At 58.2% G+C, this 56668-nt stretch carries 53 protein-coding genes and 1 pseudogene (2 of these 54 running past the window's edge); 28 read left to right on the forward strand and 26 right to left on the reverse strand.

Annotation, left to right across the window (positions count from 1 at the left end; translation table 11 throughout):
- On the reverse strand, positions 1–1214 hold the 5' portion of the coding sequence (locus tag ACWNZ1_RS06925; protein WP_280944854.1) for a glycosyl hydrolase family 18 protein. 253 nt of this gene lie to the left of the window's left edge; 1214 of the gene's 1467 nt are visible here — the first part of the coding sequence; it begins with the start codon at positions 1212–1214; its stop codon lies beyond the left edge, outside the window.
- Positions 1215–1261: 47 nt separating this feature from the next.
- Positions 1262–1897 (reverse strand): lytic polysaccharide monooxygenase auxiliary activity family 9 protein, encoded by a 636-nt coding sequence (locus ACWNZ1_RS06930; protein WP_265072977.1) that lies wholly within the window; start codon positions 1895–1897, stop codon positions 1262–1264.
- Between the two features lie 591 nt (positions 1898–2488).
- Between ACWNZ1_RS06930 and ACWNZ1_RS06935 the strand changes: the two genes are divergently transcribed.
- Positions 2489–2992 carry a GNAT family N-acetyltransferase gene (locus ACWNZ1_RS06935; RefSeq protein ID WP_265072976.1) on the forward strand — a complete coding sequence of 168 codons (504 nt, stop codon included), beginning with the start codon at positions 2489–2491 and terminating at the stop codon, positions 2990–2992.
- Between the two features lie 516 nt (positions 2993–3508).
- Here ACWNZ1_RS06935 and ACWNZ1_RS06940 read toward each other — a convergent pair.
- The 11 genes from ACWNZ1_RS06940 to ACWNZ1_RS06990 form a co-directional block, all read right to left on the reverse strand.
- Positions 3509–3979, reverse strand: coding sequence for a hypothetical protein (locus ACWNZ1_RS06940; RefSeq protein ID WP_135844875.1), 471 nt, complete (start codon positions 3977–3979; stop codon positions 3509–3511).
- Between the two features lie 115 nt (positions 3980–4094).
- Positions 4095–4424 (reverse strand): hypothetical protein, encoded by a 330-nt coding sequence (locus tag ACWNZ1_RS06945; protein WP_135844874.1) that lies wholly within the window; start codon positions 4422–4424, stop codon positions 4095–4097.
- 266 nt (positions 4425–4690) lie between these two features.
- Positions 4691–6109 (reverse strand): aldehyde dehydrogenase family protein, encoded by a 1419-nt coding sequence (locus tag ACWNZ1_RS06950; protein ID WP_265072974.1) that lies wholly within the window; start codon positions 6107–6109, stop codon positions 4691–4693.
- Between the two features lie 14 nt (positions 6110–6123).
- Complete coding sequence (locus ACWNZ1_RS06955) at positions 6124–7449, reverse strand: aminotransferase class III-fold pyridoxal phosphate-dependent enzyme (RefSeq protein ID WP_280944853.1); 1326 nt, start codon at positions 7447–7449, stop codon at positions 6124–6126.
- The gene (locus ACWNZ1_RS06960; RefSeq protein ID WP_256452631.1) at positions 7446–8960 is read right to left on the reverse strand and encodes a serine hydrolase domain-containing protein; all 1515 of its coding nucleotides are present in this window, start codon (positions 8958–8960) and stop codon (positions 7446–7448) included. Before ACWNZ1_RS06960 ends, ACWNZ1_RS06955 begins: the two co-directional genes overlap by 4 nt.
- Before the next feature lie 67 nt (positions 8961–9027).
- Positions 9028–10308 carry an OprD family porin gene (locus tag ACWNZ1_RS06965; RefSeq protein ID WP_256452630.1) on the reverse strand — a complete coding sequence of 427 codons (1281 nt, stop codon included), beginning with the start codon at positions 10306–10308 and terminating at the stop codon, positions 9028–9030.
- Between the two features lie 129 nt (positions 10309–10437).
- Positions 10438–12069 (reverse strand): ABC transporter ATP-binding protein, encoded by a 1632-nt coding sequence (locus ACWNZ1_RS06970; RefSeq protein WP_456027513.1) that lies wholly within the window; start codon positions 12067–12069, stop codon positions 10438–10440.
- A gap of 2 nt (positions 12070–12071) precedes the next feature.
- Positions 12072–12941, reverse strand: a complete 870-nt coding sequence (locus ACWNZ1_RS06975; protein ID WP_256452628.1) for an ABC transporter permease — start codon at positions 12939–12941, stop codon at positions 12072–12074.
- The gene (locus ACWNZ1_RS06980) at positions 12938–13879 is read right to left on the reverse strand and encodes an ABC transporter permease (protein ID WP_135844867.1); all 942 of its coding nucleotides are present in this window, start codon (positions 13877–13879) and stop codon (positions 12938–12940) included. Before ACWNZ1_RS06980 ends, ACWNZ1_RS06975 begins: the two co-directional genes overlap by 4 nt.
- Positions 13880–13890: 11 nt before the next feature.
- On the reverse strand, positions 13891–15459 hold the full coding sequence (locus ACWNZ1_RS06985; protein WP_210639338.1) for an ABC transporter substrate-binding protein: 1569 nt from the start codon (positions 15457–15459) through the stop codon (positions 13891–13893).
- Positions 15460–15585: 126 nt separating this feature from the next.
- The gene (locus ACWNZ1_RS06990) at positions 15586–16452 is read right to left on the reverse strand and encodes an alpha/beta hydrolase (RefSeq protein ID WP_339101715.1); all 867 of its coding nucleotides are present in this window, start codon (positions 16450–16452) and stop codon (positions 15586–15588) included.
- Between the two features lie 131 nt (positions 16453–16583).
- Here ACWNZ1_RS06990 and ACWNZ1_RS06995 point away from each other — a divergent pair, with 131 nt between their 5' ends.
- Both ACWNZ1_RS06995 and ACWNZ1_RS07000 read left to right on the forward strand, forming a co-directional pair.
- Complete coding sequence (locus ACWNZ1_RS06995; protein WP_135844864.1) at positions 16584–17462, forward strand: LysR family transcriptional regulator; 879 nt, start codon at positions 16584–16586, stop codon at positions 17460–17462.
- A gap of 365 nt (positions 17463–17827) precedes the next feature.
- A complete protein-coding gene (locus ACWNZ1_RS07000) occupies positions 17828–18541 on the forward strand; it encodes a phytanoyl-CoA dioxygenase family protein (RefSeq protein WP_456027514.1) in 714 nt (237 codons plus the stop codon).
- 2 nt (positions 18542–18543) lie between these two features.
- Here ACWNZ1_RS07000 and ACWNZ1_RS07005 read toward each other — a convergent pair whose 3' ends face one another.
- Positions 18544–19119: a TetR/AcrR family transcriptional regulator gene (locus ACWNZ1_RS07005; RefSeq protein WP_265072970.1), complete on the reverse strand. Its 576-nt coding sequence runs from the start codon at positions 19117–19119 to the stop codon at positions 18544–18546.
- A 147-nt stretch (positions 19120–19266) separates the two neighbouring features.
- Here ACWNZ1_RS07005 and ACWNZ1_RS07010 point away from each other — a divergent pair, with 147 nt between their 5' ends.
- The 3 genes from ACWNZ1_RS07010 to ACWNZ1_RS07020 all read left to right on the forward strand — a co-directional run bounded on the left by ACWNZ1_RS07010 (position 19267) and on the right by ACWNZ1_RS07020 (position 22285).
- The gene (locus ACWNZ1_RS07010; protein WP_456027515.1) at positions 19267–20367 is read left to right on the forward strand and encodes an alkene reductase; all 1101 of its coding nucleotides are present in this window, start codon (positions 19267–19269) and stop codon (positions 20365–20367) included.
- A 71-nt stretch (positions 20368–20438) separates the two neighbouring features.
- Entirely contained in the window at positions 20439–21227 is a 789-nt protein-coding gene (locus ACWNZ1_RS07015) for an SDR family NAD(P)-dependent oxidoreductase (protein WP_256452623.1), read from the forward strand.
- 59 nt (positions 21228–21286) lie between these two features.
- Entirely contained in the window at positions 21287–22285 is a 999-nt protein-coding gene (locus tag ACWNZ1_RS07020) for an NADP-dependent oxidoreductase (protein ID WP_456027516.1), read from the forward strand.
- Between the two features lie 312 nt (positions 22286–22597).
- Here ACWNZ1_RS07020 and ACWNZ1_RS07025 read toward each other — a convergent pair whose 3' ends face one another.
- The gene (locus ACWNZ1_RS07025) at positions 22598–23284 is read right to left on the reverse strand and encodes an HD domain-containing protein (protein ID WP_265072968.1); all 687 of its coding nucleotides are present in this window, start codon (positions 23282–23284) and stop codon (positions 22598–22600) included.
- Complete coding sequence (locus ACWNZ1_RS07030) at positions 23281–23889, reverse strand: TetR/AcrR family transcriptional regulator (protein WP_456027517.1); 609 nt, start codon at positions 23887–23889, stop codon at positions 23281–23283. The genes ACWNZ1_RS07025 and ACWNZ1_RS07030 overlap by 4 nt, the downstream gene beginning before the upstream one ends.
- 104 nt (positions 23890–23993) lie before the next feature.
- On the opposite strand from ACWNZ1_RS07030, the gene ACWNZ1_RS07035 reads away from it, so the two are divergent.
- On the forward strand, positions 23994–25508 hold the full coding sequence (locus tag ACWNZ1_RS07035; RefSeq protein WP_456027518.1) for a 2OG-Fe(II) oxygenase: 1515 nt from the start codon (positions 23994–23996) through the stop codon (positions 25506–25508).
- Positions 25509–25645: 137 nt separating this feature from the next.
- Here ACWNZ1_RS07035 and ACWNZ1_RS07040 read toward each other — a convergent pair whose 3' ends face one another.
- On the reverse strand, positions 25646–26020 hold the full coding sequence (locus tag ACWNZ1_RS07040; RefSeq protein WP_135844855.1) for a tautomerase family protein: 375 nt from the start codon (positions 26018–26020) through the stop codon (positions 25646–25648).
- A gap of 107 nt (positions 26021–26127) precedes the next feature.
- On the opposite strand from ACWNZ1_RS07040, the gene ACWNZ1_RS07045 reads away from it, so the two are divergent.
- Positions 26128–27015 (forward strand): LysR substrate-binding domain-containing protein, encoded by an 888-nt coding sequence (locus ACWNZ1_RS07045; RefSeq protein WP_135844854.1) that lies wholly within the window; start codon positions 26128–26130, stop codon positions 27013–27015.
- 311 nt (positions 27016–27326) lie between these two features.
- Here the strand turns inward: ACWNZ1_RS07045 and ACWNZ1_RS07050 are convergent, their stop codons facing one another.
- Positions 27327–27833 (reverse strand): transporter suffix domain-containing protein, encoded by a 507-nt coding sequence (locus ACWNZ1_RS07050; RefSeq protein WP_135844853.1) that lies wholly within the window; start codon positions 27831–27833, stop codon positions 27327–27329.
- Positions 27834–27950: 117 nt separating this feature from the next.
- On the opposite strand from ACWNZ1_RS07050, the gene ACWNZ1_RS07055 reads away from it, so the two are divergent.
- Genes ACWNZ1_RS07055 through ACWNZ1_RS07065 form a run of 3 tightly spaced genes read left to right on the forward strand, consistent with a single transcriptional unit; the run spans position 27951 to position 31630 of the window.
- On the forward strand, positions 27951–29477 hold the full coding sequence (locus ACWNZ1_RS07055) for a TolC family protein (protein ID WP_256452619.1): 1527 nt from the start codon (positions 27951–27953) through the stop codon (positions 29475–29477).
- Positions 29470–30609 carry an HlyD family secretion protein gene (locus ACWNZ1_RS07060; RefSeq protein ID WP_456027519.1) on the forward strand — a complete coding sequence of 380 codons (1140 nt, stop codon included), beginning with the start codon at positions 29470–29472 and terminating at the stop codon, positions 30607–30609. The genes ACWNZ1_RS07055 and ACWNZ1_RS07060 overlap by 8 nt, the downstream gene beginning before the upstream one ends.
- Positions 30599–31630, forward strand: coding sequence for a DUF2955 domain-containing protein (locus tag ACWNZ1_RS07065; protein WP_135844850.1), 1032 nt, complete (start codon positions 30599–30601; stop codon positions 31628–31630). The genes ACWNZ1_RS07060 and ACWNZ1_RS07065 overlap by 11 nt, the downstream gene beginning before the upstream one ends.
- Positions 31631–31805: 175 nt before the next feature.
- Here ACWNZ1_RS07065 and ACWNZ1_RS07070 read toward each other — a convergent pair whose 3' ends face one another.
- The gene (locus ACWNZ1_RS07070; protein ID WP_256452617.1) at positions 31806–32987 is read right to left on the reverse strand and encodes a nucleoside hydrolase; all 1182 of its coding nucleotides are present in this window, start codon (positions 32985–32987) and stop codon (positions 31806–31808) included.
- A 98-nt stretch (positions 32988–33085) separates the two neighbouring features.
- On the opposite strand from ACWNZ1_RS07070, the gene ACWNZ1_RS07075 reads away from it, so the two are divergent.
- The 7 genes from ACWNZ1_RS07075 (at position 33086) to ACWNZ1_RS07105 (ending at position 39100) form a co-directional block, all read left to right on the forward strand.
- Positions 33086–33541 carry a GNAT family N-acetyltransferase gene (locus ACWNZ1_RS07075; RefSeq protein WP_135844848.1) on the forward strand — a complete coding sequence of 152 codons (456 nt, stop codon included), beginning with the start codon at positions 33086–33088 and terminating at the stop codon, positions 33539–33541.
- A gap of 75 nt (positions 33542–33616) precedes the next feature.
- On the forward strand, positions 33617–35470 hold the full coding sequence (locus ACWNZ1_RS07080) for an ABC transporter ATP-binding protein (RefSeq protein WP_135844847.1): 1854 nt from the start codon (positions 33617–33619) through the stop codon (positions 35468–35470).
- Between the two features lie 20 nt (positions 35471–35490).
- Positions 35491–35868 carry a c-type cytochrome gene (locus ACWNZ1_RS07085; protein ID WP_256454392.1) on the forward strand — a complete coding sequence of 126 codons (378 nt, stop codon included), beginning with the start codon at positions 35491–35493 and terminating at the stop codon, positions 35866–35868.
- Positions 35869–36519: 651 nt separating this feature from the next.
- On the forward strand, positions 36520–37329 hold the full coding sequence (locus ACWNZ1_RS07090; RefSeq protein WP_265072963.1) for an NYN domain-containing protein: 810 nt from the start codon (positions 36520–36522) through the stop codon (positions 37327–37329).
- A 129-nt stretch (positions 37330–37458) separates the two neighbouring features.
- Positions 37459–37698 carry a DUF7660 family protein gene (locus ACWNZ1_RS07095; RefSeq protein WP_069556794.1) on the forward strand — a complete coding sequence of 80 codons (240 nt, stop codon included), beginning with the start codon at positions 37459–37461 and terminating at the stop codon, positions 37696–37698.
- 347 nt (positions 37699–38045) lie between these two features.
- The gene (locus ACWNZ1_RS07100) at positions 38046–38432 is read left to right on the forward strand and encodes a hypothetical protein (protein ID WP_256452614.1); all 387 of its coding nucleotides are present in this window, start codon (positions 38046–38048) and stop codon (positions 38430–38432) included.
- Positions 38433–38716: 284 nt separating this feature from the next.
- Complete coding sequence (locus ACWNZ1_RS07105) at positions 38717–39100, forward strand: hypothetical protein (RefSeq protein ID WP_256452613.1); 384 nt, start codon at positions 38717–38719, stop codon at positions 39098–39100.
- Positions 39101–39294: 194 nt separating this feature from the next.
- On the opposite strand, the gene ACWNZ1_RS07110 is transcribed toward ACWNZ1_RS07105, so the two are convergent.
- Entirely contained in the window at positions 39295–40188 is an 894-nt protein-coding gene (locus ACWNZ1_RS07110) for a LysR substrate-binding domain-containing protein (RefSeq protein WP_256452612.1), read from the reverse strand.
- A 107-nt stretch (positions 40189–40295) separates the two neighbouring features.
- Here ACWNZ1_RS07110 and ACWNZ1_RS07115 point away from each other — a divergent pair, with 107 nt between their 5' ends.
- Positions 40296–40904: a short chain dehydrogenase gene (locus tag ACWNZ1_RS07115; RefSeq protein ID WP_265072962.1), complete on the forward strand. Its 609-nt coding sequence runs from the start codon at positions 40296–40298 to the stop codon at positions 40902–40904.
- Positions 40905–41188: 284 nt separating this feature from the next.
- On the opposite strand, the gene ACWNZ1_RS07120 is transcribed toward ACWNZ1_RS07115, so the two are convergent.
- Together ACWNZ1_RS07120 and argC are read right to left on the reverse strand one after the other, a co-directional pair.
- Entirely contained in the window at positions 41189–41794 is a 606-nt protein-coding gene (locus ACWNZ1_RS07120) for a hypothetical protein (RefSeq protein ID WP_256452610.1), read from the reverse strand.
- A 531-nt stretch (positions 41795–42325) separates the two neighbouring features.
- Positions 42326–43252: an N-acetyl-gamma-glutamyl-phosphate reductase gene (gene argC / locus ACWNZ1_RS07125; protein ID WP_456027520.1), complete on the reverse strand. Its 927-nt coding sequence runs from the start codon at positions 43250–43252 to the stop codon at positions 42326–42328.
- A gap of 113 nt (positions 43253–43365) precedes the next feature.
- On the opposite strand from argC, the gene ACWNZ1_RS07130 reads away from it, so the two are divergent.
- Positions 43366–44250, forward strand: coding sequence for a LysR family transcriptional regulator (locus ACWNZ1_RS07130; RefSeq protein WP_456027521.1), 885 nt, complete (start codon positions 43366–43368; stop codon positions 44248–44250).
- Positions 44251–44324: 74 nt separating this feature from the next.
- Here ACWNZ1_RS07130 and ACWNZ1_RS07135 read toward each other — a convergent pair whose 3' ends face one another.
- A complete protein-coding gene (locus tag ACWNZ1_RS07135; RefSeq protein ID WP_280944844.1) occupies positions 44325–45155 on the reverse strand; it encodes an alpha/beta fold hydrolase in 831 nt (276 codons plus the stop codon).
- Between the two features lie 243 nt (positions 45156–45398).
- Here ACWNZ1_RS07135 and ACWNZ1_RS07140 point away from each other — a divergent pair, with 243 nt between their 5' ends.
- Positions 45399–46349, forward strand: a complete 951-nt coding sequence (locus ACWNZ1_RS07140) for a hypothetical protein (protein ID WP_256452607.1) — start codon at positions 45399–45401, stop codon at positions 46347–46349.
- Between the two features lie 32 nt (positions 46350–46381).
- Here the strand turns inward: ACWNZ1_RS07140 and ACWNZ1_RS07145 are convergent, their stop codons facing one another.
- The gene (locus ACWNZ1_RS07145) at positions 46382–47140 is read right to left on the reverse strand and encodes an SDR family NAD(P)-dependent oxidoreductase (RefSeq protein ID WP_135844833.1); all 759 of its coding nucleotides are present in this window, start codon (positions 47138–47140) and stop codon (positions 46382–46384) included.
- Positions 47141–47297: 157 nt separating this feature from the next.
- Here ACWNZ1_RS07145 and ACWNZ1_RS07150 point away from each other — a divergent pair, with 157 nt between their 5' ends.
- A complete protein-coding gene (locus ACWNZ1_RS07150) occupies positions 47298–48197 on the forward strand; it encodes an AraC family transcriptional regulator (protein WP_256452606.1) in 900 nt (299 codons plus the stop codon).
- 31 nt (positions 48198–48228) lie between these two features.
- Positions 48229–48353 (forward strand): annotated as a pseudogene (locus tag ACWNZ1_RS07155) (FMN-dependent NADH-azoreductase); the annotation flags it as partial.
- Positions 48354–48373: 20 nt separating this feature from the next.
- Here the strand turns inward: ACWNZ1_RS07155 and ACWNZ1_RS07160 are convergent.
- Positions 48374–50374: a sigma-54 interaction domain-containing protein gene (locus ACWNZ1_RS07160; RefSeq protein ID WP_456027522.1), complete on the reverse strand. Its 2001-nt coding sequence runs from the start codon at positions 50372–50374 to the stop codon at positions 48374–48376.
- Between the two features lie 194 nt (positions 50375–50568).
- Between ACWNZ1_RS07160 and ACWNZ1_RS07165 the strand changes: the two genes are divergently transcribed.
- From ACWNZ1_RS07165 to ACWNZ1_RS07175, 3 genes are all read left to right on the forward strand, one after another.
- Positions 50569–51591: a Gfo/Idh/MocA family oxidoreductase gene (locus ACWNZ1_RS07165; protein ID WP_456027523.1), complete on the forward strand. Its 1023-nt coding sequence runs from the start codon at positions 50569–50571 to the stop codon at positions 51589–51591.
- Complete coding sequence (locus ACWNZ1_RS07170) at positions 51588–52379, forward strand: TIM barrel protein (RefSeq protein ID WP_456027524.1); 792 nt, start codon at positions 51588–51590, stop codon at positions 52377–52379. Before ACWNZ1_RS07165 ends, ACWNZ1_RS07170 begins: the two co-directional genes overlap by 4 nt.
- Before the next feature lie 80 nt (positions 52380–52459).
- A complete protein-coding gene (locus tag ACWNZ1_RS07175) occupies positions 52460–53386 on the forward strand; it encodes a sugar ABC transporter substrate-binding protein (RefSeq protein ID WP_135844828.1) in 927 nt (308 codons plus the stop codon).
- A gap of 103 nt (positions 53387–53489) precedes the next feature.
- Here the strand turns inward: ACWNZ1_RS07175 and ACWNZ1_RS07180 are convergent, their stop codons facing one another.
- Positions 53490–54365: a LysR family transcriptional regulator gene (locus ACWNZ1_RS07180; protein WP_135844827.1), complete on the reverse strand. Its 876-nt coding sequence runs from the start codon at positions 54363–54365 to the stop codon at positions 53490–53492.
- A 99-nt stretch (positions 54366–54464) separates the two neighbouring features.
- Between ACWNZ1_RS07180 and ACWNZ1_RS07185 the strand changes: the two genes are divergently transcribed.
- Both ACWNZ1_RS07185 and dctA read left to right on the forward strand, forming a co-directional pair.
- A complete protein-coding gene (locus ACWNZ1_RS07185) occupies positions 54465–55634 on the forward strand; it encodes a mandelate racemase/muconate lactonizing enzyme family protein (RefSeq protein WP_265072957.1) in 1170 nt (389 codons plus the stop codon).
- Positions 55635–55736: 102 nt separating this feature from the next.
- Positions 55737–56668: the 5' portion of a C4-dicarboxylate transporter DctA gene (dctA, locus tag ACWNZ1_RS07190; protein ID WP_076384140.1), read on the forward strand. Its footprint extends 376 nt past the window's final position; the window shows 932 of its 1308 coding nt (coding positions 1–932); the start codon lies at positions 55737–55739; the stop codon falls past the right edge of the window.

Below are 56668 nucleotides of genomic sequence, written 5' to 3' on the forward strand. Positions count from 1 at the left end.
TAGCTGTACTGGGTGTTCGGCGTTAAGCCTGAGTCTGTCAGCGTTAAAGACGCCGAACGGCCTATCACAGCCCCATTTCGGTACAACGTGTATGTCTCGATCGGACGAGGGCCGCTTGAAGCCCCCCAACTCAAGGTCATACCCGTCTCGGTTACGTCCCTGGCGGACAGGTTTGCGGGAGCCGTCGGCCGGTCACCAGGCTCCGACTCGCCGTGAATCAACGGGGCGTAACGATTGTAGAACTCCCAGTTATAGGAAACATTGTCCCTGGTAATGCCATCGTCCCAGTTGATAGACCAAGTCATCAGCCCTTTGATGGAATGGCCGGCAGCGTCGAGACGCTTGAATGCATTTACCACTGCCGCAGGATCAATCACATAGCCAGTGGCCGCGGCATCATTGTTGGCCGGTAAGCCAATGACAAATTTATCTGCTGGGATGGCGATGTAGTCCCGAGTGCCCGTTACCAGGCTTTCGGTCAGGTAGTAGAGGAAATCCTCTTTCATCTCATCATTGTTCTGCGCAATCCAGGCACCTTGACCACCGTTGGCCTCCTGAACCCAGATCCCATCGCCACCTTGGTTGTAATACTGAGGCGCGATGAAGTCGTAGTACCCCTCAAGGGCCTGAATGTAGCCAACGTACTTGCCGCCCGTTCTGAGATAGGGAAACTCAGGTGCCATGCTGATGATGAAATGTTTCTCTTCGCCCTTGTAGTGATCCTTCACCAGTTTCAAGGCTGCAGGCAGTACCGTCATGTTGTCAGCGACATCAATGGCGCTTTGCTCAAGGTCGATATCCAACCCATCGAAGCCGTAGACTTCAACCAACCGGATGATCTCATTCGCCAGAGGTTGTTCATCCCCTTTGTGCAACTCGATATGAGCATCGGCGCCACCCAACGAGATCAACACAGCCCTTCCCTGACTGTTCAGCACGCCAACCTGACGGCGAAACTCGTCGTCGGAGAGGTTATAGGGTTTGAAAGTAGGAATGCCCCGGCCTTTCATAAAAGCCACAGCAACAACATTGTAGTCCTTGGGTACATCCACCAGATCTAGATTGGCGAACTGCCCACCTTGATAGCCGTCACTATGACCGGCCGGCCAGTTATGCCAAAAACCCATCAGAATTTTTCTATTGGCAATGCTAGGCATCAAGGTGGCTGAATCACTTACTTTGGACTTCAGCAAAGAAAAATCAATCTTGGTCATTGTTCTATTCCTTCAGAACTGTACTAGGGGCCGTACATAGCCCGACTTTATTTAAAGTTCACATCAAACGCCTGATAGAACGCATTACCCGTATCAGCAACAACCCACAGCAGGACAATAACATGATGACCTTGCTTACCCATTGGCAGCTTCACTTCATGTTCAACCTTCGCCTTCAATTCGTCGGTATATTCGTAGAAGGGAACCTGGGTATAAAAATCATCATAGAAAGACTTTGGCTCAAGCTGAGCGCGGCTGATACGCTTTTCAGGATCCCAGCCATCCTTAGTAATAAACCAGCTAAAACCCCGAGTCACGTGAGGCATGGTGTATACCCATCTTACATGAAACGCCTGGCCCGGTTCGACATTCAATAGAGGCCAGGTAAATGGGCGATTTAGTTTTTTGCTCATTTCCTCGTCGGTGAAGTTAACGCAGTCGCGTTCATCCGTCTGGCCACCACTGAGGATATAACCATCCGCCGGTGGTACCAGGCTCGCGACGTCACTCTCATAAGGTATTGGGAATGGCCCAGCCGTCAATGATGGGAAGTTCTTACCTCCTTCCATTGCATTAGCATGCCAGTCAAGAATAAGGCCCTCGTCTGTAGCAATAGCAGAACGACTAGGAGGGGAAATGACACGACCGTGCTTCAACTGCGGGTTGGATTCTGGCTTATTCATTGGTTCATTCCTTTGATTAATTGATCTCTCCTCTAGAGGAGAATTCTCAGGCTAGCGCAAGGTATTGGATTGTCCACCATAAAAAATAAATACAACCATAGAATAAATAAAACACACGCTGATGGACTCTCTCAACACCCGCCACCCGCCTTTTCCACACAAAACAAACGGACAAGAGGGTACTACCAGACCGATAGCAACCTATAACCTTTCGAAATATATATTTAGATAACATATAACTTAAACTTTTTGAGCAGGAACATGGACAGCATAAAAATGTCGGCTAAGGTGAGAAAGCGCCCTAGCGAGGCGCACATTAATTAGGCGAAAGAAGTCGTAGGACACTTGCGCGGGACCGATACGGGGACGGAACTATTCCAAGCAATAAATTCATCTCCTTTTCCCCCAATTTGCTATGGTCATCGGTTGACGACTCCCTGCGCAGGTTGAAAGCTGATAGAACTACGGATGCTTGGAAGCGCCCGTTACAGGACCGCATCGCCCCTGACGCGAGGGCCTCCAAATAAATAGCACTGTCCGCTCGGGTCGCTTTCTGCCGGTCTCAGCCACCCAGTGTGCTGGTCAAGTCCGATGCAAGCGACAGGTCAGGTCGAATACAATGGTGTGCAATACCCAGTTGAGAACGATATGAAAGTTCGAAAAGCCTTACTGACCGATGCAGAATCGGTGTCCAAACTCCTAGGCCAGTTAGGCTACCAAGCCTCGCCAAAGCTAATCCGGGATAAGCTTGAGGCTTTGGAACTTAGCGCTCGGGATACCGTGCTGCTGGCACAAGACGGTAAAAACATTATCGGCGTCATGAGCTTACACGTACTTGAACTGTTTCATCAGCCGGGTAGGCTCGGACGCATTACCTCCCTTGTCATTGATGACGATTTCCGAGGACAAGGCGTCGGGGCAATGCTGGTTTCCGCTGCTGACGCGTTTTTTATAGAGCAACTTTGCGTCCGGGCTGAGGTGACTAGCAGTGACCACCGAATACAGGCTCACACTTTTTATCAGCAGCAAGGTTACGCGGTCGACGAGCGCCGGTTTGTCAAACGGTATGATTCTTCTGAGGCACAGTACGTTTAAATTAGGCGAGCACGTCACCTTGATCAAAATATAAAACCGGTGAGCGGCGTGTATTGCCCGAACGTTTACCTGCTTCTGGCCAGAAGCGGTCATTCGAACAAGGTTCCTCCGTGAATCTATATGAGTATTAACCACAGCCATGACACTTATCAAAGGCGATATCATCAAATTGACCTACGTCGATTCTACGAAGGCCCTATATGTTGACTGGATAAATGCTCGTGATGCGGCGCCTGGAGATATTGCAGTCGTTAATGAAACTTTTAGCACGGAGTCCGGACTCATCGTCCGTCTATTGTGTGAGCACCGGCCAGGCTTTCAAGAATGGTGCGCCACATTTCATGAAGTAGATTTGACTTACGAACTATTGCTCGTAAAACCAAGTTTCGACGACGAAATTTAAAAGTCCGCTTCGGGTCGAAAATCGCCATCCCAGAGGCTGCTTTCGGCCAGAAGCAGCCGGTGAGGAAAGTCAACTTTCGACCCAGAGCGGTCATCCACTCATGACTATTGGGTTCATGCGCCCACGTCATTTATCAATTCGCGCCAGACGTCCCTTGCCTTCTGCTCCGAGGTAAAGACTTGTATTTTTGGATGCCAGAATTGCCCCTCAATTACGATGCATTCCAAGGTAGAGTCCTGAAACGTAAAGACATAATGGATGGCATCTTTTATAAACCGCTGTTTATCGTGTCGCGGATGAATGGCGTTTCTCTGCTCAAGCTCTGCTAGCCAAGGCGAATTATCTATTCGATGAATTTGGTAATGCTTGAGTCCAAGTCCAATAAGCGCATGACCGCCCAAAGCTTCGTCGTTTGGTGAACCGAATTGAATTTTTTTAACTAGGGGAAAATGGATTACCGCTATTTCGTCCCCAGCGGTGCAATACCGTAAACATAGCTGCGTGTCCGTGGCGAACACGACGGGTTCGGGCGACGTACTTGGCTGTGGCCAGGAGTCGAGCAGTACTACGGTCGTGAATGACATAGGGAAGCCTAGTGAAGAAATAGGGGGCAAAACAGAGTGCGAGAGCGACGCGTTGTCGTCAAACGCTTCTGATCGCGACGGGCTGCTTCTGACCAATAACAACCAGGCATAGGATTCAGCTTTCTGATTTTTTCCGGCCAACGAGCCTACGTGCCCTATGACGGCGAGACTGGGATAACGTTTGGTCCTCGGTGCAATGAGCCAAGAGCGTGGTCAGCTCAACGTCTATCGGAAAGCCATCCTCCAGCCATTTAAGCGCCAGCCCCGACCAATATTCGGAATGCGACGTCAAGGCTGTGATCACCAGCGGCTGCAAAGCTATACCGGCAGGCAGTGTATATTTCCCGCTAAGGGCTCCTACCGTATCTGGCAGATCGAGTGCAGCTGTTTCGAAAGGTTTTTCAAGCAGCGGCAGCAACCAGACGTAGCTGAATTCTTCGTTCATCTTCTCCCCCTGATTGCTAATGGCGATGCTCCGTATTCTAGGAGGCAGCTTTCGCCCGTTGGTTTGTCATTAGAGATCCTTAAGAGAAAGGACGATGAAGCTTCGGTGGTTCAATTCGACACAATTGCCCCAAAGAGACTGCGAGTTACCGCTTCTGGCCGAAAGCAGATTATCCACAGATCAGTTATGACTTCATATAAGCGCCAACCCGCGCGAAAAGGCGGTCGTTGATTTATCTGTCGCCCCATCGCGCACCTCTGAAGCCGTCAATACCCAAACAGCGACTTGCTCTCCAGGTATTCTTCAAACCCCATCTCCCCCCACTCGCGCCCATTACCCGACTGCTTATAGCCGCCAAACGGCGCGGCCTGGTCGGCCCGGGCGCCATTGAGATGGACCATGCCGGTGCGCAATTGCCGCGCAACCCTGCGGCTGCGTTCGAGGCTGGTCGAGGTGACGTAACCTGACAAGCCGTAAGGGCTGTCGTTCGCGATGGCTATCGCCTCGGCTTCGCTGTCGTACGGCATGATCGCCAGGACCGGGCCGAAGATTTCTTCCCGCGCCACCAGCATGTCCGGGGTGACGTCGGCAAACACCGTAGGTTGCACGTAGTAGCCGCGCTCAATCCCTTGTGGTCGCCCCAGCCCTCCGGCGATCAATCGCGAGCCCTCGGCGATGGCTTGGGCGATCATGGCCTGTACCCGTTCGAATTGCAGGGCATTCGCCACGGGACCGACGGCGCAGATCGGGTTACTGTCGTCGAAGCACACCTGCGCCAGCACTTCCCGGACGATATCAACCACCGCCTGTTGTTGCGCACGCGGTACTAGCAGGCGCGTTGGCGCATTGCACGACTGGCCGCTGTTACGGATGCACGCCTGTACCCCGTGGCGCACAGCGCTAGGCAAGTAGGCATCGTCGAGCAGGATGTTCGCGGATTTGCCGCCCAGTTCCTGGGACACGCGCTTCACTGTATCGGCCGCCGCCTTGGCCACTGCGATGCCGGCGCGGGTCGAGCCGGTAAACGACACCATGTCCACCTCGGCATGGCTGGCCAGCGCAGCGCCGACCTCCGGCCCATTACCGTTGACTAGGTTGAACACCCCCTTCGGCACCCCGGCCTCATGCAGGATTTGCGCGATGATATACGCCGACAACGGCGCACACTCACTTGGCTTGAGTACGACCGTGCAGCCCACCGCCAGGGCGGGTGCGAGCTTGCAGGTGAGTTGATTGAGTGGCCAGTTCCAGGGGGTGATCAAGGCGCACACGCCGATAGGCTCACGCAGTACCAGCGTCTGGCCCAGACGCCGTTCGAAGCGGAACTCGCGCAGCACTTCCAGCGCCTGCGTCAGATGACCCAGGCCTGCCGGGACATGAGCGTTTCGGGCCAGGGACAGCGGCGCGCCCATCTCCAGATGAACCGCCTCGATCAACGCCTCGCTATGGCGTTTGTAGGCTTCGATGATGCGCTGCAGCAAGTCGATACGTGCCTGGAGCGAACTCGCGGCGAACGCCGGAAAAGCCTGCCGGGCTGCGCCGAGCGCACGGTCTACATCGCGAGCGTCGCCCAGGATGATGCGCGCCACCCCCTGCTCGGTGGACGGGTTCACCACGGTCTCGACGGTTTCGCCGTGGGGTTTGACCCAGGCGCCGTCAATGTAGAACTCAAACAAATCGTACATACCATCGACTCCCTTCAGGCAACCTGGTTCAAGGCACCCGCCAAGGTGTCGAACACCTGGGCGATCTCCTGCTGGCTGATCACCAACGGCGGTGAAATCACGATGGTGTCGCCCGAACCGCGCACCAGTACGCCGTGCTCAAAGCACCACTGCGCAACTTCACTGCCACGTGCGCCGGCGGCACCGGGACGCGGCTCGAGTTCGACGGCGCAAAGCAAGCCGATGGTGCGTACGTCAAGCACCGGACCCACACCCTGCAGCGCCAGCGCGGCCGACTGCCAGGGCCCGCTGACCGCGTTGACGTGTTGGTTGATGCCCAGTTCGCGATGCACCTCGATGGTCGCCAACCCGGCCGCACACGCCAGCGGATGCGCCGAATAGGTATAGCCATGCATCAGCTCGATGACGTTCGCCGGCCCGGCCATGAACGCTTCGTACACCGCACCGCTTACCAGCACGCCGCCCATGGGCACGGCGCCGTTGGTCAGGCCTTTGGCGGTGGTGATCAGGTCTGGCGTTACGCCGAACGCCTGGGCGGCGAAGCTGGCGCCGACGCGGCCAAAACCGGTGATCACTTCGTCGAAAATCAGCAGCACGCCGTGCCGGGTGCAGATCTCGCGCAAGCGTTGCAGATAACCCTGGGGCGGCGGGTACACCCCGCCGGAGCCTGTCACCGGCTCCACGATCACCGCGGCCACAGTGCTCGGATCCTGAATGTCCAACAGTTGTGTCAGCGCGTCGGCGTAACCTTCGCCCTGCTGCGGTTGCCCGGCGCTAAAACGCATACCCGCGTCGTAAGGCAGCGGCAGGTGTGACACTTCGCCCAACAACGGACCGAAGTCACGCTTCTGCCGGCCGATACCCGACACCGACAGTCCACCGAAACCCATGCCGTGATAGCCCTTGGCACGGCCGATAAACTTGGTACGGCGGCTGTCGCCGCGGGCCTGGTGATACGCCCGGGCAATCTTCAACGCGGTGTCGACGGCCTCGGAACCTGAGTTGGTAAAGAACACCTGCGCCATGCCGGCCGGGCTGATGTCGATCAGGCGCTCGGCCATCTCCAGGGCGTGGGGGTGGCTCATCTTGAATGACGAGACAAAGTCCAGGCGCCCCGCCGCCTCACGAATGGCCTCAACGATTTTCGGCTGGCCATGCCCGGCGTTGACGCACCAGAGCCCCGCCATTGCATCGAGTACACGACGCCCATCGGTGGTGGTGTAGTACATGCCGTCAGCACTGGCGAACATCATCGGTTGTTGCTGGAACTGGCGCATCGGGGTAAACGGTGCCCAGAACGCGCCACACTCGGAACCTGTCGGGTTGGAAATATCGTTCATAGCGACTCCTGCAAAGCTGGTCTTGGATGGCCGGTCAGCGTCGGGCGCTGCAACGGGCCGGCGTTAACGTTGACGCTGCGGTCCACGTACAACTTGCCGCGCTCAATACGGCAGCTGACACGGTCACAAAACGCCATCTCGACAAACTGCCAGGTCATGCTTAATACCCCGTCGTCGGTCCAGCGTGCCTGCGCCACCACTGGGGTGAGCTCCGGCTGGTATTGGTGATGCAGATAATGGCCGGTCATGCTGGTCTGGCTTTCGATGCCATTGGCCAGCCCGGCGCGAATGCAGTGGGTGCCACGGGGGTCGGTGAGGTAGAAGTCGCAATGGTCAGGGCCAAGCACCAAACGTATTTCGCTGACTTGATCTTCGTTGGCCTCCACCACAAACGTGCCGTTGAACTCGGCGTGACGCGGCGAGGTCGACGCCCCAGAGAGAGCCGGCCGCCGCTGGCGTGCCAACAGCGCCGCCAACTCGGCATCCGCCGCGCCGTCGGTGGGTACACCCAGCGCCGGCAACAGATGCTCCCAGAGCAGGCTGTGCAAGCGCCGCTCGCCCAAGGGCAGCCCGGCGGTAAACGCAATCACCGCGTTATGGCGTGGCAAGACGATGCACTGCTGGCCAAATACCCCGGAGGCGTAGTAGCCACCGTGCAAGGTCATCCACCACTGGTAGCCGTAACCTTCGCGGCGTGTGACACCCGCGTCGCTCGAGTCGCGGCCCTGGTAGCGCTTGCCGTCGAAGGCCCCCATCCATACATCATCGACATGCCCACGGGTGGCTTCGGCCACCCATTCCCGGGATAACAGCTGCTGCCCTTCCCAGTTGCCTTGTTGCAAGTGCAGCACACCGAACTTGAGCAAGTCCTCAGTGCTGCAACTCAGGCCATTGCCGCCGGTGTTGAAGCCACCAGGTGCCAGGTCCCACTCGATGGCCCCCATGGCCATGGGTTGGAAGATACGTGCGTTGCACAATTCAAAGGCCGTCTGGCCGCTGACCACGCTGACAATCGCCGAGAGCATGAAACTCGAGGCGCTGCTGTAGATAAAATGCTGCCCTGGTGGGTCTTCAACCGGTTCATCGAGGAACAGCTTGACCCAGCTTTCACTGCGCCCACGCCAGGCCCCGCCGGAAATGCCCTGGCGATGGCCGGTGCGCATGGTCAGCAAATCGCGCACGGTCATGGCTGCCAGGTTTGCGCTGATAGTTACCGGGCAATCGGCGGCAAAAAAGTCCACCACCTTGGCGTCCAGCGACAGCACGCCGTCATCCACCAACAGCCCGATGGCCATGGATACCCAGCTTTTGGTGACCGAATGCTGAACATGCAACCGCTCGGCGCGATAAGGCGCCCAAAACGCTTCGGCCACCACCGCACCGTCGCGGTACAGCATGAAACTGTGCAACTCCAGGCCCGCAGCGTTCACCGCTTCAATGAAATCACTCACGCCACGCGCCGATACGCGTTGTTGGCTGGGCAGCGCCCGCCGCAACGGCAAACTCGTCATCTGATCTATCCCCTCATTTCCACTGCCTTGGCGTGCAACAGGCTGACCCTGTTGCACGCCGTTACCGCTACCAGAGCGCCACGGTGTAACCCAGGATCACTCGGTTTTCGTTGGTGTCACGGGTGAAGTTGCTGGTGGCGCTGGCGTTCTGCCAACGCACAGACACATCCTTGAACGTGCCGCTCTGCACGACGTAGCCGAAGCTGAAATCGCGCTCCCACTCGCGCCCTTCGCCCTCGAAGCCGATGACCTTGGCGTTGTCACCCTTGGCGTAACGCGTCGAGAACAGCAGGCCCGGCAGGCCCAGCGAGGCGAAGTCATAGTCATAGCGGGCATGCCACACGCGCTCGCCGGTCTGGGAGAAGTTGGCCAGTTGGTACTCGGTAAACAGGTAGGTGTTGGTGCCGTCCACGTAGGTGAACGGCGTCGAGCCGTACTGTTCCTGGTAACCGCCGCTGAGGCTGTGGCCATGGAGGCTGTAGCCGATTCGGGTACTCAATGCGCGGTTATCCACCTTGCCGGCCAGGGCCGCAGCGTCTTCACTGGCGCTGAAGTAACGAATGTCGGTCTTGAACGTGCCGGGGCCCCACTTGAAGCTATTTTTCAAACCCAGGTAATGCTGTTGGTAGAGGCTTTCCAGTTGCGCGTACTGATAGGTAACGACCGTGGTTGGCGTGAGCTTGTACTCGCCGCCGGCGTAGCGGAACTCATCACTTTTGGCGCTGCTTCTGTAGGCGCCGTACTGGCTGGTAAGGCCCATGTCCTCGTAGTCGGTCGAGTCACGTTGCTTGACCTGATCCAGTTGGCCCACGGTCAGGGTCAGCTTGTCGATGTCCTTGGAGGTGAGCGCTGTGCCACTGAAACTCTGCGGGAACAGACGGCTGAGGTTGGGTTGCAGGGTGGGCAGGTCCGGCACCATATAGCCCACACGCAGCTCGCTTTGGGCCATGCGCGCCTTACCGGTGATACCGAGTTTGGAGTAATTGTCATGGGCACGGCGTGCATAACTGGGAGAGCCCGGTTCGGCCACGCTTGAGCGCGCCAGCAGCCCGGTGCCGGAGTTATCCGGGCTCGAGTCGAGCTTCACGCCCAGCATGCCGACCGCGTCCAGGCCAAAACCCAGCGTGCCGTCGGTAAAGCCCGATTGGAGGTTGAGAATGAACCCCTGCGCCCATTCGGCGCGCTTGTTCTGTCCGCTGGACTCGCGGTAGTCACGGTTGAAGTAATAGTTCTTCAATTCAAGCGAGGCCTTGCTGTCGGCGACAAAGTCGGCCTGGGCAAACAAGGGCATGAAACCGACGCCCATGACGCTGGCACTGCTGACAACTTTGTTGATGCGGTTATTCATGTGTAGGTTCCTGGCAGACAGGTTGAGTGGGGTTGTTTTTGTTTTCTTCGGCCATGGCTTCGCCCGCCTCGCCAATCACCGATTGACGAAGGGATGGGTTTCAAAACATGGCCTGGGGTGCAGCAGTACCTAAATCACACCGGCACGGAGGCGGTAACTGCCATCCACACGTTTCTCCAAGGGGCTGGCCGCTGCGAGCAGCCGGCGGGTATAGGGATGTTGTGGGGTGTCGAAAATGGTGTCGCGCGGCCCCATTTCAACCACCTCGCCCTGGTTCATCACCGCCACGCGATGAGCGATGCGCTCCACTGCCGACAAGTCGTGGGAGATGAACAGGCAGGCGAACCCGTATTGGCGTTGCAAGCGCTCGAACAATTCAAGAATCTGCTTTTGAATGGTCATGTCCAACGCCGAAATCGGCTCATCGGCAATCACCAGCTTGGGCCGCCTGACCAGCGCCCGGCCAATCGCCACGCGCTGGCGCTGGCCACCGGAGAGTTGATGGGCAAAGCGCTCACGGAACTGCTCGGGCAAGCCAACGTCAACCAGGGTCTCGGTGACCCGCTGACGTTTTTGCGCGGCCGTCAGCCCCGGCTCGTGACGCAGCGGCTCGGCAATGATCTGGCCGACGGTCATGCGTGGATCGAGGGAAGAATACGGGTCCTGGAAAATCATCTGGCATTGCAGGCGGTGTGCACGGTTGGCGGCCTTGAGGATATCCACGCCCTGGAACAGGATGGCCCCAGCGCATGGCGTGACCAACCCGACCACTGCACGCCCTAGGGTGGTTTTGCCCGAACCGCTGCCACCGACCAAGGCCAAGGTCTCGCCCGGTGCAATGCTCAGGTTCACCGAATGCACCACGCGCTTGGGTACGCTGCGCCCCCAGAAACTGCGCGGCCCCGGGTGTTCGATGCACACATCCCGGACCTGCAACAACGCATGGTCGGTGACCGGCAATGGCGCCAGTTCGCCGCGCCGGGGCAGCGCTTCAAGCAACTGCCGGGTGTAGTCGGCCTTCGGCGCGAACAGGATGTCTTCGATACGGCCCTGCTCCACCGCCTTGCCCGCACGCATCACCACTACCTTGTGGGCATAACGCGCCACCAGGGACAGGTCGTGGCTGATGAACAGAATCGCGGTGCCTTGTTCGCGCGTCAGTTCCAGCATCAACTCGATCACGTCCAGTTGTGCCAGGCAATCGAGCGCCGTGGTTGGCTCGTCAGCGATCAGCAGCGCAGGACGCAGCAACATCACCGAGGCCAGCATGATGCGTTGGCGCATGCCGCCGGAGAACTGGTGCGGGTAGGACCCCAGGCATTTCTCGGCATCCTTGATACCGATGCGTTGCAGCATGGCAAGGCAGCGCTCGCGGATCGTCGCCGCATCCAGCGCGGTATGCCGTTTGAGCGCCTCGCTCATCTGCCGGCCAATCGTCAGCGCGGGGTTGAGCGAGACCATGGGTTCCTGGAACACCATGCCGATCCGCGCACCGCGCACTGCACGCATCGCCTTGGCATTGCCGCTGTCCAGCGGTTCGCCCTGGAAGGTGATGCGTCCACCACACACCCGCATCGGTGCTGGCAACAAGCCAATGGCAGCCCGTGCGGCCATGGTCTTGCCGCTGCCCGATTCGCCGACCAGCGCGACGATCTCGCCAGGGGCCATGGTGAAGCTGAAATCATCGACGGCCAGCGGACCGTCTGCACCGACGCGAATCTGTAGATTTTCAACGGCCAGTAATGGGACTGGAACGCTCATGCTCATTTCCTCATGCGCGGGTCGAGACGATCACGCAAGGCATCGCCGAACAGATTGATAGCCAGCAACGTCAGGCTGATAAAAATGCCCGGGAAGATCCCCAGCCACGGCGCCGTCGAGATGTAGGTGCGGCTCGCCGAGAGCATGCTGCCCCAGGTCGCGGCCGGCGGCGGAACGCCCAGCCCCAGGAAACTCAGCGCACTCTCCGAGAGCAATGCCCAGCCGAACATGCTCGTGCCCAGCACACACAGCGGCGCCAGGCAGTTGGGGGTGATATGGCGGAACATGGTGTACAACTCGGAGTTGCCGATCACCCGAGAGGCCTCGATGAACTCCAGCTCGCGCAACGACAACACACTGCCCCGCACTACCCGCACCACTGACGGGGTATAGGCAACGCCCAGGGCGAGCACGATGCCGTACTGGCTGGCACCAATGATCGCCATGATGCCCAGGGCCATGAGAATGCCCGGAAACGCCAGCAGAGCATCGTTGAACATCATCAGCACGCGGTCGGTCCAGCCGCGCAGGTAACCGGCAAGCATGCCGATTACCGTGCCGCAGATAACCGCCACGCTCACCGAGAGCAGGCTGATCCACAGGCTGGTGCGTGCACCAATGATCAGTCGACTGAACACGTCACGGCCGAATTCATCGGTACCCAGCCAGTGCGCAGCATTTGGCGCGTGCAGGCGCGACAACAGGTCCAACTTGAGCGGGTCATAAGGTGTCCACACCACACCGAGCAATGCCAGCAATACCAGTGCCGCGAGTAAGCTGCCGCCGATCAACACATTCAACGGCGGGTAACGCCAGGCACGTCGAGGCTGGGTATCCAGCCCTGTCGGCAAGGCAGGAGTCTTGAGGTTCATAGCTTCACCCTAGGATCGAACAGCGGATACAACAGATCCACCAACAGGTTGACCAACACGTAGATGCAGGTGACCAGCAGCAGGCAACCCTGCAGCACCGGGTAGTCACGGGAGAAGATCGCATCGACCATCAAGCGACCAATACCGGGCAAGGTGAATACGGTTTCCAGTACCGCAATGCCGCCGAGCAAATTGCCGAGAATCAGGCCAATCAAGGTCCAGGTGGGCGCAAACGCGTTGCGCAGAGCGTGTTTCCACAGCACCGCCCCCTCCGACAACCCCTTGGCCCGGGCATGGGCGATGTACTCCAGGCGCAGCACTTCGATGGTGCTGGCCCGCGCCATTCGCGCAATGGCGCCGAACTCCACCAGGGTCAGGGTGATGATCGGCAGCACCACATAGGTCAACGCTTTCATCGGGTCGCTGGCAAAGCCGACGTAACCGATCACCGGCAACCAGCCGAGCTGAATGCCAAACACATAGAGCAGCAACAGGCCCAACCAGAAACTCGGCACCGACAGCAGCAACGTCGCCGTAGCCACCAGGCCCAAATCCAGCGCACTGTTTTGCTTCCAGGCCGCGAGCAACCCCACCGGCACCGCGAGCAGGGTCGCCAGTAACACCGCCACGAGTACTACTGTGGCACTGACGCTGAATCGTTCGATCAGCAACTCCAATACCGGCTGGCGGCTGCTGATGGACATCCCGAGATCGCCACTGAGCACCGACTTGATCCAGATCAGGTACTGGGTCACCACCGAATGGTCCAACCCCAGGCTGCCGCGCATGTCGGCAAGGCTTTTCGGGTCGGCCATGTCGCCCAGCATCAACAACGCCGGGTCGCCGGGGATCAGGCGAATCAAGGCAAATACAATCACCGAGATCAACAGAAGGGTCGGCACCGCCATGCCGAGCCTGTGCAATATGAATCGAAACATAGCGGTACGCCTTACTTGGAAGTGTCGGCCAGCTTCACGCCCCACAGGCGCGGTTTGGCAACGGGCCAGGAGCGATAACCTTCAACGCGCTTGCCCATGGCGCCGATGGCGGTACCGTTGTAGATGACCACCATCGGTACATCCTTGAGCATCAAGGTGTGTAGCTTGTCGAACAGCGGCTGGCGCTTGGCGGGGTCAACCTCACGCTGGGCCTCGCGCAAGATTGCCAAGGCTTCGGGGTTGTCCCAGACCTTGCGCGGCTCCTTCTGTTTGTCGCCGATCACTGATTCGTAGCTCTGCGCCGCATCGAAACGCCCCGAATAGGAGAAGGACATCATCTGGTAACTGCCGGTCTGGTAGCGTTCCAGCTGCGTGCCCCACTCCAGGGTCTCCATCTCGATATTCAGCCCCGCCGCCTGAGTCATGGCCTGGCTGAGCAAACCCATGTCGAACATCTGCGGGTAGCGCTTGTTGACCAGCATGCGGATTTTTTCGCCGCCGTAACCGGCCTCTTTCAACAGGCGCCGGGCCTCATCGAGGTTGTAGGTGTAGCCCTGGCGCGCGGTGTCGTCGTAGTACGGGCTGGCGGTGGGGATCACCGAGTTGTTGACTACCGACAAGCCATCGGACAAGGCCGCCACCATCTGTGCGTAATCCAGGGACAACGCCACCGCGCGACGAATGCGCACGTCCTTGAGCAACGGGTCACGGGTCTGGAACAACAGGCCGCTGATGGTCATGATCGGGCTGACCTGGATCTGCAGATTCTTGACCTGCTTGAGCTGTGCGGCGTCCATCGCCGTCACGTCCGGCAGCAGGTCGACGCCACCCGAGAGCAGCGCGGCCTTGGCCGAGGCCGAATCGGGGATCACCTCAAAACGCACCTTGTCGACAAACGCCTGCTTGTTGCCGGTGTACCCGTCCGCCTCGGCCTCGGCACGCGGCGTGTATCCCTTGAAACGATCCAGTTCGACGTACTGGCCCTTCTGCCATTTGCCCAGGGTGAACGGCCCGGTGCCAATCGGTGCACGCCAACTGCCATCGGCGGCCAGGGAGTCCGGGTGCAGGATGCCGCTGCCGGCACAATCCGGGCGTGCCATCGCGGCGAGAAACAAGCCGTTGGCCTGGTCCAGCGTGAACACCACGGTTTTCGGGTCAGGGGTGGCGACGTCGACAATCTTGGCTGCGCCACGCCCGTCGAACTCCGCCAGGCAACGCCACTGGGTCTTGGGGTCCAGGTAGCGCTGCCAGGTCCATTGCACATCCTTGGCCGTCAACAATTGGCCATTCTGGAAGTGCACGCCGTCTCGCAGGCTGAAGGTGTAGCGCAAGCCGTCCGGCGAGACAGCGACTGCACTGGCCAGCATCGGCGCGATGCTGGTGTCTTCGCGATACGCCACCAGCCCTTCGACGATATGCATCATCACCGCATCGGTATTGTCGTCACGGTTGACGCCCGGGTCGGTGCTGCGGATATCACCATTGAGACCAACGCTGATGACCTTGTCTTGCGCGACGGCCATGGAAAAGGTGCACGCCGACATCGCGACGGCCAGTGCCGTCTTTACGTAACTATTCACGGGAGAAAGACTCCTTGAAGAAATTTTCCGGTCAGTGGCGGGGGCCAAGGCAGGACCGACATCAGAATGAGTGAATCCTTGGTTATTGTTGTACGGCCTGTTCTGAGTGCATCTACCAGCGGTGTATCAGCCGAGGCTGCGCTTGCGGCGCAATACCCTGGCGAAGAAGTCCTGGGCAGCCGGCATGGCCTTGATGCCCTGGTGCGCGACGTTGGGCAACAGGTCGAAGTGCACTTGCACGCCGGCGGCTTCGAAACTCGCTTTCAAGCTGGCCAGGCGCTCCGGACGCGTGCGTCCGGCAGCGTTCGCACCGGCCATGTAGTGTTTGCCCCCTTCACGGTGGGTGATTTCCCAGGTTTCGAGGTCTGAATCGCCGACCACCATGTGCACCGGCAGTTGCTGCAAGGCCTGCAGGTTCAATGGTTTGCCAAAGCGCGTCGCGAAGTCCCGCACGCCGACCCACCAGTCCTGCTCGAAATCCAGCAAGGTTACCGAACCCGGCGCACCGATGGACGCCGCCCAGAGTTTCTCGGGGTGCAGGTAGCAGAACCGGTGGGTGAATTGTCCGCCGCCGGAATAGCCGAACAGCGCAAAGGTATCGAAGCGACGATCGTAGCGCTTGCCGACGCTGGCGATCATGTCGAGCAATACTTGGTCGTAACGGATATCGCCCTCGACCAGTTGCTTGTAGCCATCGCCGTTGCTGTCACCCAGCACGCCGACCGGGAACAGTGGCGACAGGATCACACAATCGTTCCAGCGGCCAAACTCCGCGAAGCCATTGCGATAAATCTCCATCGCACGGGTCGAGCCGTGCAGCGACACCACCAGATCCACTGGCCGGGAGCTGTCCTCGATGGTTTCGGGCACATAGAGGGTGTAGGCAAAACGGCTGTCCTCGTGATGCGAGTACACCGTGGTAGCGCCGAGGTGGTACACGTTTTTGGCCGCGCGCAAGGCCGCGTCGATGGGGTTGGTATCTGAATTGCTCATGTGGAAAGTTCGCCGAATCAGTTCGGACTTGAGTATTGGTCGGGCGCTATAAAAAGAAAAACTAATTAAACTTTATCCAGAACAAACAAAACCTTTACGATCAAGTTCTACCCATGGCTGCGAGTTGATCCATGAGCAACATTCGTTTTTTCAAGACGTTTATCGCCGTCGCCGAGTACGGCAGCTTTGCCGCCGCTGCCGACCGCGTGGCATTGACCAACGCCGCCGTCGGCCAACAAATGCGCGCACTCGAAGAGGAAATGCGCCGGCCGCTGTTCGACCGCAGCCAGCGGCAAATCAAGCTGAGCCGCGATGGTGTGTTATTGCTGCCCAAGGCCAAGCGTCTGCTGGCGGACTACGAGCAAATGATCGCCGAAGCCCCCGACGGCGAGGCCATGGAGGGCGAAGTGTCGATCGGCGGCATTACCTCTGGCATGGGCCTGCTCGCCAATTGCCTGGTGCAACTGAAAAAACTACACCCCAAGATATCGGTCAACCTGATGACCGCCCGCTCCGACGAAGTGGTCAACCTGGTGCAGGCCGCCAAACTCGACGCCGCGCTGCTGATCGAGACTGCGCGGCAAAACTTCGATGGCATGAGTTGGACCCTGCTCTACAACGAACCGATCGTCATGCTCGCCAATGCCACCCAGACCGCCGGCATCGACGACGCCGTGGAGTTGTTGAGAACCCAGCCGTTTATTCGCTACGACAGGTCCACGGCGGTGGGTCGCAAGGTGCAGTCGATCATCAAGAGTGAATCGGTCGAACCGCTGGAGATCCTGGAACTGAACTCGATCATCGGAATCGCCGATCTGGTGCGCCAGCAAGTCGGGGTGGCGATTGTGCCGCTGCTGAAAAATTTCGACTGGCACAAAGACCCAAGCCTGCGGGTGCTGCCGTTGCCGGGCGACCTGGCAGTACGCCGGGTGGGGATATTGGAACAAGGCACCAAAAGTGCGATTACAGGGGAAATCCGCAAGTTGCTGATGTCGGCGGTGGCAACGTAACCCTTCCCTTAGCGCGGTTCATTAGTGTCTGTCATCGGGAAAGGCCGTGAACTGCGCCCCTGCCTCTCTGGAAGGACTTCCGGGTTTGTCTCCTGGTTCCAATCTTGCGTATCACCTGGTGGTTTCGGGCATTCCGATTTGAAGCTTGCGATCATCCCTGCCCTCAACCAGCCAATGCTCGATGGTGCGCGTTACGCTCGACCGAGATGATTTCGAGGGCTTTTATGACGGCCGGATGCATTCTGGTTCCTGTTCAGAAGGTTGCACAGCGATCAGTTTGCCAGAGTGAGGAAACAGATTGGTTTTCATCTACATTGGTTTGAAGACTAGCGTTCCAAAGTCCGCACAAGGAAGTCGAGAAAACCATGACCGACCGCAAGCAACTCCATCGAGACGGCTATGCCCTGCTCCGTCGAGCGATCCCGCCCGAGTGGCTTGGTGACCTGCGTGCCGTGTTCGATGCCGGTGTAAGGCCGTCAGATCAGTGGCCGGTGCCACGTGGCATGGACTGGCGTTATTCGATGTTGGACGATGATGCGAAAGTCCAAGCTGTGTGTCGCCTGCCCCAGGTGCTGGCGGTGGCGGGTGAGTTGATCGGGGAGCGGTTCTTTCTGTCTCAGGTGGAGGGGCGCGAACCTCTTGCCGGTGGCGGCCATCAACAGTTGCACCGCGATTTGTCGGCCCAACGGCCAGGCGACATCGCCATGGCCCTGGCTTTTTTCGACGATTATGGCCCCGAGAACGGTGCGACACGTATCGTCCCCGGCAGCCATCGCCCCGAGCCGGGCGAGCAGCCATTCGACTTCACCAACGAGTCACGCTCCGTAGAGCTTTCAGGCCGCGCCGGTGACATCCTGGTGTTCGATGTGGACTTGGTGCATGCGGGCAGTCTGAACTTGATCGGCGCGCGACGGCGCTCGATTCTGATCGGCTATTTTTCGGAACCGCTATACGCATCACACCTGGAAACCGTGGGCCTGCGTAATGTTCGTATGGATACGAGTGAACGCTTCGAGCCTTTGGATTCTGGCTTCGGGAAAGCGGGCATTCCTGCGACATCCGTCCCCCCCTACGACTGAATCTACGATCGAATAGACAGTGATGCGGTCATTTGCGCGTGACACACCGCCAGAATTTCATCGGCCAGCGCCGAGTCGTCCGGACAGGAGCGCGAGAGCATGATCGCGCCGACCGCGCGCGCCAGCAGGTCGATCATTTTCACCCTCGCCTCACCCGGCGCCGCCTCCGGCCCGGTCGGGTATTTTTCGCCGAGGGTTTGCAACATGCGCTCGATGCCTTCAGCGAAGGCCGACTTCAAATCGCCCGACTGACGTGCCGCGTCACCGCACAACGCGGCCATGGTGCAACCCGTGGCGCGCCCATCGCGATGGTCCCGTGACACATACACATCAATGAAGTCCTTCACGCTCAATGCTTCGGCGCCGATCAGTGACTGCTCAAGGCTTTTCGCCGCGGCCTCGGCCATCAGGTCAGCCTTCGAACCGAAATGTTTGTAGAAACCACCATGGGTGAAACCGGCGGCGGCCATCAGGTCGGCCACGCCGACCCCATCAAAACCGCGCTCGCGAAACACGACTGAGGCGGTTTCGACGATGTGCTCCCGATTTGCCTGGGCCTGAGCCTTGGACACTCGCATGTTTCGATACCTCGCTACCGCTGGAAATTCATCGGCTGATGATACATGGATGTCGATCATAATCAAAACCGTTGACAGCTTAGATTTCGATCATCATCCTAATCACCAACGATCTGACCCATTACCAACGGACACGGAACACCCTCCATGAGCGACCTGAATCTGTTTACCCCTTACACCCTTGGCGCCCTGACGCTGTCGAACCGCGTGGTTCTCGCTCCCCTGACGCGTAATCGCGCCGGCAAAGGCTTTGTGCCGAGTGAGTTTGCTGCTGCTTACTACAGCCAGCGGGCCAGCGCGGGCTTGCTGATTTGCGAAGCCACGCAGATCTCGCAGCAGGGCCAGGGCTATCAGGACACCCCGGGCATTTACACGCAGCCGCAGATAGAGGGATGGCGCAAGGTGACCGATGCCGTGCACGTCAAGGGCGGGAAAATTTTCCTGCAGCTGTGGCATGTGGGCCGTGTTTCCCACGTGGATCTGCAGCCCCAAGGCGCGGCGCCGGTAGCCCCGTCCGCGCTTCGTCCCGCGACCAAGGTGTTCGTCAACAATCGCTTCGAGGACGTTTCCGAGCCGCGAGCGCTGGAAACTGACGAACTGCCGGGCATCGTCAACGATTTCCGCCAGGCGGCGGCAAACGCCATTGCCGCCGGCTTCGACGGCGTGGAAATCCACGGTGCAAACGGCTATTTGCTGGACCAGTTCATCAAGGACGGCGCCAACCTGCGTACTGATGCCTACGGCGGCTCGATCGCAAACCGTGCGCGCCTGCTGCTGGAGGTGACGGCTGCGGTGGTCGCCGTGATTGGTGCTGATCGCACGGGCCTTCGCCTTTCGCCAGTCTCGCCGGCCAATGGTGTATCGAGCAGTGATCCACAGGCTCAGTTCGATTACATCGTCGACCAACTCAATGCTCTGGACATCGTTTATCTGCACGTCGTCGAAGGTGCGACCGGTGGCCCACGCGACGTGGCGCCCTTTGATTTCGATGCCTTGCGCCAACGCTTCAAGAACACGTACATCGCCAACAACGGTTATGACCTGGACCTGGCCACGGCACGCCTTGCGCAAGACAAGGCCGACCTGATCGCCTTTGGCCGTCCGTTTATCGGCAACCCTGATCTGGTGGAGCGGCTCAAGGCCGGTGCGCCACTGTCCGCCTTTGACCCTTCCACGCTCTACGGCGGCGGCGCGGCGGGATACATCGACTACCCGACGCTTGCCGAATCAAGCGCTGCCGCGAACTAGGCACTGGTTGATCGAGCCTGGTTTATTCGTGCATCAATCCCCATTCATCTTTCCGAAAAAGAGCTGACATCATGACTACTCGCCCTACCGTTCTCATCACTGGCGCGTCCACCGGCATCGGCGCAGTCTACGCCGAGCGTTTCGCCCAACGTGGACATGATCTGGTGTTGGTCGCCCGCGACCACTCGCGCCTGGAAACGCTCGCCGCGAAGTTGCGTGACGAGCACAACGTCGCCGTTGAAGTGCTTCAGGCCGACCTGACTCAACTCAGCGACCTGTACACCATCGAAACGCGTCTGCGGGATGACGCGCGCATCGGCATCCTCGTCAACAATGCCGGCGCCGCACAGTCTGGCAACTTCATCGAGCAAAGCACCGACAGCGTTGCGCAGCTGGTGGCCCTTAACACCACCGCACTGGTGCGACTCGCCAGCGCCATCGCGCCTCGCCTGGCCAAAGCAGGTGAAGGCGCGATCATCAACATCGGTTCGGTGGTGGGTCTGGCGCCTGAGTTCGGCATGTCGGTCTATGGGGCGACCAAGGCGTTTGTGCTGTTCCTGTCCCAAGGCCTGAGCCTGGAACTTTCGCCCCTGGGTGTTTACGTGCAAGCCGTACTGCCCGCCGCCACCCGCACGGAGATCTGGGATCGCGCCGGTATCGACATCAACACCTTGAACGACATCATGGAAGTGGGTGATCTGGTCGATGCCGCACTGGTGGGCTTCGACCGTCGCGAACCGGTGACCATTCCTCCGCTGCATGAAGGCGAGCGTTGGGATGCCCTGCAAACCGCGCGTCAGGGGCTTTTGTCGCAGATCAGGCAGTCCGCCGTGGCCCAACGCTATTTGACTCAAGGCTGACCCAGGTCGAGCAGGCCGGCCTCGCCCATTCTCATTCCACCGACAAGAGCAGCTGCAACATGAAGGCATTTTTTATCGACCGCTACGGCAAGCAGAACGGAGTGATTGGCGAAGTGCCCGACCCCGCGGTCGGTGTACATGACGTTCTGATCCAGGTGCATGCAACGAGCGTGAACCCCTTGGACTCGAAGATCAGAACAGGAGAATTCAAACTGATCCTGCCCTATACGTTTCCATTGGTATTGGGTAATGACCTGGCCGGAGTGGTGGTTCGCACGGGTTCGGCGGTGAAGCGATTCAAGCCAGGAGACGAAGTCTACGCACGCCCTCCCGAGGCACGGATCGGGACGTTTGCTGAACTGATCGCCGTGGACGAAAACGCGCTTGCGCTGAAACCCTCGAATCTCGATATGGCCGAAGCGGCGTCCATCCCCTTGGCCGTCTTGACGGCCTGGCAAGCGCTGGTTGAGACCGCCCAGGTGAAAAAAGGCCAGAAGGTGTTAATTCATGCCGGATCCGGCGGAGTCGGCACGCTGGCCATCCAGCTCGCCAAACACCTCGGCGCCTTCGTTGCGACCACCACCAGCACGGCGAATGTCGAATGGGTGAAAGCACTCGGGGCGGATGTGGTCATCGATTACAAACAGCAGGATTTTGCCAACGAGTTACGTGATTACGATGTGGTGTTGAACAGCCTCGGCGCCGATGTACTGGAGAAATCGATCAAGGTTCTCAAGCCCGGCGGACAGCTCATTTCCCTTTCAGGGCCGCCGACCGCGCAGTTTGCCCAAGAGCAAGGCTTGTCCTGGGTACTGGGGCAAGTCATGCGCCTGCTGAGCAGCGGTATTCGCAGAAAGGCCCGCAAACATGGGGTGAGCTATGCATTTTTGTTTATGCGTGCCAACGGAGTGCAACTGCAAAAAATCACCTCGCTTATCGAGGCTGGCGTCATCAAACCGGTCATTGATCGTTCCTTCCCCTTTGTATCGACCGCAGAGGCGTTGCGATACGTCGAGCAGGGCAGGTCAAAAGGCAAAGTCACCATAACAATCCAATAAGCGCACCACAAAAGATGTCAGTAGATAACGAGCATGCCGACCCGTATCAGACTCCAACGCCCGAACCCGAGGAGCCGCCACCGCACAACGGGCCCACACAAAAGCAGCTGGAACCAGAAGATGCGCCGGTAGAAAAGCCGGTGATCCTTTGGCGTAGCTTGATGCTTGAGCAGTAACGAGAAAGGCTGCCGTGACAGACATCTCGGATGGCCTTGCTGTTGTCTTTTCGGAAGTTCGCGATGGTCTTGAGGCCCGTTATCGTGGCCAAGCACCGGCAAAGGAGAATACCCCTTCGCCGCTTGAATCCGCCCCTCAGTCGAGGCGATCGATGGCGCGTGCAAGATTTACGCGTGCCTGCTGCTCGAATGCGTCGAAGTACGGTGCGGTCGTATAGATGCGCCCGCGCGCCAGGAAGCCCTCCAGTACCTGGCGCCGCTTTCGGCGGTACACAAACTGAGGCACATACTGGTACTCGCGGCGGACTTGTTGGTCGTATTCCTCGAATCGCTCGAACGATGCCCCAAGGATCGCCAGATCCGTGTCCACCAACACCGCTTCGTCTGCCGACGCCGGAGCGCCGTCGTGTCGCGTCACCATGACCAGGTCGTAAAGCCTGCGTCGTGTTTCATCGCCGAGGCCGCTATTGCGCGCCACGTCGTCCAACCATTGCGCACTGCGCAGCTCGTTGTCGCTGCGAAGGGGCTCGTAGATCGCGTCATGGAACCATAGCGCGAGATCGACTTCAGCGGGAGCCTGGCAGGCAGCGTTGACGAATCGGCGCACCTGGAGGCATTCCTCTAAATGCTGGCGGTTGTGATACGCACGGTGCGGCTCGCAGTAGTGTCGAATGAGTTCTTCGTACGTCTCGCGCGACGCACAGCTGACGCCAAGCTCCGCCCAGACGCGCTCCCAGGCGGCGAAACCCACGCCATCAGGCACCTCGAGGTCGCCGTTTGCGCTGGCCGGGAATCGGCCGCTCCCGTCCGACTGGCCCGTCATCGCTCCTCCTCCGCCTCAATGTAGCGTTCCACCCAGGCGATCAGTGTCGGTGCGGCGAAGGCCGTCGGCAGCAGCGGCCGCGCCGTGGTGGACAGGGTGAACGCGCCCTGGATGAAGCATGTGACGCCAGCGACGAAGGAGTCGAGCCGCCGGGCACGACGTCCGCATTCGGCGAATCGCTGCCGGAGCAGGCCTTTCAGGAGCTTCATCTGCGCCGCTAGTGCCGCCTGATAGACCTCGCGCACGTCAGGGTCGTGCGCCGACTGCTCGCCGATCATCACCCACGCCGCGACCGCATCGGGCTGCGCGTCCGGGCCGTAGGCAAGGTGGGCTGTAATGTAGGCCTCGAGCTTTTGCTCGGCCGTTTGGGCCGCGGCGGCCCGGGACGCATAACGCTGATGGGCGTAGTCGGCCAGCGAATCGACCAGTGCCACCAAGATCTCGCGCTTGTCCTTGAAGTGATAGTGCACCAGGCCCGGGGCGAGCCCTGCATGCCGGGCGATGGCCGCTATGGTTGCGCCGGCGTAACCGGCCCTTGCCATGACGGCCTGGAGTGCCGCTACGATCTGGCTGCGTCTTTCATCGGTATTCGAGCGTCGTGCCATGTCACTCCCCAATGTTGGTTACAGAACCAGCTTAGCATTGACAGAGGTCTCGCTAAACCCTAGCTTTGCCAATATTGGTCATTTGGCCAACTTTTGAGGCCGCGATGAATTCCTTCGCTGAAACACTGCTGGCGAGAGCGACTGCTCCCTCGGCCACCGTCGAGCTACCGCTTGGTGACGCGGTGCGGTGCGTCCTCGTCCACGGGTTTCTCTCGGCAAGCGAGTGCGCGGCCTTGGTGGAGGCTGCGCAGACGCGCGGGTTCGTCAGCGCAGGGCCTGACTACCCACCCTCCTACCGCGACAATGACCGGATCGTGGTGGACGATCCAACCCTGGCCAGGCGGCTTTTCGAACGCCTTATGCACTGCGTCTCACAGATGCCGGGGCTCGGCGCGGTGGTGAAGGAAGACGACTGGCGCATGGTTGGCGTCAATGAGCGGTTGCGCTTTTGCCGCTACCGGCCCGGCACTCAGTTCCGCGCCCATCAGGACGGTGTACACCATCACCAGCGCACACAGTCGCGCCTGACCTTCATGGTCTATCTGAACGACGATGCATTTAGCGGCGGGGAGACGGTGTTTTTTGAAGGAAGGTCCGCAGCCATGTCGAACCGGGATGCCACGCTCCGCCTGCGTCCCCGCAAGGGCAGCCTGATCGTGTTCGACCACTCGCTCTGGCACGCCGGCGCCCTGGTGGACTCTGGCCAAAAATACGTCATGCGCAGTGATCTGATGTACGAGCCGCAGCATCCCCCGCAGGTCGACGCCCCCTTCCAACCGGACCACAACGGATACATCTGGGCGCTTGCCAGCCTTGGCGACATGGGCTTTGCAAGCGCTGGGCGCGACGCAACCATCCGGCTTTGGGACCACGAGGGCAAGTGTTTTGGCCAGCTCGATGGACACACCCAGTCCGTCCTGGGCCTGGTGGAATCTGCGCCTGGTGAGCTTGTGTCGCATTCGCGCGACCGCACGATCCGGCGCTGGTCCTTGGCGACCGGGAAGTCAACGCTGGTCGGCACGTCGGATTCGGCCGTGCTGTCCTGTGTACGGCTCGACTGTGGCCGCCTCGTGACCGGGGCCGCCGACGGTCGCGTGACGGTCTGGAACCTGGCGACGGGCGCCGCGGACAGGCGCCAGGCCCATGCCTGCTGGATCTGGGCGATCGCACCTTTGAGCCACGGCGGTTTCGCCACCGCATCGGAGGATGGAACGGTCAGGCTGTGGCGGCCCGCGGTGCGGGACTGTGCGCAAGTGATCGATCTGGGCCGCCCCCTGAGAACGCTCGCGAGCTGGATTGACGCCGATGGCAGCGTCATCTTGGCCGCTGGCGACCTTGACGGCAGGGTGCACCTGTTAGCGACCGACCCGATGCTGGAGCACCTGGACTGCCTTGCGGCCCACGACGGGCCGGTCCGGCGCGTGCGATTCGAGGCCCGACACGCGCTGCTGACATGCGGCGAGGATGGGTTCGTAAGCCGGTGGGACCTGCCGTCACGGCAAGGGGCTGTCATCGGGGCGCACGAAAATTTTGCAACCGATGTTCTTCCCACCAGGACCGGTGGCTGGATCAGCTGTGGATACGATGGCCGGATAATTATGCATGGCGCGAAGGCCTAGCGCTCAGGCGGACACCGTCGTGCGCACCGTGTCTGCCGATCGGCCGGCTCAGCTTCCGGCCGAGGCGGTGTAAATGGAAAAGGGGTGGCCGAGTGGGCCTGCAGCGCGATTCTTCACACGCGGCACAGACCCGAAGATTAGTTGCCCCGGCCGCCGCCAAACGACCATTCATCGCTGGCCGTAGTGCTGATCACTACCATTACATCCTCCTCGTTGAGACCTGGCGCACGCCTCAGTTTTTCGACCAGATCACGGTAGAAACGCTGTTTCGTCTCGACGCTTCGAGGACGGCCAGCGGTAATTGTAATCAGCACAAAGTCATGGCTACGCGGTCCACCCAGGTAGTCGGGATCAAATATCAGCTCGCCCACTTCATGCTGGTGAATGACCTGGAAGCGATCGGCCTTCGGCACCTCGAAGCTATCAACCAGGGCGTCGTGCAACCCCTGGGACAACGCCCGTAAATACTCGGCCGATTTCCCCCGGTGCAGTGAAATACGTGAAAACGGCATACCAGTGACTCCCATGGCTAAATCGACAAGGGGAAAACTATCAAGTCGCGACAGTTCCGAATATCAGATCTAATAGAGGCGATCATCCCAAATTAGTGGACCATCCAATGCGCCGCCCGACCTTCGATCTTGATGTATTGCGTACTTTCGTCACGGGCGTGGAGTTCAACAGCTTTGCCAAAGCGGCGGATCGTCTCGGTCGATCGACTTCCGCCGTGAGCGCTCAATTGAAGAAACTTGAGGAGCAGATCGGCACGCCGGTACTGACCAAATCTGGTCGAGGGTTAGTCTTGACGCCCGTAGGTGAATCACTGCTCAGTCATGCCCGTCGATTGCTGGAATTGAACGACGGCATTTTCCAGACCCTGCATGAAAGCCAAACCGCCGGGACAATTCGCCTCGGGCTGCAGGAAGACTTTGGGGAACATTTACTGAGCCAGATTCTCCGACGCTTCGTCCAGGCTTACCCGATGGTGACTCTCGAAGTCCGGATCGCGCGTAACGCCGAATTGCTTGCGCTGGTCGAAAGCGCTGGCCTGGACTTGGCCCTGACGTGGGACACTGGGCAGACGTCGCCCTATGCCACGCGACTGGGCGAAACACAGATGCACTGGATCGGGGCTCGTGACACGCTGGCACTTACCCCTCTTGCTGACTCACCGCTGCCATTGATCATGTTCGACGCGCCTTGCGTGTTGCGTAGCACTGCCACACAGGCGCTGGATGCCGCGCAAGTTCCCTGGCGAATCGCCCTGACCAGCCCCAGCGTCGCTGGCATCTGGGCGGCCGTTGCCGCTGGCTTGGGCCTGACTCTGCGAACTCGCATTGGGCTGCCGAGTCATCTCACCGTCATTTCCGGCTTACCGCCCGTACCAAGCCTCGGCTATGTGCTTCACAGCAGTGAAGAAGACCCGACGCCCGCCGTTAAACAACTGGCCGAGTTGATCAAAACGAGTCTGCAGGAGCAGACGTATGGTTTTGCGGTTGCGCAATAGTTGGAGGCGTCAGATGGCGGTGGCCGCCCCATGCAGGTAAGCCCGCAACCATCGCGCCCACGTCCTGACGGCCTTCCCGCAGGTCCAGCAGCAATAGGCTCGCGCCGCCGTCGCGACCGATAGGCAATAATCCCATTGCGGGGAAGCCGGGCTGAGTTCGCAGTTGCTCCAGTTCAAAGGGGTTGGATTCATACTCTGCGTCCGGATCCAGCCCGTACAGCAGTCAGTGATATCTCGAAAAGGCATTGGGTGGGACACGGTACCAATCAACCTTCTTTCTCCGGCATGCAAACAGTCGTTCTATCGTCGACTCAAACCGTACTTGAATCTGAGACACGTGCAGTTCGAACAAATAATGCGTGTACCTTCTCCCAAAAATTCCCCCCGAGTACAAAAAAGCTGCCAATCAGCATGGCGTCACCCAACACCTGAGCCTGCCAGAGGTTCGGTCTGAGACCTGGCCAGAAAGTATCGACGTAAGGTTCGAGGAATGCTGAGATCAACGGCAAGCAGAACATTACGATGCCGATTCGATGACGAACCGGACCAACTTCATTGTCCATAGAAGGCACAAGCCCGGACACGTAACCGAACACGCTGCGCTTCAACTGCTGGAAGCCTGCCTTACCCATTACAGCGATGACGAGAATCAGCAGGATTTTGTTGCTGATAAATAGGACCCCACTCAGCGCCGCGATCTTCGAACCAGGCACTTCAAGCGCAGCCGCGACCGGCACCATGAGCCAAGAGCCGAGCATAAGACAAATAATGGCTATACCCAGTTTGAAGCGCCATTTAGCGGTATGGGGGGAGTTCATGGCTGTCGTACCTTTTGGCTTGGTCGTTTCAGATGTGAAGATGCTTGAAAAGCGTAGCAGTCTGCGGACGATCAGGGCGTCTATGCTCCTGTAATCTTCCTTGACCGGGAAAAACGCATGCCTCTGACGCGATCGGGCCAACTGCTGGTGTTTGGAGTGCTCGGCTTAAGTGGCTGCGTGCGCCTGGGGCCAGACTTTCAGTCACCCAGGGAAGCGTGGCCAGGACACTGGACCACCCCTGCCCTTGAGCACGTCAGTCAACGCAGCCGGACCCCGGACTTTCGTCAATGGTGGCAAGTTTTCGACGATCCGGTCCTCAACCGTCTGATTGCCGAGGCGGATGCCAACAATTCAGACCTTAAAGTTGCCGGTCTGCGGGTGATTGAGGCTCGGGCCCAGTTGGGGATCGCCCAAAGCGGGCGTTACCCACAACTGCAGCAAGCCAGCGCCGACAGTCTGTACTTCAACCGTAAGCAATCCGGCGGGAGTAATCCGCAGAACAGCCATTTCTGGCAATACGGTGCGGGGTTCGACATCGGCTGGGAACTGGACTTCTGGGGACGCTTCAGTCGCGCCATTGAATCATCCGATGCCAGTTACTTCGCCGCCCAGGCCAATTACGAAGACGGGCTGGTTCTGCTACGCGCCCAACTGGCGAGTACTTACTTTTCGCTGCGTACCACCGAAGCACGTTTGCGCGTTGCCAAGGAAAACGCCAAACAGCAAAAGCGTAACTTCGAGATCACCGAAAAGCTGTTCAAGAGCGGCCAGAGTGCAGAACTCGACCTGCAACAAGCCAAAACCCAATACCTGGGCACCCTCAGTACCATCCCCAACTTCGAAGATCAGGTTCTGCGTACCCGTAATTCGTTGGCGGTATTGATTGGACGGCCGCCCGGCACACTACCGCAGCTGGTGGAAAATGAAGGATTGATCCCGCTGGTGGACCGTACAGTGCTGCAGGATGTACCGGCTAATCTGCTGCTGCGTAGGCCCGACGTGCGCGCCGCTGAACTCAATGTCGCGGCCCAATCGGCCCTGATCGGCGTGGCCGAAACCGATTTCTATCCATCGCTGACCTTGCTGGGCAGCATCGCTTGGACGACTGACACGCTCAATGGCACGCCCAGGAGTCTGGACCTGATCGGTGGCCCGAGTCTGCGCTGGAATCTGTTCGACCATGGCCAGATCAGTAACAACGTACGCGTGCAGGATGCGCGGTTGCAGCAACTGATCGAAGCTTACCGCGAAAGGGTGCGCCAAGCTGCACGCGAGGCAGATGACGCAGCCAATGGACTGATCAAGTCCCTGGAGCGCGAAGCAATCCTGCGTGAGGCCGAAGTCGCCGCCAGGCGTTCATTGGTGCTGGCCAGCGCCCAGTATCGTGAAGGGTATTCGGACTTCCAGCGGGTGCTTGACTCGCAACGCGCACTGCTGGAGCAACAGGACAATTACCTGGTCAGCCGAAGCGATGCTGTCAGCAATTTGATTGCCCTATACAAAGCGCTGGGCGGTGGTTGGCACAGCGCCCTACCGAAAGTTGACCCGGCCACCCGCCAGCAAATGGAAGCGCGCACAGACTGGGGCAAATGGCTGGATGAGCCCTCGGCAGCGGGCCCCAAAAAGGAAAACAATCATGAGTGAAGCCGCGCAGCCCTCCCCTGATGCCTCTTCTCCCAAGGCGCCAGAACCGCCCGCTGATCCAGCGTCAAAAGGCATCAAGTGGGTGCTGATTTTAATCACACTGAGTCTGGTCTGGTACTTGTTGGCTGACCGCTTTACGCCTTATACGCAACAGGCTCGAGTAGGTGCCTTTGTGATTCCGGTAGCTGCGGAAGTGGCTGGTCGAGTCATCCGCGTCAACGTGCGTAACAATCAAGAGGTCAAGGCGGGAGACGTGCTGTTCGAAGTGGATCCTCAGCCCTATCAGATTACCGTCGACCGTGCGCGTGCAGATCTTGAGTCCACCCGTCGACAGATCGGTGCCAGCACCGCCGGCATCGCCGCGGCACAAGCCAATTTGCAAGCGGCCCAGGCGAATGAACTCAAGGCGCAGCAGGATAACCAGCGCCTCGAGGGCTTGTACCGCGAAGACCCCGGCACCATTTCCGTACGCCTGCTCGAAGTATCTCGCGCCAACTACAAACAAGCGGTCAGCCAGGTCGCCGCCGCCCGTGCCGAAGTCCAGCGCGCGCGCGAGCAGGAAGGTGGCAGTGCGCAAAACAACGCCTTGCTGCTCAGCGCTGCCACCGCGTTGTCGAAAGCTGAACTCGATCAGGCTAATACACAGGTTCGCGCACGCTCGGCAGGTTTGATCACCGATCTACGCACCGACGCTGGGCAGTTCGCAGCCGTCGGCAGCCCTGTCATGACCCTGATCGCCATCCACGATGTGTGGATCAGCGCAGACATGACCGAAAACAACCTCGGCCTGGTCAAGCCCGACACACCGGTTGCGATCGTCCTGGATGCAGTGCCAGGCGAAGTGTTCGACGGGCGCGTACGCAGTGTCGGCTACGGCGTCAGCGTGGGTCAAACGCCACCCCCCGGGACCTTGCCAACGGTGCAGAACAGCCGGGACTGGCTTCGTCCAGCACAGCGTTTTCCGGTGATCATCGAATTTTCCGAGGACTCCATGGCCAGGCTGCGTGACAGTCGCACGATGCGTGCCGGTGGCCAAGCCGAGGTCATGGCTTTCCCCTCTCAAGGCAACCCGCTGAATCCACTGGGCCGCTTATTTCTGAGGCTGATGAGTTGGCTGTCTTATGCCTACTAAGCGGATGCCAAGGACTCAGCGGGCGTTACGCCTGGCTACAGGCACCGCGCTGTGCCTTGCCGCCAGCTTCGCGATGGCCTTGCCGATTCCCTTTATCGCGCCCGTGTTTGCGGTACTACTGCTCGCGACCCTCAATCGGCCGTTGCAACTCAAGGCCGGACTGACACTTGCACTGGCAGCGATGTTGACCACCGGTGTAGGCCTATTGCTTATCCCGATCCTGCGCTACTACCCGGTCAGCGGCATTCTCCTGATCAGCGTCAGCCTGTTCCTGGTTTTTCGATTTGGCTTGCGTGGCGGCAATAACCTGATCGTCACGTTTCTGGTGATCGGCCTGACCATGATCTCCTCAGCTGGCTTTGCCGATTTTGACTTGGCGATGATGATCATCGGTGCATTAGTCAAAGGCTTGATCCTCGCCGTCATCGTGCTCGCGTTAAGTCACTGGCTGTTTCCCGAGCCAGCCAATACGCCGGCACCACCCGCGGCCCCGGCCCTGCGAGCGGAAGAAGTTGACAGGGTTGCGCTGCGTGCGGCGCTGATTGTATTGCCGACGTTTCTGGTGGCCCTGATCGATCCGGCCAGTTACCTGCCCATTGTCTTGAAAGCGGTCAGCCTGGGTCAGCAGAGTTCCACAACGACGACGCGCAATGCCGCTCGAGAATTGATTGGCTCTACCTTGTTAGGCGGCCTGCTGGCGGTGCTTTTCTGGTGTGCACTCAGCCTCTTTGTACACCTATGGATGTTCTTCCTTTGGATGCTGCTGTTCGGTCTCGCACTCGCGCGCAAGCTATATGCACTAAGCCCTACACGGTTGAGCCCGGGGTTCTGGCTCAACAGCCTGATCACGCTGATTATCCTGCTGGGCCAGTCGGTTCAGGACAGTATTGCGGGCAAGGACGTCTACACGGCGTTTGCCGTGCGCATGGGACTGTTTATCCTCGTGTCGCTGTATGCCTGCCTGATGGTTCATGTTCTGGATCAGCGACAACCAAAACAAGCTCAAGAACTAATCGGATAGCACTTCGTTAAAGGCAACGTATAGGGGTTGTCGAGCGTCGACGCCAGGGTGCATGGCGATTTCCTCGTCGACAATGGGCCCAGGCTGTATGAGAACGCATGGGCCCTTTTGACGTCTGCGTTGCTAGGTAAAATCTTCCTGGGAGACCCGGCCGGTTGCAACAATAGAGAGCACTCTATTCATCTGGCGTTACCTCCGTAATGTTGGCCATGTTTTCAGCCGTGGCTTTGGTCGAGTTCCCTGCGATGGTGTTCAGATAAAGAGCCTTGACGAAACCGGGGCCGGTTCCCACGGCAACGTCGACTGGAGCGCCAGCGTTATCCGGAATCAACTTCCCGCTCGTATCCTGTTCTTCGTTCAGCTCTTGCTCTACCAGCAGGCTATAGCGGGTAAATTGGATAAGCTGAGGATCGGTTATCGCGATGGCCGCCAAGGGGTCCCAAAAATACAGATAGTTGCCGATACCGGGCGCTATGGTCGAGCTTTGCAGCACCTGTGTGAGGAATTGAGCAACCGGGTTGGTAATACGGGAGAGTTGTCGCAGGAAATCCTGCGTAATGAGGATCTGGTTACAGGCGTTTAGCGCAACCAATTGCACTGGGATCCCGCTATTAAAGACATATTGGGCAGAGAGCGGATCCAGGAAGATGTTCCATTCGGCCACTTTATTGGTGTAGTAGGGAGTGTCGCCCAAGGCGTCAATAATATTGCCAGGCGCTCCGGGCTGGACGTATTGCGGCAACAAATTGCCCCCCATCATAACGATGCGGTCTACTTTGCTGCGCAACAAATCTTGTAATGCGGCGTCGGTTTGAGCTTGCTGGAACAAATGCCCCCAGGTCGTGCCCCCGCCTATCATCAATACGGTGAATGTGTGATCGGCATTTTTCAGTGTTTCCCTCAGGAAAGCGACCGCATCGGTTCGCGTGGGATTGAGGTTTTTCCGTGGAAACGCAGCGTCGTAATGTTGATCCGCTGCCTGGCGCGTTTCAAAGGGAAAGGTATTGCTGTACACCATGGGGCGCTGAAAACCAGCCGCAACGGGGATGCGCTCGATCTCTGGGTCATTGAACAGCGTGAGGAAGTTACTGATGTTTTCAACGCCGTGACTCAAGTGAACAGCGCCCACCCCCGTCACTGTGATGCCTTCGACCTTGACCGCATGATGCTTTAGCAAATACGAGATGGCCATGAAGTCGTCGAAATCGACGTCGGTGTCTATAAGCACGTGTGTGAGGGGTTGTGCAGACATAATGTTAGCCTCCTGGCTAATGAAGAATTTACGTCCAATATTCAGTTTTTCCGTCAGCGGTCGCCTCCCCGCCGCAGGCACAAATGAAACAGTAGCACCGCCCAAGATAAACGCCTGTGTAATATCGTCTCGTGATCGATTTACCGCTGCTCGGCCACCAGCAGCGACGACTGCGGCGCAGGAGACTCAACGAAGGATGCCCAATGGACTGTGTGATTCGAAACGCAATAAGTACGGACGCCGCAGCAATAAGCGAGGTCGTAGTGGCTGCGTTGCGCGAATCCAATGCTCAAGATTATTCGCCAGACATCATCAAACGAGTGCAACAAAGCTTTTCACCCTCGGCGATCCTGTCCCTTCTAACCCAACGTCAGGTGTATGTCGCGAGCATTGACGGTCATCTCGTCGCAACAGGAAGCCTTGATCGAAACACCGTCCGAAGCCTATTCGTTGACCCGGCCCATCAGGGGAAAGGCATTGGGAGTCGACTGATGGCGACGATTGAATCAATGGCCGCGCAGAGCGGCGTGAAGCTGTTGCGTGTCCCCTCCTCGATCACTGCCGAAGGGTTTTATCTTGCCCTGGGTTTCCTGAAAATCCGGGACGAATTTCACGGCGTCGAGCGCACCATCATCATGGAAAAGGTTCTGGGCGATTAACCTTACCCCTTACAAAAACCCTCAAAGCAACCTTTAAATGCCAGAATCTCCTCACTGGATGTTTTGGAGACCACCATGCTTCGCACGTTTGAGAAATGGCTCGACCCCTTCCCGCCCGACGAAGTACCGCCGCCGCCTGATGGCCTGGCGCGATTTCTCTGGGCCTGCACGCGCGGTGCCCGCGGCTATATTCTCGCGCTGGCGCTGCTCAGTGCCGGTGTGTCGATTTACGAAGCCTGGCTGTTTTCTTTCCTCGGGCAGGTCGTGGACCTGCTGTCGACCTGGCAGGCCGGTGGCGATGCGGTGGTGCAGGAAAGTCGCGTGCTGTGGGGCATCGGCATCGTATTGCTGACCAGCATTGGGCTGGTCGCGTTGCGCACGATGGTGCAGCACCAGATATTGGCGATCAATCTACCGTTGCGGCTGCGCTGGGATTTCCATCGGCTGATGCTGCGACAAAGCCTTTCGTTCTTCTCCGATGAGTTCTCCGGCCGCGTCACCACCAAGGTGATGCAGACGGCGCTATCGGTGCGCGAGGTGCTATTCACCCTCATCGAGGTCGCACCGGGGATCGGCGTTTACTTCATCGCGATCATCGCCCTGGCCGGCGGCTTCGACCTGAAACTGATGCTGCCTTTCATTGCCTGGGTCGCGTTGTTCGGCCTGGCCATGCGCTACTTCGTGCCCCGCCTGGGAGAAGTCGGGCAGGAACAGGCCAATGCGCGGTCATCGATGACCGGCCGTATCTCCGATGCCTATACCAACATCACCACGGTGAAACTGTTCTCGCACTCAAAACGCGAAGCCCACTTCGCGCGCGCTGCAATGGAGGATTTCAAGCAGACCGGCTTGCGTCAGATGCGCCTGGTCAGCCAATTCGAAATCGTCAACCAGGCACTGGTGGTCGCGTTGATCATGGGTGCAGGCGGTTATGCCCTATGGCTGTGGCACCAGGGCGAAGTCGGCGCAGGTGCCGTGGCGGCGATTACCGCCATGGCGTTGCGCATCAATGGCATGTCGCACTGGATCATGTGGCAAATGACCTCGCTCTTCGAAAACATCGGCACCGTGCAGGATGGCATGGCCACCTTGACCCGCGGCCCCAAGGTGCAGGACGCGCCGCACGCGAGTGCGCTGGTGACCACTGGCGGCGCGGTGACCTTCGACAATGTGAGCTTCAACTACAACGGCGAACGCCAGGTGCTCGATGGGCTGAGCCTGACCATCCGCGCTGGGGAGAAAATTGGCTTGGTGGGCCGCTCCGGCGCCGGAAAATCCACGCTCATCAACCTGCTGTTGCGCTTCTACGATGTGGACAAGGGTGAGATTCGCATTGACGGGCAAAACATCGCGCACGTCACGCAAGACAGCCTGCGCAGCGCCATAGGCATGGTCACTCAGGATACTTCCCTGCTGCACCGGTCCATTCGCGACAACATCGCCTACGGTCGCCCCGACGCAACCGACGAGCAAATCCGCAGCGCCGCCGCCAATGCCCAGGCCGATGGCTTCATCAGCCAACTGAGCGATAAGCATGGCCATAGCGGCTACGACACCCTGGTCGGTGAGCGTGGTATCAAGCTGTCGGGCGGCCAGCGTCAACGCGTCGCCATTGCCCGCGTGATGCTCAAGAACGCCCCGATCCTGCTACTGGACGAGGCCACAAGCGCCCTGGATTCAGAAGTCGAAGTGGCCATCCAGGAAAGCCTCGATGACATGATGCAGGGCAAGACCGTGATTGCCATCGCCCATCGTCTGTCCACGATCGCCGCCATGGACAGGCTCATCGTGATGGATGACGGGCGCATCATAGAACAAGGCACCCACACGGAACTGCTCGGGAAGAACGGTACCTATGCGCGGCTGTGGCATCACCAGAGCGGCGGATTTCTGGGCGAGGATCAGGGCGTGGTTGAGGCGGTGGAATAGGCATGGGCGTGAACGGTCTGATGAAAATATTATTCATCGCTTCGCTAGGAATTTTATCGCTGATTCAAACATCCCTGTCCTTCGCGGATAACGCCAATGGGAAAAATCTCTATGTACAGAGATGCGCCATGTGCCACGGAACAGATATCAAAGGAACAGGACCACTGGCCAATAAAAGCAATCCCCCTACGCCTGACCTTACAACCTCCGTTTTCAAAAAAAGACTGAATGATTATCCGGGCGTTATCGTGTCTTCGATAATCCTTCGTCCAAATGGGGACCTGATTCCAAGAACGTTGCGAGAGAATGGCGTAAAGCTAGCGCCGTACGCTTGGCGGGTTCAGGATCTGCGTGATTTACATCAATACATGACTGGGGTGATTTCAAAAAATCGATGATTTTGAGATGAGAGGTGAGCATGTGGGCCCGTTCCCCGGCTAGGGCCCACATTCTTACTGGGCCAATCCTCCACTTCCAACTTTGTGACAAAAATAAAATGCACAAGAAGGCACGTAGGCAAACCAGCAAGGCTTGCAATCGAAGCTAGATTACGGGTTTGGCGACCGAGACTCTCTGCTGCCGATTAAACAAGCGACTGTCAAATACACTTCATTTCCTGGCAATAAAATTCGTCACACCACGACGGATGAAAAGGGAGCCTTTGCGCTCAGTGGTTACACTCTTTGGTCGCTTCCCTATATTTGTTGTTCCATGAGGCGTCGGTCGCTGATCCAAGTCACAGCGCCTGGCTACGTTGACTGGGAAGTCATCTCTTATTCAGACGAACCCGTTGCACAGCCGCTTATGGTTGAGTTGACTCCAGAGTAGTCAGTTCTCATCGCAGCCCTTGCGCAACGTAAGCGTCAGCCCAACTCACCTTGCGCAAGCTGCTATCGGTCGCTTAAAAGTCAATGGCTAATCGGTTCCGCTTTGCACATCACTGCAACCCCGTAGCCGGTGGCAAAACGCACTCTCTAACGCGAAGCTGTGATCCCTTTGCTCATCCGTGATTTAACGGTATGTTGAAGTCCTCAATTCAAGGACGACCCATGGCCATCCACGCACCCGCCCCCATGCAAAAACACTTGGCAGTGTTAATCGACGCCGACAATGCTCCCGCAGCAATTGTTGAAGGTTTATTCGAAGAAATCGCCAAGTACGGTGTCGCCAACGTCAAACGGATCTATGGCGACTGGACCGGCCCTCAGTTGGGTGGGTGGAAAAAGGTGCTACTCGACCATTCGATCCAGCCTATCCAACAGTTCGCGTACACCAAAGGTAAGAACGCAACAGACAGTGCCTTGATCATCGACGCAATGGACCTGCTGTACACCCGACGCTTCGACGGTTTCTGCCTGGTTTCGAGCGACAGTGACTTCACCCGCCTCGCTTCGCGGTTACGGGAAGAAGGTTTGACGGTCTACGGGTTTGGTGAAGAGAAAACCCCGAGACCGTTCGTGTCGGCCTGCGACAAGTTCATCTATACCGAATTGCTGCGCGGTGAAGCGCTTGTTGCTGCAAGCAATGGACACGGTCGACTCGAACCCGAGCCACGCGCTGAAATCGAAGCCACCAAAACCGCCAGTACGGCCGAAGCAAAGAAGCTACCCAAGGCACCAGTCAGTTTCATCGCAAAGATCCTGGATGACATTGCCGACGAGGACGGCTGGGCTCAATTGGGTGCGCTGGGCACCAACATCAGCAAATTAAGACCTGAGTTCGACCCTCGCACCCATGGTTATAAAAAGCTCAGTGAGTTGATCAAGGGATATCCAGATACGTTTGAACTGCAAACTAAAGGAGCGTCGGGAGTGGGTGGTTCAATACTCTATGCCCGGCACCGACAGCCGAGCTCGTAGCCCCCGTCACCAACGACTGCTTCTGGCCGATTGCTGCCCGTCACGAACGGCAGAAATCGGCCAGTAGCGGACATTATTCGCTCTATGGATAATCCGACGAGCTACTTATGACTTTGAGCGGAGAAACCCATGGAGCTTCATGAGCAATTGGATCAGGTCAAGGACGCCAATACCTTTCTGGCTTTTGCCCACGCCCTGGCGGAAGACAAATCGAATGGTGACTGGGAAAACGGGACGATAGAAGCCTTCCTAGACGGAGCTATTGCATGGGCCGAGGCCAGTAATTTTGGCGTCGATCAGGGGCTTCAAGGCTCCAATCCTTGGCGGCAATTCGCTAATTTTTTGTACTGCGGAAAAATATACGAGTAAACAGGTGAAGTGTTTATTCGCTTTAAGCGTTGCGTCTAGGGGGTAGCCGAACGGGCTCGGCTCCACCTCACGATCGACCGATTCTGGTCGGTCACCGCCAATTTTAACTGGCTGTATTGGGTCGTACTCGGATTTCGCGTAGCAGCGTGCAACTGAGGTGTTTTCATCCCTCAATATTCGAGTGTTTCGGGAAAGCCGACTTTTTCAACACAATCGACCCAAAGCGGACATTGCCTGTAGCTGAAGTTGACCGACCATGAATCCGTATTGCAGCATGGAATTGAAGTGTGGCACCGCTGTGCGGCCACTCTGTAAGCGCGACCTTCGCACCTAACCGGAAGAAGCTCATGATCATGGTGTTATCGAAGGTCGAACTCAAGGAACTGTCGGTGAAAGCGGAAGCAGAGGGTTTAACGCTGAGTGATCTAGCCCCCATTTGCGAAAGGTTCGGCGTTGCACCGCATGATGTACTGAACGGACTGTCCGTCGCGGTTGCGGAAGGCTTTCTCCAAGGATCTCTACCCTATGATTTTTGCGACGGCGTTATGAACGGGATCATAAATGCTGTGGTTGAAGTAGGCATGACTAACGATATGCCTCAGCCCGCTTTCTCGCTTTACCAGGCATTCGATCAAGGTGAATGGTTCCGCAGTAACGACCCACCGGAAACTGACACCAGTGAGAAATACACGAAGTATGTGGTCGAGGAAATAATGCGTACCCTTAGAGACTAGCTTTCACAGATCGGGAAGTTTCCGCTTTTCGGCTGGAAGGTAGTGGATCGAACGCCGCTTTTGGCCGATCTCTGCCTGTCGCGAGGGCCGTAATCGACCCAGAGGAACCGTTCATCCACGGCAACCCATGATTTCGTGCCGCTGCTTCACACAAGTCGCCTGGCCTCGTGAAGGCAAATAATTTGGAATCCATATGCTCAGCTATCCGCGTTCGTCATATTTCTACTCCGTCGCCGGTCTGCTCGAGTCGCCTGACAAGTATTCAGTTCTGATCGGAGTCCGCGATGCTAAAAATTTATTCCTATTACTTTGAAGAGCTTGTTTTTAAATTTTCCTTCGGAAAAAACGAAGGCGCTGACAATCCACCATGGCCCGAAAGTGAGGATTTTCCGCCGTTGTCTCCGCGAGAAGCAATCGCAGTTTCCAGACTCGCTGTTCTCAACATGCTTAGGGCATATCCATATGCCGAGCCTCAGTTTCATGCTTGCGCATTAAAAAAGGCTAGCGATTCTGACAGTGGCTGGTGGTATTACGATATCGATTGGATGGTTTACCCTCCAGAATACGGCGACCGGAGCGTAGTAAACGTGCCAGTTATGCTAAATGGGCGAGTGCCCTCCTATGAAGTATTCATATACGAAGATCGTTCTTCTGCATGGAAAACTTAGAGCAGTGGGAAGACTAGATTTTATGCGCTCTAAACGTCCGCTTTTGGCCGATTGCTGCCTGTCACGACTGACCGGCGTTCAGGCGAGCGTCCGTCGTGTCTGAGAAAGCATATGCCTACGCTGTCGTCCAAAAGGGCTCTCACAGCTGAAGCGGCAACAACACCTTTGTGGGCGCCAGAACCCGGGGAAGCGCGCTAGGACGACTCCTGCTCCGCCACATGCGCGAGCAAATGCGCAATAAAATGGGTGAGTTTTGGCAGCGGTCGCCGATCGTGTCGATGCACGATATGGATAGGGTGTGGCTCGGGCAAGTAAGCTTGCAGGACAGGCACCAACGTCCCGCTTGCCAGATCGTGAGCCACCAGAACTTCGGGCTGCAGCAACAATCCCGCACCGGCGATCGCTGCGATGCGCAATCCGTTGCCATCATTGCATGTGAAGACGGGGTCCATCGGCAGCTGCACCCCATCCCAGCCTCTGAGCTTCCAGCCGTTGCGGCTGTTCCACACTGTGTGAAAAAGGCAGTGATGCGCGCTCAGGTCCTGTGGTGTCTCTGGGCGGCCATGTCGCGCGAGGTAGTCTGGTGACGCACAGATCACCATGCGATACATGGTCAGCGGCCTTGCTATCAGGTCGGCATCGCCCAGATCACCAATGCGGATAGCCAGATCAAAACCCTCGTCAATGAGGTCAACGACGCGATTGCTCAATTCCAGTTCAATGCGCACCAGCGGATACAGCTGCTGGAAAGTCGCAGCCAGAGGAGCGATGACACACGAGCCAAAGGTGATTGGAGCGCTAATGCGCAACGTGCCGGATGGCGAAGCGCGCAACCGTTCGATCGAGGTTTCGGCCATACGTACGTGTTCAAGCGCACGCTTGGCGTCTTCGTAAAAAACGCGACCAGCATCAGTCAGGCTCTGGCGTCGTGTGGTGCGCTCAAGCAAGCGCGCACCGAGGCGTCCTTCCAGTTCGCGCACATACTTTCCAACCATTACCGACGACATTTCAAGTCTCTGCGCCGCCTCGGTGAAGTTGCCACCCTCCACGACGGCAACGAAGGTTTCCATGGCTCGCAGTTTGTCCATATTGCTAACTATAGGTTCGTAGAGTTTGAATTCAGAGCACATTTATCACCTTAATGGTTCGATACACAATAGCGGCGTTCCAACCTGAATTCGAAAAGGAGTGCTCTATGAAGATTGTGATAATTGGCGCCGGTGGTGATGTAGGTCGTTCCGTGGCAGATGAACTTGCGCGTGGCGGCAAACACGAAATCATCCGCGTCGGTCACACCCAAGGTGACTATCAGGTTGACATCGCCAGTGATGACAGCGTGGCTGCGTTGTTCAAGAAGATCGGACAAATCGACGCCATCATTGCTACCGCAGGCAATGTAATTCTCGCTCCAATCGAAAAGATGACGGCGGCCGACTTCAACAAAGGCTTGCAGGACAAGCTGCTAAGTCAGGTGCGCGTCGCGCTGGTTGGCCAGCATTACCTGAACGACGGCGGGTCGATCACGCTGACCTCAGGCATCGCTGTCGACGATCCGATTGCGCAGGGCTCCAATGCCGCAGCGTCGAACGCTGGGATTGAAGGGTTCGTGCGTGCTGCTGCGTGCGATCTGTCACGAGGCATCCGCATCAACGCAGTTAGTCCGACAGTGCTGACGGAATCGATGGACCGGTTTGGTCCGTACTTTCCTGGCTACGAAAGCGTGCCGGCGACGCGTGTAGCAATGGCCTATCGACGCAGCGTTGAAGGCGTGCAGAGCGGTCGCGTATATCGGGTTGGGCATTGAATTAGAGGGCTCGCCGCACTCTGCGTATGCCCCAACTACCGCGATCGATAACACAACAGGACATTGACCATCTGCGCCTGAAGCGGACTGTTAACGAAGATATTAGTGACCCTATAGGTCGGTTGCCGTCCTCCGCGACAGACAAAATTCGACCCAATGCAACCCTCCTTTTTCATTGTGCCTGTAACTGTCGGCTCTCGACAGGCCCCGCATCGGGCTTGCCTTGAACTACTTGCGCTTCAATTGCTGCTGGGACTGTTTCGCTCGAAAGGTCAGGCCAAGACTTAGGATGCGGCTGGGCGATTCTTTCCCTGCGTACACGGATTAAAGATCTGGAGAATACTCTCGCTGGTTCCTACATAGGTTTTGGTACCTGGTACCGCCACAGCCGAGTAATTCTTGCGATCGGTAACCCGAATAAAACTTCCTTGCGCAGCCGTGAAGCTCTCAGTGTTTGGCGGCACTAGCACGCTCAGGAACTGGGCTTTCTTGTCGAGGGCCAAGGCACCTCCCACGGTAACTGGCGCCAGCATGGCGGCCCAACGTTCACTGAATAGGTAGAAGGTATCGGCTGCGGTTCTGCCACTTTGCAGGTGGGCACACTGCACATCGCTGGCGTTGATGACTTCAGCTTGCTGGTAGATGCCGCCCTTATAGAAGGCCAGCACTAGCTTGCTCTTGGTCAGCACACCCAGGCCTTGCTTGGGTCTGCACACTTGCAAATCACCATAGAGAGATAAGCACCAGTTGGTTTCGGTGATAGTGACGATTTCGTCTGCGCTGAGCTTCAGATCGCGCTCAATATTGGCGCGGGCTTCCGGCGTTTCGTAAGGGATGGCGCATGCGCTCAATAGAGCTGCGAGGGTAAGGGCGAGTAGCGGGGTTTTCATCAAGCGTCCTTTGCTATTGGAAGGTACATGTAAATGACGAATATTTTTTGCAAATCTCTTCCTTCAACACTCTCTACGAGTCAAGCAATCGCGAGAGCAGGAGAAAATAGCCGTCGTTGAGATTGGGTGCTGAGACAAGAACATCAAAGCGGACGATGTGATCGACAAACTCTGGCCGCTGGTGACGGCTGGGCAGATCCTCCACCGGTCTACGCATAGGGAAAATTATACAGTTCGCGCTGAGTTTAAAGAGCTGTTGGATAATCTGCTAAAACTCGTCGTTTGAATTTCTCGACAGCTAGCGCGCGACTGAGATCCATTTTGGGTCAGACGCCGCGTCGTGCGCAGGCGTCGTTTTGAAGTCCGCGTTGCTACGTAAAATCTGCCTGTGCTTGGTTAGTCAGTAGACCCAAAATTTGCGTAGGAACGAAATTTTCGTTCTGGTTTTGACCGTTGAACCGGCCCTAAAACGTTTTTACACAGCCTCGGCCGATTGCTGCCTCTCACTGACTCAAGCATCACCGGGCAGAATCACGCGCCCATCATCAAATCCAGATTCTGCACCGCCGCCCCAGCGGCTCCCTTCCCAAGATTGTCAAATACCGCAGCCAACAGAACCTGTCCCGTCTCGTCATTTTCAAACACCACCAACTGCAAGCTATCAGTCCCGTTAAGCGCCTGAGGATCGAGGTGCGTCAACGCTTTAGCCTCCGCCATCGACATGACCTGCACATGGCGCGCGTCGGCGTAGTGCTGCATAAGGCATGCGTGCAAGCGCATCGCATCCACGCCCGGTGCCAACAACCGAAGTTGCAATGGGATGGTCAGCACGATCCCCTGCCGAAACGCCCCATAGGCCGGCACGAACAGCGGCCGCTCCGTCAAACCGCTGTGCTGCTGGATCTCCGGAATATGTTTGTGTGCCAACCCCAGGCCGTAAACCTGGAACGCAGGCGCTTGCGATGCGCCCTCGCCCTCATGCTCCTGCACGCCGGCGCGTCCTTTTCCGGAATAGCCCGACACAGCATGAATGTTCATCGGGTAGTCCGTAGGCAGTAGCCCGGCCTCCAGCAGTGGGCGCAGCAGGCCTATGGCTCCCGTGGGATAGCAACCGGGGTTGCTGACACGCCGCGCCGTGGCGATTCGTCCGGCCTGCTGCGAGTTCATCTGCGCGAAACCATAGACCCAGTCTGGATGGGTACGGTGTGCGGAGCTTGCGTCAATCACGCGAACAGCGGGGTTTTTGATGCTCGCTACGGCGTCGCGCGCAGCTTGGTCGGGCAAGCAGAGAATCGCGATGTCGCAGTCGTTGATGATTTCAGCGCGGCGTTGCGGATCCTTGCGATGTTCGGGGCTAAGCGTGACAAGTCGCAGATCGGTCCGGTTGCATAGACGCTGATGGATTTGCAACCCGGTGGTGCCTTGGTCGCCGTCGATAAATACATGAGGAATGGCCATGGAATGCTCTCGGACATGGGAAATCAGGAGATTTCATCTTCAGTGAAGGGCTAAGATTGGAAAAGTTGAATTTATAAACGATAAGATTCAGTTTTTCTGAACTGGAATGACGCATGCGCGAAATCAGCCTGGACCGTCTGCGCACGTTGGTGGCCATTGTCGACTTGGGCTCATTTGCCGAGGCCGCTCGTGCCTTGCACCTCGCGCCACCCACGGTCAGTTTGCATATCGCCGACCTGGAGTCACGGGTGGGCGGCAAGCTGTTGTCACGCACCCGTGGGCGCATTCAACCTTCGGCGATTGGCAAAACACTGGTGGAACGCGCGCGGCGCCTGTTGGCCGATGCGGAGCAGGCGCTTGAGGACGTGGAGCGTCAGGTGCAGGGCTTGGCCGGGCGTGTGCGGCTGGGGGCCTCCACAGGGGCCATTGCCCAGTTGCTGCCGCAAGCGTTGGAGACGTTAGGCCAACGCCATCCCGCTATCGATGTGCAGGTCGCGGTGCTCACCTCGCAGGAGACTTTGAAGAAGCTTGCCGAGGGTTCGTTGGAGATCGGTCTGGTCGCGCTGCCGCAGCCCCCGGTGAAGGGATTGCGGATCGAGCCATGGCGGCGGGACCCGGTCATGGCCTTCTTGCCGGCCCGCTGGGAATGCCCGGACATCGTGACGCCCGGCTGGTTGGCCGCTCAACCATTGATTCTGAATGACCACACCACTCGGCTTTCGCGCTTGACGTCGGAGTGGTTCGCCAATGATGAACGCCAGCCTGCGCCACGCATTCAACTGAACTACAACGATGCGATCAAAAGCCTGGTGGCTGCTGGTTACGGCGCGACGTTGTTGCCCCATGAAGCCTCCACGCCATTGCCCGATACCCGAATCGTCATGAGGCCATTGCAGCCCTTATTGTGGCGTGAACTGGGGATTGCCCATCGGGGTGGCGACGTCGAGCGGTCTACGCAACATGTGTTGGATGTGTTGTGGGGGTTGAGTGCGGGGTAGGATGAAGGCTTGGAGTACAGTCTCCCCTTTCAGGCAAAAAATGGACAACACCCTCGACAGGGAGATCGCGTCAATCACTTCAATTCGGGAGCTGTGCCATGGACGCTATTGCCGACTATGCGTTTCAGGAAACCCTCGATAAGGGCTGCGAAATAAGGCGGGCACTCCTGCATCGGGTAATGACCGCAGTTGGGGATAACGTGCAGTTCTGCGTTCGGATGCCACGCCAGAAAGGTGCGTGTCATAGCCGCGGAATCAAGTCCAGGATCCTTGTCGCCGACAATAACCAAATACGGTGTTTCAAGGCCTCGAACGTCATCAACGAAATTTGCTGTGACCAGCATTTCGAGGTACCCCGCCCGGCAGGCTGGTGAGACTGTGTCGCGGCTTTGTCGGACCTTGAGATCAACCCACTTATCGGAGAGACCTCCGGCCACGAATTTGAACAGACGCCGAAGGGCCTCGTCGTCTTCTATCGTGCTGGCAAAGAACGCCAGAGCCTCTGGACTCAACCGATTGCCAGCGGCAGAAACGGGACACACCGCTATCGCGCTCGCGACGCGAGACGGGGCATCCGCCGCAATACGTTGCGTGATCATCCCGGTCATCGAGTGGCCGACCACGTGGAAACGCGTCCAACCGAGCTGGTCGGCGAGCATGAGGCAATCGGAGGAAATCTCCTCTACTGTAAATTCGCCAGCCAATTCAATGGATTGTCCGTAGCCACGCACATCAACGAAAACATAGGTAAACGCGTGGCCGTCAAGACAGGGCATGACGGCGTCGTAGCTGGAGTGGTCGCCCAGCCAGTCATGCATGACCAGCACGTGAGTGGGGCCATTGCCGTACCGCACATACCCTAAGGTGGTGTCAGCTCCGAAGCTGATTTCAACGGGGGCTTTCATTGCATGGTTCCTTTGTGGTCGGGGGAACCAAAACGAAAACGCCCTCCCGGCGAACCGGGAGGGCGTTTTGAAAGAGAGGCAACCCTATCAATCACTTTAATCAGGGTCAATAGGCGAGCGCGCGGCGTCCTCGCCATGAGATATTCTGCGCTGCGTAAAACACGATCCTCGCCCGCGACGTGTAACCCATGTCATGGCGCCCCTCGATCAATCTGAAACGCGACGCACCAGGAACTCTACACGTTGATTGGACATCGGTTCGAACGCACCGCGCAGGGTGACCTGCATATCCACTCGCGCAACCTGGTGCAGAGCACCGTCGTGCTGCTGGTAGGCCCGCTTGCCTTCATCTTGCCGATGGCGTTCGCCGTGTTTTTGATGGCTGATGATCGCTCGCCGTTGGCTGATCTGGCGCCACTGCCCTCACTGCTGATCGTTCTGGGGCTGGCGCTGATTCCTGCCCTCGGCCTGCTCCTGATGGTTTACATCGGCATCCGCGAGACCTTGGTGTTGTCGCGAGTCGCCGGTGAAGGCAAGCGCCTCACTCGAAACTTTTTTGGACGCCGCGAGCGTGTGCATTCGGTCTTTAGAATCGATGCCGCCGACCACCTCGAACTTCGCCGCCGTCCACAGGCTGAGCGAGCCCACACCCAGCTGTGGCTGATGATGCGCGACGGCACCGCGCACCGCTTGACCACCGACAACGTTCCGGTCGTGCCGGGAAGTCAACGCACCGACTTGTGGCTACGTGAACTGGCCGACTACCTGAATGTGGCGGTCCCCACCGAGGTTGTCGAGGGTTCGGCGGCGGGCGTGAAGGCACCCTATCGGCCTGCCCCAGCGCCCACCAGCGGTAAGGCGGTGAGGGAAGCCAGGCAGCGCCGAGATAAGGGGGCCACGCCTATGCCTGAGTCGACCGAGAAATTCGGCATTCCCGCACGCGCCTTGCTCATGCTGCTGGGCACGTTCCTGGCAGTGCTGGAGCTGAGCAACGTCATCGCATTGGTGCCGGCTCTGCTTGCCGGACGACTGCGTGTCGGTGGCTTTCGTACGACGACCCTCTACTGGGCCGAGCAACCGTTCAGCTTTTCACTCAACATGCTTATGGGCATAGCCGAGGTGTTGATCATCGGATTCTTCGCCTGGGGTTGTCTGCGCACGGCGATTCAGGGCCGGATGAAATCCAATCCCTGAAGCGGTCAATTCGGCCACCGCTCGGTCTGTGGCTAGAGCAACTGCCCGCCCGAAATGTCAAAAGTCGTTCCGTTAGCCCAGGCCATGTCATCGGACAGGATGGCGGCTACCGCACCGCCTATATCGTCCGGTAGACCGACACGACCCAGCGCAATGCCCTGTGCGACGTAGGCGTTCACATCCTGATTGTCGCGCACTGCACCACCGCCAAAATCGGTTGCGATGGCGCCCGGGGCAATCGCATTCACCCGAATTCGACGCGAACCGAGTTCCACGGCCATGAAACGGGTCAGCACCTCGACGGCAGCCTTCACCGCCGCATAAATGCTGTAGCCCGGCAGAGTAAAGCGCACGAAGCCGGAGGAAACGTTCAGGATACGACCACCGTCGTCCATAAGTGGTAGCAGCTTCTGAGTCAGAAAGATCGGACCGCGAAGGTGCGTGGCGACCAGTGAGCCAAACTGCTCTTCGGTCGCATCAACAAAGTTCGCAAAGAGGCCATTGCCGGCATTGTTGATGAGGAAGTCGAAGCGCTCGCGGCCGAAGTCGGCCATCAGCGTATGAGTCACTGCGCTTGAAAAAGCCGGATAGCTGGCGGTGTCGGTGATGTCGAGCGGCAGCATCGCAACCTTGCCGCCCTGCGCTTCGATCTCCTGCTTCAGCGTCTCGGCTTCTGCTGCGCCGCTGCGATAGGTGCCGATGATGTGGACGCCGCGCTTGGCGAGGTGAAGGGCCATGTTACGGCCAAGGCCACGGCTGGCGCCGGTGATGAGTGCGATCTGGTGAGTCATGGATTGTCTCTGCTAGGTTAGGCGCGCCTTTCGGTGCGTTCTTGACCTGCTCAAGATAGGCAATGAGCGGTTTTCAACCCACGCCTAATAAGCTCAATTCATTGCCTGATTGTATCAATCACCTTGCGTGGTGGCAGGGCGTCGGCATAATCGGTTCATGAACAACCCTCTTGCACCGCATCTTGATATAGCCCTGCGCCACGCGCCCCCGGGTTTGACTATCACACCGATCCCGCGTGTAGACATCTGTGTCGGGCGAGGTTCTACAGACAAGGCGCCATGCCTGTATCGCTCGATGATCTGCTTCATCCTGCAAGGCTCGAAGCGCGTTGCGATTAACGACACTCTTCTGAGCTACGACAGTGAGCAATATCTCATCAGCGCCCTGGATCTGCCTCTGATCGGACAGATTCTAGATGCTGAAGGGGGGCAGCCCTACGTTGCGGTATCGCTCGTGCTGGACCCGGCCATGCTGGCGGAATTGGCGGCGACCATGCCGCCGGTTCGCGAGAGCGTACAAAAGGGGATTGGCATCACTATAAATCCGATGACCGCTTCGCTGCGCGACACGTTGCTGCGCTTATTGTCGCTGCTCGACACGCCTGCCGATATCCCTGTTCTCGGCCCCATGGTCGAACGGGAATTGCTCTATCGTCTCCTACAGGGTCCTCAAGGAAAGCTGCTGCGTCAGATTGCCCAACCCGATGGCGCACTGGGTAGCATCCGGCGGGCCGTTGCTTGGATCAGGGATAATTACACTGCCCGACTTCGTATCGAGGCGTTGTGCAATGCCAGCGGCATGAGCCGGGCAAGTCTGCATCGCCATTTTCTGTCGATGACGGGCCTCAGTCCTATCCAGTATCAGAAACAGCTCAGATTGCAGGAAGCTCGCCAGCTTTTGCTTGCCGGCGAGCATCGGGCGTCTGACGTGGCGTTCGCTGTCGGCTATGAAAGCGCATCACAGTTTAGCCGTGAATATCTACGGCAATTCGGCGCATCACCTGCACGCGACGTGCGCGAGATACGGCAGGCGATCGGCACTTCAACAGAGGCGTAAACGGTCGACTGAGGTATCGATTGCCGGAATTAGCGCAACACCGATCACACCGGCAACGCGCTTCGACTTTCAGAAACCCTATGTTGAAGCCTGGCTGAATTTATCGGCGTGACGGACGTGTATTCGGTGATTGTGGAGAAAACCATCCTGGGGGATGGCAAGATCCTGATTACGATTCAGTCCAACGTTGAACGGAACGCCTCAATCCTGAGCCCGAATCGATTCATTTTGTTGTACAACCCACCACGCGACACATTCAAGCGTTGAGCAGCCAGGCGGATGTTTCCGCGCGTGTCGTTGAGGGCGGCGATGATTGCATTCATTTCATGGGTGCCAAGGTCCGGAGCCGTCTGAGGCTCTGGGGCGCTTCCCCACGTCGATGGCCGCCCTTGCTGCCGGATGTCCAGTGCAAGATCGCTCGGTAGGATCAGGTCGGTCATCGCCAGATTGGTCGCCCGCTCAATGACGTTTTCCAGCTCGCGAACATTGCCCGGCCAGTGATAGGCGCCAAGCCTATCCAGCGCACCAGGTGAAAGGTCGCGCACCGACTTGCGTAGCGACCGGGCACACCGCGCGAGAAAATGCCGCGCCAGCAACGGCACGTCCTCGCGGCGCATCCGCAGTGGCGGCACCGTCAGGTTCAGCACGTTGAGCCGGTAATAAAGGTCCTCACGAAAGGCGCCTTCGGCCACCGCCTGACTCAGGTTGCGGTGAGTGGCGGCAATGATGCGAACGTTGACCCGCAGCGATTTTTTCGCCCCCACCCGTGTCACCTCGCCTTCCTGCAGGACACGCAGCAAGCTGACCTGCGCATCAAAGGACATGTCACCGATTTCGTCGAGGAAGATCGTCCCGCCATCGGCCAATTCGAACTTGCCTGCCGAGCCACCGCGCGCCGATCCGGTGAAAGCGCCTTCGACATGACCGAACAGTTCGCTCTGCACCAGATCACGGGGAATGGCCCCGCAATTGACCGCCACGAAAGGACCACCGCAACGGTCGCTGGCATTATGGATCGCCTGGGCGAACAGCTCCTTGCCTGTGCCGCTCTCGCCGAGGATCAGCGTGGTCGAATCACTGCGACTGGCAATCCGTGCCAGGTGCACTGCATCCTGAATCGCCCGTGAGCGACCCAGGATGGTTTCGAAGGTGTAGCTGGCCTGGGTGCCCATGATCCGCCGGGTGATTTCCCGGATGCGTCGGTTTTCGCGCAACGAAACAATCCGCCCGCCTTGTTCCAGCGGGCAAACCGACACCAGGCATGCCAGATGGCTGTGGTCGTGCAGTTCAAAGGTGCAATCCAGGTCTCGCACCCCTTCCCCGCCCCCGAGCAGGATTGCATCGGTCAACTCGCTCCGCCCCAGGCTCTTGAACGGACTGCCCAGCAGGTCACGGCCCACGCGGAACAACTGTCGGGCGTAATGGTTGAGCGCCTTGATGCAGCCCTGCTCATCCAATACCACCAAGCCCTCGTTGAGTACCTCAAGGACTGTTTGTTGTTCTTCCAGCAAGGCTTGCAGCGCCATCTGCCTCGAGACCGCCTCGGCCGCCGCCTGGACAGTGCCCAGGGTATGGAAATGAAACCAGCCTGGTTCTGCCGTCAAGGTCAACATACCCAGGGTTCGGCCTTGAGCATCCCGGATTGGCGCGGCGGCGCAATGCATTCGGCGCTGGCGCAAGCCAAGCCCGAAGTTCTCCTCGGCCAGCACATAGACCAAACGGTCCTCGACGATCGCCAGCCCGGTGCAATTGGTGCCCTGTACCGACTCCAGCAGTCGACTGCCTATGGGGGTGAGGTCCAGGCCACAAAAATACAACGTCGTGCCTTCGGTATCGGTCAGGTTGATATGGCCCTTGGGGTTGTAGGCGAGCAAACCGCGCATGACTTGCGCCGCCGCGGCGATCAGCACCCGGTTGGCTGCCAGTGTCGCAGTCAGGTCGGCGGGCGCGACAAAACGGTACTCGCCATCTTCCGGATCGAGACCGGCGTTGACGCTGCGCAACCAGGACTCCCAAATCACCTGCCTGATCCCGACAGGGCGATCGGTTTCCTCCTGCAAGCACGCTCGCCACGCCTCATCCAGCGCAGTGCTGGGCCCTTCGTTCAAGGACGCAGGCCCCAGCGCGGTGAGGTAATCGCGGTCTTCGGCGCTCAAGGCTGCAGGTTGCTGATTCATCATCCGGGCCCATGTTCATATTTTCGACATGTCAGTATAGACATGTAATAGAAATGAACACTCAATCAAACGACAACGAATAAAAGCCTTTTAATATCAATCAGTTAATTATTGGCACAACGCTTGCTCCCTGCTTACCCAGACGAGGACATTCTTACCGCCGAGTCGTAAAAACAATAAAGGGAGTCATGTTTATGAGCACATCCAAGACCATTCGCCTTGGCCTCATCGGCGCCGGTCGCATGGGCAGCTTTCACGGCCTGACCGCCGCCCGTCACATCCCCGGCGCGTGCCTCGCCGCCATCGCCGACCCCACCCCCGGCCAAGCCGCACGCCTGGCGGCAGAACTGGACGTGCAGAAGGTCTATGTCGATCCACAGCAACTGCTTGATGACCCGGACATCGACGCCGTGCTGATTGCCGCCCCGGCACGCAGCCATGCCGAACTGGTGATCAGTGCGGCCCGGGCCGGCAAAAGTGTGTTCTGTGAAAAACCGATGGCCATCACCCTGGACGAAGCGGACCGCGCCATCGCCGCCGCTGCCGATGCACAGGTGACGCTACAAGTCGGCTTCAACCGGCGCTTTGCCAGAAGTTTCCGCACCGCTCATCTGGACGTGGTTGCCGGCCGGATCGGTACGCCACAACTGCTGCGCTCGCTGACACGCGACCCGGCGCTGAACAACCCCGCCGCGTCACCGCAATGGGTGATCTTCCTGGAAACCCTGATCCATGACTTCGATACCCTGCGCTATCTGAATCCAGGTGCCGAAGCGGTTGAGGTTTTTGTAATGGCCGATGCCCTGATCGCACCGGCCTACAAGGACAAAGGATTTCTCGACACAGCGGTGGTCACGATCCGCTTCGACAATGGCGCCATCGCCACGGCCGAGGCCAATTTCCAAGCGGTCTATGGCTACGATGTCCGCGGCGAAGTGTTCGGCAGCGCAGGCATGCTGACCATGGGCAACGTCAACGACTCTGACCTGCTGCGCTACCTGGCCAGTGGGGTCCAGGCTGACACCCAGCGCATGGACACCGACTTGCTGCGTGATGCCTATGTGGCCGAGCTCAACCACTTTGTCAGTTGCGTGCGCAGCGGCGAAAAGCCTCTGGCCAGCGGTGAAGATGCCCGGGCGGCACTGGCCATTGCTCGCGCCTGTATCGAGTCCTTCCAACTGGGCAAACCGGTGCGCGTGCAAGGAGCTCGTTCATGAGTTTCACACCGCTCAAACTGGCGATCAGCGCCGAGATGGTCTTCCTCGACCTGCCCTTTACCGAGCGAGTCAAACGCATCCATGCGCTGGGCTTCAGCGTCGAGATATGGAACTGGACGACCAAAGACATCCAAGCCCTCGTAGCGACCGGCGCGGATTTCACCTCCATGACCGGCTACATCTCGGGCAACCTGACCGATCCCGAGGATATCCAGCAACTGCTCGACAGCGCCCAGGAATCCTTGGCGGTCGCCGCTCAATTGGGTTGCCCAAGCCTGAACCTGCATGGCACCGGCCTGGGTGATCAGGGATTGCCGGTCAAACCCGTTGCCCAGACCACCGGCCGCATGTGGTTGAGCGCCTGCAAGACGCTGGAAAAAATCGCTCGCCTGGGCGAAGACGCGGGTCGGGTATTCCTGCTGGAGAACCTCAACACTGAAGTCGACCACCCGGGCACGCCTTTCGCCCGTGCCGACGATACCCTGGCGCTGATCGAGGCCGTGGGCAGCCCGCACCTGAAGATGAACCTGGACCTCTATCACGCACAGATCGGCGAAGGAAACCTGATCGAACTGATCCAGCGCGCCGGCAGCGCCATCGGCGAAATCCAGGTCGCCGACGTCCCGGGTCGCATGGAGCCCGGGACCGGCGAAATCCACTATCGCGCCATTGCCAGGGCCTTGTTCGGCATGGGATACAGCGGTGTCGTCGGCCTCGAAGGCTGGGCCAGCGGTGACAGTGAAGTCGCGCTTGAGCGTTTCAGACAGGCCTTCACGCTTGATGGATGAGGCCCGCGCCGAATTCAAAACGTTTGGAAGATTTCTTCTCTCGGTGACGTACTACTCATAACAACAAAAGGAAAACCCTCATGCGTCGTTGCACACTGCTTTTCGCCACCCTGCTGTTGCTTTTCAGCCAATGGGCCGCCGCCGACTATCGCATCGGCGTCAGCATCGCCAGGGTCGACGACAACTTCATGACCTACGTGCGTAACGGCCTGGACGAGGCCGCGAAAAAGGAAAACGTGCAGATTCAATTCGAGGACGCCCAAGGCGATGTGGTGCGCCAACTCAACCAGGTCCAGGGTTTTATCAACCAGAAAGTGGATGCGGTCATTGTCCTGCCGGTGGACACCTCCGCCACGGCCAACATCACCCGCGCCGCGGTCGAAGCGAAGACCCCGCTGGTCTACGTCAACCGTCACCCGGACGAGCGTACCTTGCCCAAAGGCGTGGTCACGGTAGCGTCCAATGACATTGAGGCCGGACAGCTGCAAATGCGCTACCTGGCCGAAAAGCTCGGAGGCAAGGGCAACCTCGCGATCATCATGGGCGACCTGGCGCAAAACGCTACCCACGACCGCACCGAAGGCGTCAAACAGGTGCTCAAGGATTATCCCGGGATCAAGATTGTCGAGCAGCAAAGTGCCGAGTGGCAGCGCAGCAAAGGGATGGACCTGACCAGTAATTGGTTGCTGGCTGGGAGCCGTTTCGATGCCATCGTCGCCAACAACGACGAGATGGCCATCGGTGCAGCCATGGCGTTGCAGCAGGCCGGCAAAGCCAAGGGCGAGATTGCGATTGTCGGTATCGACGGCTTGCCTGACGGCCTGGCGGCCATCAAGCGCGGGATGCTGGTCGCCTCGGTATTCCAGGACCCCAAGGCCCAGGCGAGCAGCGCGGTACAAGCAGCACTCAAGATGATCAAGGGAGAGCCGGTGGAAACGGACGTCTGGGTACCCTTTCAGTTGATCAAGCCTGAGCAATTGGCGGTGTTTGAACAACATTACAAGTAGCGAAAAGCTCAACACTTCGCCGCGATCCCGGCAAGGGATCAGCGGCGATGCGCAACCTCAAACCCTATTGAGCAACACAGCGCGTCATATAAAACCCGCCGAGTCACTGCCCCACCCTGGCCCAGAACTCTTCGGCAGATTGACTGAGTGGCGCGGCTGGACGGGTCAGATGAATTTCCAGCGGTATATCCCAGCTTTCGTCGAGCGCTCTGACCAGGCGCCCATCCAGTATTTCTTGCTCGGTGAGGCTCCTGGGCAACCAGGCCACGCCTTTGCTTTCCAGGGCCATGGACATTAGCACCGCTGCAAGGTGGCTGCTAAAGAGCGGTTTGAGGTGAAGGTAATCTTCTTTGCCACGCAGTCTGTGCGCGACGATACGCCCCAACCCGGATTCATGGGTGTAAGCGAGGTACGGCAATGCCGCAGGCGAGGTGCCGAAGTTAGCGCAGGCACTCGCAAGAGGAACGAGAACGTCTTCACCCACCTTCTTGCCGATGAACTGATCAGGGGCCAGTAGCGGTGGAACATCGGGATGGCGGTGGCAGAGCAGAAACTGAACCTGGCCATGTATCAGCATCTGCTCACAGGCAGCCATGCTGTCTGAATGCAGTTGCACAGCCTCAATGGGGGCACCGTTCTCTGAGCTTCGCAGCCACTTGGGAAAAAATGTAAACGACAGGGAGTGAGTTGCCGCGAATTGAAGCGACTTGGCGGCCATTCCAGCAACCTCTTGAGCCTCGTTGCGCATTCTGTACAAGCGCCTGGCAGCCTCTTGGGCACTTGGCAAAATTTGCCTGCCAGCTTCAGTAAGCGTCGCGCCTTGAGGCGTTCGAACGAACAACTGCACCCCCATCCAACTCTCTAACGAGCGCACTCTGCGGCTGAATGCCGGCTGGGTAACGTGCCGCGCTTCAGCCGCCCGAACAAAGCTGCCGTACTCCGCAAGCGCTGAAAAATCTTCAAGCCAGACGAGTTCCAAGGGCCATGCCTCCTGAGCATAGGGTGCGGCATTAATAGCATTGGGCGGGGGCCATCGCAAAGCCTAACGTGGGCCTACAAACAACAAGAGGACCCCGTCATGCGCATCGTAGACATTCGTGAAAAAACTGTTTCCATTGCCTCCCCAATCGCTAACGCCTACATCGATTTTTCGAAAATGACCTGCTCGGTTGTCGCGGTCATCACTGATGTGATCCGCGATGGGAAGCCTGTCATTGGCTACGGTTTCAACTCCAATGGTCGCTATGGCCAAGGCGCACTGATGCGTGATCGTTTCCTGGCGCGGATTACGGAAGCGGATCCAGACACGCTCGTCGACCATGAAAACAACAACCTGGATCCGTTCGCCATCTGGAAAACCTTGATGACCAACGAAAAGCCAGGCGGCCATGGCGAGCGCTCTGTCGCCGTTGGCACCATCGACATGGCGGTATGGGATGCCGTCGCCAAGATTGAAGGCAAACCGCTGTATCGCCTGCTGGCCGACCGTTACCGTAACGGCGTGGCCGATGACAAGGTCTGGGTCTATGCAGCGGGCGGCTACTACTACCCTGGCAAAGACCAGACCAAGCTCAAGGCAGAAATGCAGAGCTATCTGGATCGTGGCTACGACGTCGTCAAGATGAAGATTGGTGCGGTACCGCTGGACGAAGACATCCGCCGCATCGAAGCGGTACTTGAAGTGGTTGGCGACGGCCGTCGGTTGGCGGTCGACGCCAATGGTCGTTTCGATCTTCAGACCGGTATTGCGTACGCTGAAGCCATCAAGAAGTACAACCTCTTCTGGTACGAAGAGGTTGGCGATCCGCTGGACTACGCACTCCAGGCCGAGCTTGCCAATCACTATGAACTGCCCATGGCTACCGGTGAAAACCTGTTCTCTCACCAGGATGCCCGTAACCTGCTGCGCCACGGTGGCATGCGCCCCGATCGCGACTACCTCCAGTTCGACTGCGCTCTGTCCTACGGGCTCGTGGAGTACATGCGCACCCTGAAGGTGATGGAAGAAATGGGTTGGTCTTCCCGCCGCGTAGTGCCCCATGGCGGTCACCAGATGTCCCTGAACATCGCAGCAGGTCTGCACCTGGGCGGCAACGAATCCTACCCGGATGTGTTCCAGCCGTTCGGCGGCTTCGCTGACGGCATCCGCGTGGAAAACGGCTATGTCGGTCTGCCGGATATTCCAGGTGTCGGCTTCGAGGCCAAGTCCGCTTTGTACGCAGTGATGCGTGAGTTGGGCGAAGGCTGATCAACCTCGATCTGCGGTCTCTTTGAAAGAGGCCGCAGCCCCCGGCGTCACCCACTGACGCCGAGCCACATGCCCATCACAACAATAAAATGAGGTGCTTCCGTGGAAATCTCCAAGTCCCGCTGGTATGGCCAGCTGTATGTGCAAGTGCTGATCGGCATCGTGATCGGAGCAGCAATCGGTTACTTCGTGCCTGATATCGGAGCCAAGCTGCAACCCTTTGCCGATGGCTTCATCAAACTGATCAAAATGCTGTTGGCGCCCATTATTTTCGGTACGGTCGTTGTGGGTATCGCAAAGATGGGCAACATCAAAGAAGTCGGCCGGATTGGCGTAAAAGCGCTGATCTACTTCGAGATTCTTTCAACCATCGCCCTGGTCGTCGGCCTCATTGTGGTCAACATCGTGAAGCCTGGCGTCGGTATGAACATCAACGCCAGCGCGCTTGATGGAGGTGCCATTAGCAAATACAGCCAAGCTGCCAGTGAGCAAGGCGGCACCATTGATTTCTTTCTCAATATCATCCCGCAAACCTTCATCGGCGCATTCTCCAATGGCGTCATGCTTCAGGTCATCCTGCTTTCGGTATTGATGGGTGTGGCCCTGGTTCAAATGGGTGAAACCAGCAAGCCGCTGATCAACACCCTTGATCTGTTCCTGCAAGGTCTGTTCAAGATCGTTGCAATGGTCATGCGCTTGGCGCCGATTGGCGCGGGTGCCGGCATGGCTTTCACGATCGGCAAATACGGGATTGGCACCTTGCTGTCACTCGGCCAGTTGCTGGTCGCGCTCTACATCACGACCTTGTTTTTCATCGTGGTCGTGCTGGGTACGGTTGCTCGATGGTCGGGCATGCCGCTTCTGCAATTTCTTCGTTATTTCAAAGATGAAATCCTCATCACCCTTGGCACCTGCTCAACCGAAGCCGTGCTGCCACGAATGATGGTGAAACTTGAAAAGCTTGGCTGCAAAAAATCGGTAGTGGGCATGGTGTTGCCTACGGGGTACACCTTCAATGCGGACGGCACCTGCAT

This window comes from Pseudomonas sp. CFBP 5748, assembly GCF_053850495.1.

Excerpts from the sequence above, each read along its gene's own strand:
- ACWNZ1_RS06930 (WP_265072977.1), bottom strand. The coding sequence starts at position 1,897 with ATGAATAAGCCAGAATCCAACCCGCAGTTGAAGCACGGTCGTGTCATT.
- ACWNZ1_RS06935 (WP_265072976.1), top strand. The coding sequence starts at position 2,489 with ATGCAAGCGACAGGTCAGGTCGAATACAATGGTGTGCAATACCCAGTT.
- ACWNZ1_RS06940 (WP_135844875.1), bottom strand. The coding sequence starts at position 3,979 with ATGTCATTCACGACCGTAGTACTGCTCGACTCCTGGCCACAGCCAAGT.
- ACWNZ1_RS06945 (WP_135844874.1), bottom strand. The coding sequence starts at position 4,424 with ATGAACGAAGAATTCAGCTACGTCTGGTTGCTGCCGCTGCTTGAAAAA.
- ACWNZ1_RS06950 (WP_265072974.1), bottom strand. The coding sequence starts at position 6,109 with ATGTACGATTTGTTTGAGTTCTACATTGACGGCGCCTGGGTCAAACCC.
- ACWNZ1_RS06955 (WP_280944853.1), bottom strand. The coding sequence starts at position 7,449 with ATGAACGATATTTCCAACCCGACAGGTTCCGAGTGTGGCGCGTTCTGG.
- ACWNZ1_RS06960 (WP_256452631.1), bottom strand. The coding sequence starts at position 8,960 with ATGACGAGTTTGCCGTTGCGGCGGGCGCTGCCCAGCCAACAACGCGTA.
- ACWNZ1_RS06965 (WP_256452630.1), bottom strand. The coding sequence starts at position 10,308 with ATGAATAACCGCATCAACAAAGTTGTCAGCAGTGCCAGCGTCATGGGC.
- ACWNZ1_RS06970 (WP_456027513.1), bottom strand. The coding sequence starts at position 12,069 with ATGAGCGTTCCAGTCCCATTACTGGCCGTTGAAAATCTACAGATTCGC.
- ACWNZ1_RS06975 (WP_256452628.1), bottom strand. The coding sequence starts at position 12,941 with ATGAACCTCAAGACTCCTGCCTTGCCGACAGGGCTGGATACCCAGCCT.
- ACWNZ1_RS06980 (WP_135844867.1), bottom strand. The coding sequence starts at position 13,879 with ATGTTTCGATTCATATTGCACAGGCTCGGCATGGCGGTGCCGACCCTT.
- ACWNZ1_RS06990 (WP_339101715.1), bottom strand. The coding sequence starts at position 16,452 with ATGAGCAATTCAGATACCAACCCCATCGACGCGGCCTTGCGCGCGGCC.
- ACWNZ1_RS06995 (WP_135844864.1), top strand. The coding sequence starts at position 16,584 with ATGAGCAACATTCGTTTTTTCAAGACGTTTATCGCCGTCGCCGAGTAC.
- ACWNZ1_RS07000 (WP_456027514.1), top strand. The coding sequence starts at position 17,828 with ATGACCGACCGCAAGCAACTCCATCGAGACGGCTATGCCCTGCTCCGT.
- ACWNZ1_RS07005 (WP_265072970.1), bottom strand. The coding sequence starts at position 19,119 with ATGCGAGTGTCCAAGGCTCAGGCCCAGGCAAATCGGGAGCACATCGTC.
- ACWNZ1_RS07010 (WP_456027515.1), top strand. The coding sequence starts at position 19,267 with ATGAGCGACCTGAATCTGTTTACCCCTTACACCCTTGGCGCCCTGACG.
- ACWNZ1_RS07015 (WP_256452623.1), top strand. The coding sequence starts at position 20,439 with ATGACTACTCGCCCTACCGTTCTCATCACTGGCGCGTCCACCGGCATC.
- ACWNZ1_RS07020 (WP_456027516.1), top strand. The coding sequence starts at position 21,287 with ATGAAGGCATTTTTTATCGACCGCTACGGCAAGCAGAACGGAGTGATT.
- ACWNZ1_RS07025 (WP_265072968.1), bottom strand. The coding sequence starts at position 23,284 with ATGACGGGCCAGTCGGACGGGAGCGGCCGATTCCCGGCCAGCGCAAAC.
- ACWNZ1_RS07030 (WP_456027517.1), bottom strand. The coding sequence starts at position 23,889 with ATGGCACGACGCTCGAATACCGATGAAAGACGCAGCCAGATCGTAGCG.
- ACWNZ1_RS07035 (WP_456027518.1), top strand. The coding sequence starts at position 23,994 with ATGAATTCCTTCGCTGAAACACTGCTGGCGAGAGCGACTGCTCCCTCG.
- ACWNZ1_RS07040 (WP_135844855.1), bottom strand. The coding sequence starts at position 26,020 with ATGCCGTTTTCACGTATTTCACTGCACCGGGGGAAATCGGCCGAGTAT.
- ACWNZ1_RS07045 (WP_135844854.1), top strand. The coding sequence starts at position 26,128 with ATGCGCCGCCCGACCTTCGATCTTGATGTATTGCGTACTTTCGTCACG.
- ACWNZ1_RS07050 (WP_135844853.1), bottom strand. The coding sequence starts at position 27,833 with ATGAACTCCCCCCATACCGCTAAATGGCGCTTCAAACTGGGTATAGCC.
- ACWNZ1_RS07055 (WP_256452619.1), top strand. The coding sequence starts at position 27,951 with ATGCCTCTGACGCGATCGGGCCAACTGCTGGTGTTTGGAGTGCTCGGC.
- ACWNZ1_RS07060 (WP_456027519.1), top strand. The coding sequence starts at position 29,470 with ATGAGTGAAGCCGCGCAGCCCTCCCCTGATGCCTCTTCTCCCAAGGCG.
- ACWNZ1_RS07065 (WP_135844850.1), top strand. The coding sequence starts at position 30,599 with ATGCCTACTAAGCGGATGCCAAGGACTCAGCGGGCGTTACGCCTGGCT.
- ACWNZ1_RS07075 (WP_135844848.1), top strand. The coding sequence starts at position 33,086 with ATGGACTGTGTGATTCGAAACGCAATAAGTACGGACGCCGCAGCAATA.
- ACWNZ1_RS07080 (WP_135844847.1), top strand. The coding sequence starts at position 33,617 with ATGCTTCGCACGTTTGAGAAATGGCTCGACCCCTTCCCGCCCGACGAA.
- ACWNZ1_RS07085 (WP_256454392.1), top strand. The coding sequence starts at position 35,491 with ATGAAAATATTATTCATCGCTTCGCTAGGAATTTTATCGCTGATTCAA.
- ACWNZ1_RS07090 (WP_265072963.1), top strand. The coding sequence starts at position 36,520 with ATGGCCATCCACGCACCCGCCCCCATGCAAAAACACTTGGCAGTGTTA.
- ACWNZ1_RS07095 (WP_069556794.1), top strand. The coding sequence starts at position 37,459 with ATGGAGCTTCATGAGCAATTGGATCAGGTCAAGGACGCCAATACCTTT.
- ACWNZ1_RS07100 (WP_256452614.1), top strand. The coding sequence starts at position 38,046 with ATGATCATGGTGTTATCGAAGGTCGAACTCAAGGAACTGTCGGTGAAA.
- ACWNZ1_RS07105 (WP_256452613.1), top strand. The coding sequence starts at position 38,717 with ATGCTAAAAATTTATTCCTATTACTTTGAAGAGCTTGTTTTTAAATTT.
- ACWNZ1_RS07110 (WP_256452612.1), bottom strand. The coding sequence starts at position 40,188 with ATGGACAAACTGCGAGCCATGGAAACCTTCGTTGCCGTCGTGGAGGGT.
- ACWNZ1_RS07115 (WP_265072962.1), top strand. The coding sequence starts at position 40,296 with ATGAAGATTGTGATAATTGGCGCCGGTGGTGATGTAGGTCGTTCCGTG.
- ACWNZ1_RS07120 (WP_256452610.1), bottom strand. The coding sequence starts at position 41,794 with ATGAAAACCCCGCTACTCGCCCTTACCCTCGCAGCTCTATTGAGCGCA.
- argC (WP_456027520.1), bottom strand. The coding sequence starts at position 43,252 with ATGGCCATTCCTCATGTATTTATCGACGGCGACCAAGGCACCACCGGG.
- ACWNZ1_RS07130 (WP_456027521.1), top strand. The coding sequence starts at position 43,366 with ATGCGCGAAATCAGCCTGGACCGTCTGCGCACGTTGGTGGCCATTGTC.
- ACWNZ1_RS07135 (WP_280944844.1), bottom strand. The coding sequence starts at position 45,155 with ATGAAAGCCCCCGTTGAAATCAGCTTCGGAGCTGACACCACCTTAGGG.
- ACWNZ1_RS07145 (WP_135844833.1), bottom strand. The coding sequence starts at position 47,140 with ATGACTCACCAGATCGCACTCATCACCGGCGCCAGCCGTGGCCTTGGC.
- ACWNZ1_RS07150 (WP_256452606.1), top strand. The coding sequence starts at position 47,298 with ATGAACAACCCTCTTGCACCGCATCTTGATATAGCCCTGCGCCACGCG.
- ACWNZ1_RS07160 (WP_456027522.1), bottom strand. The coding sequence starts at position 50,374 with ATGAATCAGCAACCTGCAGCCTTGAGCGCCGAAGACCGCGATTACCTC.
- ACWNZ1_RS07165 (WP_456027523.1), top strand. The coding sequence starts at position 50,569 with ATGAGCACATCCAAGACCATTCGCCTTGGCCTCATCGGCGCCGGTCGC.
- ACWNZ1_RS07170 (WP_456027524.1), top strand. The coding sequence starts at position 51,588 with ATGAGTTTCACACCGCTCAAACTGGCGATCAGCGCCGAGATGGTCTTC.
- ACWNZ1_RS07175 (WP_135844828.1), top strand. The coding sequence starts at position 52,460 with ATGCGTCGTTGCACACTGCTTTTCGCCACCCTGCTGTTGCTTTTCAGC.
- ACWNZ1_RS07185 (WP_265072957.1), top strand. The coding sequence starts at position 54,465 with ATGCGCATCGTAGACATTCGTGAAAAAACTGTTTCCATTGCCTCCCCA.